The sequence below is a fragment of the Vibrio sp. 10N.247.310.98 genome, assembly GCF_041467395.1.
In the GTDB taxonomy this organism is placed as follows: domain Bacteria; phylum Pseudomonadota; class Gammaproteobacteria; order Enterobacterales; family Vibrionaceae; genus Vibrio; species Vibrio crassostreae_C.
Genome location: NZ_JBFSUL010000033.1, coordinates 1 through 49,828 on the forward strand (window position 1 = coordinate 1; position 49,828 = coordinate 49,828).

General features: G+C 44.9%; 49 protein-coding genes, 1 tRNA gene and 1 riboswitch. Of the genes, 26 read left to right on the forward strand and 24 right to left on the reverse strand.

Annotated features, from left to right (window positions below):
• Positions 1-390: 390 nt before the first annotated feature.
• The 3 genes from AB6E78_RS13840 to AB6E78_RS13850 form a co-directional block, all read right to left on the reverse strand.
• Entirely contained in the window at positions 391-1,644 is a 1,254-nt protein-coding gene (locus AB6E78_RS13840) for an HD-GYP domain-containing protein (protein WP_017063746.1), read from the reverse strand.
• Between the two features lie 83 nt (positions 1,645-1,727).
• Positions 1,728-2,135: a VOC family protein gene (locus AB6E78_RS13845; RefSeq protein ID WP_017055297.1), complete on the reverse strand. Its 408-nt coding sequence runs from the start codon at positions 2,133-2,135 to the stop codon at positions 1,728-1,730.
• Between the two features lie 560 nt (positions 2,136-2,695).
• Positions 2,696-2,780: transfer RNA gene (locus AB6E78_RS13850), tRNA-Leu, on the reverse strand.
• 194 nt (positions 2,781-2,974) lie between these two features.
• Here AB6E78_RS13850 and AB6E78_RS13855 point away from each other — a divergent pair.
• Positions 2,975-3,451: an RDD family protein gene (locus AB6E78_RS13855; protein WP_102394274.1), complete on the forward strand. Its 477-nt coding sequence runs from the start codon at positions 2,975-2,977 to the stop codon at positions 3,449-3,451.
• A gap of 64 nt (positions 3,452-3,515) precedes the next feature.
• On the opposite strand, the gene lptG is transcribed toward AB6E78_RS13855, so the two are convergent.
• On the reverse strand, positions 3,516-4,586 hold the full coding sequence (gene lptG / locus AB6E78_RS13860) for an LPS export ABC transporter permease LptG (RefSeq protein WP_017058938.1): 1,071 nt from the start codon (positions 4,584-4,586) through the stop codon (positions 3,516-3,518).
• Positions 4,587-4,589: 3 nt separating this feature from the next.
• Complete coding sequence (gene lptF / locus AB6E78_RS13865; RefSeq protein ID WP_372133821.1) at positions 4,590-5,690, reverse strand: LPS export ABC transporter permease LptF; 1,101 nt, start codon at positions 5,688-5,690, stop codon at positions 4,590-4,592.
• A gap of 192 nt (positions 5,691-5,882) precedes the next feature.
• Between lptF and pepA the strand changes: the two genes are divergently transcribed.
• The 5 genes from pepA to AB6E78_RS13890 all read left to right on the forward strand — a co-directional run bounded on the left by pepA (position 5,883) and on the right by AB6E78_RS13890 (position 12,112).
• A complete protein-coding gene (gene pepA / locus AB6E78_RS13870; RefSeq protein WP_017058936.1) occupies positions 5,883-7,403 on the forward strand; it encodes a leucyl aminopeptidase in 1,521 nt (506 codons plus the stop codon).
• A 99-nt stretch (positions 7,404-7,502) separates the two neighbouring features.
• Positions 7,503-7,952 (forward strand): DNA polymerase III subunit chi, encoded by a 450-nt coding sequence (locus AB6E78_RS13875; RefSeq protein WP_017066664.1) that lies wholly within the window; start codon positions 7,503-7,505, stop codon positions 7,950-7,952.
• A gap of 102 nt (positions 7,953-8,054) precedes the next feature.
• Positions 8,055-10,928 (forward strand): valine--tRNA ligase, encoded by a 2,874-nt coding sequence (locus AB6E78_RS13880; protein ID WP_372133822.1) that lies wholly within the window; start codon positions 8,055-8,057, stop codon positions 10,926-10,928.
• A 236-nt stretch (positions 10,929-11,164) separates the two neighbouring features.
• The gene (locus tag AB6E78_RS13885; protein WP_372133823.1) at positions 11,165-11,569 is read left to right on the forward strand and encodes a DUF2061 domain-containing protein; all 405 of its coding nucleotides are present in this window, start codon (positions 11,165-11,167) and stop codon (positions 11,567-11,569) included.
• Between the two features lie 48 nt (positions 11,570-11,617).
• Positions 11,618-12,112 carry a GNAT family N-acetyltransferase gene (locus tag AB6E78_RS13890; protein WP_372126910.1) on the forward strand — a complete coding sequence of 165 codons (495 nt, stop codon included), beginning with the start codon at positions 11,618-11,620 and terminating at the stop codon, positions 12,110-12,112.
• A gap of 49 nt (positions 12,113-12,161) precedes the next feature.
• On the opposite strand, the gene AB6E78_RS13895 is transcribed toward AB6E78_RS13890, so the two are convergent.
• Together AB6E78_RS13895 and rraB are read right to left on the reverse strand one after the other, a co-directional pair.
• On the reverse strand, positions 12,162-12,956 hold the full coding sequence (locus AB6E78_RS13895) for a glycosyl hydrolase 2 galactose-binding domain-containing protein (protein ID WP_017058931.1): 795 nt from the start codon (positions 12,954-12,956) through the stop codon (positions 12,162-12,164).
• 125 nt (positions 12,957-13,081) lie between these two features.
• A complete protein-coding gene (gene rraB, locus AB6E78_RS13900) occupies positions 13,082-13,498 on the reverse strand; it encodes a ribonuclease E inhibitor RraB (protein ID WP_017058930.1) in 417 nt (138 codons plus the stop codon).
• A gap of 576 nt (positions 13,499-14,074) precedes the next feature.
• On the opposite strand from rraB, the gene arcA reads away from it, so the two are divergent.
• From arcA to AB6E78_RS13925, 5 genes are all read left to right on the forward strand, one after another.
• Positions 14,075-15,295 carry an arginine deiminase gene (arcA, locus tag AB6E78_RS13905; RefSeq protein ID WP_017069412.1) on the forward strand — a complete coding sequence of 407 codons (1,221 nt, stop codon included), beginning with the start codon at positions 14,075-14,077 and terminating at the stop codon, positions 15,293-15,295.
• 157 nt (positions 15,296-15,452) lie between these two features.
• The gene (locus tag AB6E78_RS13910) at positions 15,453-16,457 is read left to right on the forward strand and encodes an ornithine carbamoyltransferase (protein ID WP_017058928.1); all 1,005 of its coding nucleotides are present in this window, start codon (positions 15,453-15,455) and stop codon (positions 16,455-16,457) included.
• 287 nt (positions 16,458-16,744) lie between these two features.
• A complete protein-coding gene (gene pyrB / locus AB6E78_RS13915; RefSeq protein ID WP_012604860.1) occupies positions 16,745-17,674 on the forward strand; it encodes an aspartate carbamoyltransferase in 930 nt (309 codons plus the stop codon).
• A 12-nt stretch (positions 17,675-17,686) separates the two neighbouring features.
• A complete protein-coding gene (pyrI, locus tag AB6E78_RS13920) occupies positions 17,687-18,148 on the forward strand; it encodes an aspartate carbamoyltransferase regulatory subunit (RefSeq protein ID WP_017058927.1) in 462 nt (153 codons plus the stop codon).
• 136 nt (positions 18,149-18,284) lie between these two features.
• The gene (locus tag AB6E78_RS13925; RefSeq protein ID WP_004735319.1) at positions 18,285-18,674 is read left to right on the forward strand and encodes a RidA family protein; all 390 of its coding nucleotides are present in this window, start codon (positions 18,285-18,287) and stop codon (positions 18,672-18,674) included.
• 125 nt (positions 18,675-18,799) lie between these two features.
• On the opposite strand, the gene AB6E78_RS13930 is transcribed toward AB6E78_RS13925, so the two are convergent.
• The 8 genes from AB6E78_RS13930 to mlaF all read right to left on the reverse strand — a co-directional run bounded on the left by AB6E78_RS13930 (position 18,800) and on the right by mlaF (position 24,279).
• Positions 18,800-19,525 carry a 1-acylglycerol-3-phosphate O-acyltransferase gene (locus AB6E78_RS13930; protein WP_017058926.1) on the reverse strand — a complete coding sequence of 242 codons (726 nt, stop codon included), beginning with the start codon at positions 19,523-19,525 and terminating at the stop codon, positions 18,800-18,802.
• A gap of 152 nt (positions 19,526-19,677) precedes the next feature.
• Entirely contained in the window at positions 19,678-20,943 is a 1,266-nt protein-coding gene (gene murA, locus AB6E78_RS13935) for a UDP-N-acetylglucosamine 1-carboxyvinyltransferase (protein ID WP_017058925.1), read from the reverse strand.
• A gap of 8 nt (positions 20,944-20,951) precedes the next feature.
• A complete protein-coding gene (gene ibaG, locus AB6E78_RS13940) occupies positions 20,952-21,206 on the reverse strand; it encodes a BolA family iron metabolism protein IbaG (protein ID WP_017058924.1) in 255 nt (84 codons plus the stop codon).
• Positions 21,207-21,219: 13 nt separating this feature from the next.
• A complete protein-coding gene (locus AB6E78_RS13945) occupies positions 21,220-21,528 on the reverse strand; it encodes a lipid asymmetry maintenance protein MlaB (protein ID WP_017058923.1) in 309 nt (102 codons plus the stop codon).
• Complete coding sequence (locus tag AB6E78_RS13950) at positions 21,528-22,157, reverse strand: phospholipid-binding protein MlaC (RefSeq protein ID WP_120459707.1); 630 nt, start codon at positions 22,155-22,157, stop codon at positions 21,528-21,530. The genes AB6E78_RS13945 and AB6E78_RS13950 overlap by 1 nt, the downstream gene beginning before the upstream one ends.
• A gap of 52 nt (positions 22,158-22,209) precedes the next feature.
• Positions 22,210-22,701 carry an outer membrane lipid asymmetry maintenance protein MlaD gene (gene mlaD / locus AB6E78_RS13955; protein WP_017058921.1) on the reverse strand — a complete coding sequence of 164 codons (492 nt, stop codon included), beginning with the start codon at positions 22,699-22,701 and terminating at the stop codon, positions 22,210-22,212.
• A 2-nt stretch (positions 22,702-22,703) separates the two neighbouring features.
• The gene (gene mlaE / locus AB6E78_RS13960; RefSeq protein ID WP_017058920.1) at positions 22,704-23,483 is read right to left on the reverse strand and encodes a lipid asymmetry maintenance ABC transporter permease subunit MlaE; all 780 of its coding nucleotides are present in this window, start codon (positions 23,481-23,483) and stop codon (positions 22,704-22,706) included.
• Position 23,484: 1 nt separating this feature from the next.
• The gene (mlaF, locus tag AB6E78_RS13965) at positions 23,485-24,279 is read right to left on the reverse strand and encodes a phospholipid ABC transporter ATP-binding protein MlaF (RefSeq protein ID WP_017058919.1); all 795 of its coding nucleotides are present in this window, start codon (positions 24,277-24,279) and stop codon (positions 23,485-23,487) included.
• A gap of 264 nt (positions 24,280-24,543) precedes the next feature.
• Between mlaF and AB6E78_RS13970 the strand changes: the two genes are divergently transcribed.
• The 12 genes from AB6E78_RS13970 to mgtE all read left to right on the forward strand — a co-directional run bounded on the left by AB6E78_RS13970 (position 24,544) and on the right by mgtE (position 33,816).
• Positions 24,544-25,509, forward strand: coding sequence for a calcium/sodium antiporter (locus AB6E78_RS13970; protein WP_017063737.1), 966 nt, complete (start codon positions 24,544-24,546; stop codon positions 25,507-25,509).
• A 34-nt stretch (positions 25,510-25,543) separates the two neighbouring features.
• A complete protein-coding gene (gene kdsD / locus AB6E78_RS13975) occupies positions 25,544-26,515 on the forward strand; it encodes an arabinose-5-phosphate isomerase KdsD (protein ID WP_017058917.1) in 972 nt (323 codons plus the stop codon).
• Positions 26,515-27,072 carry a 3-deoxy-manno-octulosonate-8-phosphatase KdsC gene (gene kdsC, locus AB6E78_RS13980; protein WP_017058916.1) on the forward strand — a complete coding sequence of 186 codons (558 nt, stop codon included), beginning with the start codon at positions 26,515-26,517 and terminating at the stop codon, positions 27,070-27,072. Before kdsD ends, kdsC begins: the two co-directional genes overlap by 1 nt.
• Positions 27,069-27,632 carry an LPS export ABC transporter periplasmic protein LptC gene (gene lptC / locus AB6E78_RS13985; RefSeq protein WP_004735306.1) on the forward strand — a complete coding sequence of 188 codons (564 nt, stop codon included), beginning with the start codon at positions 27,069-27,071 and terminating at the stop codon, positions 27,630-27,632. The genes kdsC and lptC overlap by 4 nt, the downstream gene beginning before the upstream one ends.
• Positions 27,613-28,107, forward strand: coding sequence for a lipopolysaccharide transport periplasmic protein LptA (gene lptA / locus AB6E78_RS13990; RefSeq protein WP_017058914.1), 495 nt, complete (start codon positions 27,613-27,615; stop codon positions 28,105-28,107). The genes lptC and lptA overlap by 20 nt, the downstream gene beginning before the upstream one ends.
• Before the next feature lie 2 nt (positions 28,108-28,109).
• Complete coding sequence (lptB, locus tag AB6E78_RS13995) at positions 28,110-28,835, forward strand: LPS export ABC transporter ATP-binding protein (protein ID WP_004735304.1); 726 nt, start codon at positions 28,110-28,112, stop codon at positions 28,833-28,835.
• 54 nt (positions 28,836-28,889) lie between these two features.
• The gene (locus AB6E78_RS14000) at positions 28,890-30,350 is read left to right on the forward strand and encodes an RNA polymerase factor sigma-54 (protein WP_017058913.1); all 1,461 of its coding nucleotides are present in this window, start codon (positions 28,890-28,892) and stop codon (positions 30,348-30,350) included.
• 62 nt (positions 30,351-30,412) lie between these two features.
• Positions 30,413-30,700, forward strand: a complete 288-nt coding sequence (hpf, locus tag AB6E78_RS14005) for a ribosome hibernation promoting factor (protein ID WP_009847742.1) — start codon at positions 30,413-30,415, stop codon at positions 30,698-30,700.
• A 1-nt stretch (position 30,701) separates the two neighbouring features.
• Positions 30,702-31,163 carry a PTS IIA-like nitrogen regulatory protein PtsN gene (ptsN, locus tag AB6E78_RS14010; protein ID WP_004738707.1) on the forward strand — a complete coding sequence of 154 codons (462 nt, stop codon included), beginning with the start codon at positions 30,702-30,704 and terminating at the stop codon, positions 31,161-31,163.
• A gap of 1 nt (position 31,164) precedes the next feature.
• Positions 31,165-32,034, forward strand: coding sequence for an RNase adapter RapZ (rapZ, locus tag AB6E78_RS14015; protein WP_017063735.1), 870 nt, complete (start codon positions 31,165-31,167; stop codon positions 32,032-32,034).
• A gap of 2 nt (positions 32,035-32,036) precedes the next feature.
• On the forward strand, positions 32,037-32,312 hold the full coding sequence (locus AB6E78_RS14020) for an HPr family phosphocarrier protein (RefSeq protein ID WP_017063734.1): 276 nt from the start codon (positions 32,037-32,039) through the stop codon (positions 32,310-32,312).
• A gap of 148 nt (positions 32,313-32,460) precedes the next feature.
• Positions 32,461-33,816, forward strand: a complete 1,356-nt coding sequence (mgtE, locus tag AB6E78_RS14025) for a magnesium transporter (protein WP_017058911.1) — start codon at positions 32,461-32,463, stop codon at positions 33,814-33,816.
• Positions 33,817-33,912: 96 nt separating this feature from the next.
• Here mgtE and pmbA read toward each other — a convergent pair whose 3' ends face one another.
• Complete coding sequence (gene pmbA / locus AB6E78_RS14030) at positions 33,913-35,256, reverse strand: metalloprotease PmbA (protein ID WP_372133824.1); 1,344 nt, start codon at positions 35,254-35,256, stop codon at positions 33,913-33,915.
• A 118-nt stretch (positions 35,257-35,374) separates the two neighbouring features.
• On the opposite strand from pmbA, the gene yjgA reads away from it, so the two are divergent.
• On the forward strand, positions 35,375-35,899 hold the full coding sequence (gene yjgA, locus AB6E78_RS14035; RefSeq protein ID WP_017058909.1) for a ribosome biogenesis factor YjgA: 525 nt from the start codon (positions 35,375-35,377) through the stop codon (positions 35,897-35,899).
• 123 nt (positions 35,900-36,022) lie between these two features.
• Here yjgA and thiQ read toward each other — a convergent pair whose 3' ends face one another.
• From thiQ to mpl, 5 genes are all read right to left on the reverse strand, one after another.
• Positions 36,023-36,727, reverse strand: coding sequence for a thiamine ABC transporter ATP-binding protein (thiQ, locus tag AB6E78_RS14040; RefSeq protein ID WP_137001871.1), 705 nt, complete (start codon positions 36,725-36,727; stop codon positions 36,023-36,025).
• Positions 36,727-38,340 carry a thiamine/thiamine pyrophosphate ABC transporter permease ThiP gene (gene thiP, locus AB6E78_RS14045; RefSeq protein WP_017058907.1) on the reverse strand — a complete coding sequence of 538 codons (1,614 nt, stop codon included), beginning with the start codon at positions 38,338-38,340 and terminating at the stop codon, positions 36,727-36,729. Before thiP ends, thiQ begins: the two co-directional genes overlap by 1 nt.
• Before the next feature lie 92 nt (positions 38,341-38,432).
• A complete protein-coding gene (gene thiB / locus AB6E78_RS14050; protein WP_102320274.1) occupies positions 38,433-39,425 on the reverse strand; it encodes a thiamine ABC transporter substrate binding subunit in 993 nt (330 codons plus the stop codon).
• 53 nt (positions 39,426-39,478) lie between these two features.
• Positions 39,479-39,598: riboswitch (TPP riboswitch) on the reverse strand.
• 43 nt (positions 39,599-39,641) lie between these two features.
• The gene (locus AB6E78_RS14055) at positions 39,642-40,265 is read right to left on the reverse strand and encodes a flavin prenyltransferase UbiX (protein WP_016787846.1); all 624 of its coding nucleotides are present in this window, start codon (positions 40,263-40,265) and stop codon (positions 39,642-39,644) included.
• A 38-nt stretch (positions 40,266-40,303) separates the two neighbouring features.
• On the reverse strand, positions 40,304-41,662 hold the full coding sequence (gene mpl, locus AB6E78_RS14060) for a UDP-N-acetylmuramate:L-alanyl-gamma-D-glutamyl-meso-diaminopimelate ligase (protein WP_017071296.1): 1,359 nt from the start codon (positions 41,660-41,662) through the stop codon (positions 40,304-40,306).
• 286 nt (positions 41,663-41,948) lie between these two features.
• Between mpl and fbp the strand changes: the two genes are divergently transcribed.
• Entirely contained in the window at positions 41,949-42,959 is a 1,011-nt protein-coding gene (gene fbp, locus AB6E78_RS14065) for a class 1 fructose-bisphosphatase (RefSeq protein ID WP_008220458.1), read from the forward strand.
• Between the two features lie 87 nt (positions 42,960-43,046).
• Here fbp and AB6E78_RS14070 read toward each other — a convergent pair whose 3' ends face one another.
• The 3 genes from AB6E78_RS14070 to AB6E78_RS14080 are packed head-to-tail and all read right to left on the reverse strand — an operon-like array spanning position 43,047 to position 48,889.
• A complete protein-coding gene (locus tag AB6E78_RS14070) occupies positions 43,047-43,403 on the reverse strand; it encodes a gamma-glutamylcyclotransferase (RefSeq protein WP_017069403.1) in 357 nt (118 codons plus the stop codon).
• A gap of 18 nt (positions 43,404-43,421) precedes the next feature.
• Positions 43,422-47,180, reverse strand: a complete 3,759-nt coding sequence (locus tag AB6E78_RS14075) for a translocation/assembly module TamB domain-containing protein (RefSeq protein ID WP_372111200.1) — start codon at positions 47,178-47,180, stop codon at positions 43,422-43,424.
• Positions 47,177-48,889, reverse strand: coding sequence for an autotransporter assembly complex family protein (locus AB6E78_RS14080; RefSeq protein WP_017058900.1), 1,713 nt, complete (start codon positions 48,887-48,889; stop codon positions 47,177-47,179). The genes AB6E78_RS14075 and AB6E78_RS14080 overlap by 4 nt, the downstream gene beginning before the upstream one ends.
• Positions 48,890-49,084: 195 nt before the next feature.
• On the opposite strand from AB6E78_RS14080, the gene msrA reads away from it, so the two are divergent.
• Positions 49,085-49,714, forward strand: a complete 630-nt coding sequence (msrA, locus tag AB6E78_RS14085; protein ID WP_017058899.1) for a peptide-methionine (S)-S-oxide reductase MsrA — start codon at positions 49,085-49,087, stop codon at positions 49,712-49,714.
• Positions 49,715-49,828 lie beyond the last annotated feature (114 nt).

The following is a 49,828-nucleotide window of genomic DNA, read 5'->3' on the forward strand; positions in this document are numbered from 1 at the left end:
ATATTCATCAACGAGTGCCCACACAGATTGATAGGTTTAAATTGTTAAAGAGCTTCTCTTCGTTGTGACTTACATCACTTCGGAAGAGGCGGCCATTCTAGCGATTTAATTCTCAGTGTCAAACACTTATTTGGAATTAATTCCTACTTTCTAAAAGTAGAAGCGAATCATCGCTTAAAGCTAGTTGCCTTACTAACATTTCTCGCTGAAGCCTTGTGGCGTCTGCCGTGTCAGTGAGGCGGCATTATAGAGATGCCGCTCATATTGGCAAGCAATAAATGCGTTTTTTATTAAAAAAAGAGGTTAAGCGAAGACATTTCAACCAAGGGCTTATTTATACCACTTTCACCCCAAGTTTCGAACAAATTACCCACAACGACCTGTGGATAACTACTCTCCACTATCAAAAAAGTAAGATAAACGAGCCCTAGGGTTTAGATACTCTCGAACTTGTTCAGGTAATTTGCTTGGATGAACGGCATTAACGATTTTGATCTCTTTAATAAAGAGGTCAATGATCGGAGCTTGGGTTCTTGGCACGCTAGGATCATAGATAAGTACATTTGGATAAAGCATATGTTTAGCGTTAACGGATATCACAATCCCAATCGAGTCATTTGAAAGCTGTACTACAGTTCCTGGTGGATAGACTCCCATGAACTTAACTAACAGCCCCAAGTTATCTTGGCTATATAGATGCTTGCAGCTCTTATATAGGTGGGACAGTGCCAAATACGGGATCATTTGTTGAGATTGCGTTTTACCATGGCAAAGGTTATCAAATGCATTAGCCACGGCGACTATCTTGGCAAATTCATCAATCTCATGTTCTTTTAAGCCCTCGGGGTAGCCAGAACCATCATTCATCTCATGATGTTGAGCGATCACCTTTTTAGCACTTTCAGGAAAGTCATCAATTGCCGATACAATATCCGCACCGTATTTAGTATGAAGCTTCAGGTAGTTCTCTTCTGGCACCGTTAGTGCACTCTGCTTTCTTAGTATCGCGACTGGTATTTTGATCTTGCCTACATCGTGAAACAACGCTGCGAATGAGAGGTCTTTCAATTGCTGTGTGTTATAGCCTTTGGCCTTTCCTATCATCAGTGCAACAACCGAAACATTTAGAGTATGAAAGTAAATATCTTCGAAATCTGCTTTAGCATTCATAAGGTGCAAGGTGACGTTATCATCGCTCACTAGAGTTTCAACGATATCATCAACAAGAGCCTTAACCTCCCCTACCGCATCTAAAGGTCTGTTACGGATCTTGGTCATCACAGATCGCATTCGAGCAAGCGAACGTTCAAACTCTCTCTCACAATGACTCACCCTGCGGCGGTAAGAGCTAAGGGTTTCGATACGCTCATGCTTATCTTTCCACATTCTTTCCGTTTCAAGGCTTACCTGTGAATCAATATCGACTTCTTGTTCACCTACGTGATTAACAGGTAAAGGTGAGGTATCACTTTGACTCAGGTTTATATAGACGTGCTTAATCCCAAGATGTCGAATTACTTTTACTTGAGCGTCATCTTTGATTTTAAAGCTGTTGAATAAAAATGGGTGTTCATTCCATTTTACGGGGAGTCGTATATGCAGACCGGGCTGAATGCGATCTACGGTAATCTTTATGCTGCCCATTTTTATATATAATATTGATGATTAATCTCTATTTATAATTCTAATAAAACCAAGCAGCAATTTCACTATCCAATTTCACAGGCTCAACTTAAAGAGTCGCAGTGCACCATCCAGCGTATACCGAATTTATCTTCTACTTTGCCAAATCGAGCCCCCCAAAAAGTATCTGCGAGTGGAGTCATTATCCGCCCTCCCTTCTTGAGCTTTTCAAAGATTTGTTCTTGAGTCGCGGTATCTTCAGTCACAAGAGAGAGAGCGAGGTTGTTGCCTTCAAGTTCTTTTGCCTTAACACCATCAGACATCATCAGCTTCATACCAAACGCTTCGAACTCAGCATGCATAACCCAATCAGGTTGAGCGCCCTCGATTACCTGTGGTGCATCACTAAAAAGCTGCTTAGATAAAACCACACCACCAAAGCACTTGTGATAAAAATCCAACGCTTCATTACAACGACCATCAAAAAACAAGTAAGGGGTTACTGTCAGCATATCTATCTCCTCTGTTAGTCCTTTAAACATAGACAATAGAAAAGAGAATGACAGGTAACATCATGATTTAAGATAATTAATTCATTATCAGATCGAATAGCGAAGGGAAATTATGAGATTTATGAGTGAAACATCAAGATCTGTCTGATTGAAGAGCAACTGCAACGACACGCCGGATTTCAAATTCACATACGTCCAAAACATAGAAAGGTCGCTATAAAAGCGACCTTTCTATGTTTGGTACCGATAGGCGGACTGATTGGACAGGCATTCTTGCCGCCACCGTGAAGGCAATGCTTCCTATACCCCACAACAAAGCCCCGATTTTCATCTAGGCTTTGTCATTTAAATATGGTGCCGGTAGGTGACTTGACTGGGCTTGCATCCAAGCCGACACGCTGGATTTAAAATTCACAAACGCCCAAAGCGACCTTTCTATGTTTGGTACCGGTAGGCGGACTGATTGGACAGGCATTCCTGCCGCCACCGCGAAGGCAACGCTTCCTATATCCCAGATACAACAAAGCCCCGACTTTCGTCGAGGCTTTGTCATTTAAATATGGTACCGGTAGGCGGACTTGAACCGCCACGCCCGAAGGCAACGGATTTTGAATCCGTCGTGTATACCAATTTCACCATACCGGCATTATCTTGGGGCATTGCCCTTTCGATGTTTGGCATTATACGTATGCGAACTGATGTGGCAAGTATAAAAACTTGAATTCATGTGTGTTTGCCGATAATTTCGCCACTAAGTCATAAGCTGTGCGTCATGTCTCTTTTCAGGCTAAGCCTTAAACTATATTCTGACGCCTCAATTTTTAAAGAAGTAATAACACATGACATCAACAAACACTCTGCCACCAGCAGGAGTCATGCGCCGATTTGGTGCCTTGTTCTACGACGCTCTGATCGTAATCGCTATTGAAATGTTGGCGGCTGGCGTCATTGTCGCTCTACTGCACGCGCTCATGGCTCTCGGCATTTTTAACCACAGCGGTTATGCCGATGTTAGTGACTTCTTAACCAACCATCCGATTTGGAGCCCTGCATATACCTTTTACTTAGTCGCCGTTTGGGTATATTTCTTCGTGTTCTTCTGGACTAGAGCTGGTCAAACTCTCGGCATGAGAGCTTGGAAGCTGCGCGTTCAAAACAAAGATGGCTCAGCGCTCACAGTAACTCAGGCGCTGATTCGTTTAGGTACTTCAGGTTTTGGACTGGCAAACCTATGTGTTCCATTCGATCCTGAAAAACGTGGCTTTCACGATATCTGGGCAAAGACCGAAGTCGTTGTGTTACCACAAGCACGATAATGTGATTTAAGTTAGCTCCAATCAAGATCAAAAAAGGAAGGCGTTATGCCTTCCTTTTTTCTATTTACAGTTTCCGCCTCAAGAGCATGATGGCAATTCCAAGGAATACCACGCTCGGGGCTATTGCGCCAAAGGCAGGCGGTATTTGATAAACCAAACTCACCGGGCCAAAGAACTCACTGGATATATAGAAGGTAAAGCCAGCAATAACTCCTGACAAAATCCTCGCACCCATGGTCACGCTACGCAAAGGACCAAAGATAAACGACAGTGCCATCAACATCATAACCGCGATCGAAATTGGCTGGGTTATCTTTCTCCACAGCGCCAATTCATAGCGTGATGCATCTTGCTCTGACGCCTTCAGATAAGAAACATAATCATACAGCCCACTTAACGATAGCTCTTCTGGTTTAACCGTTACTATCGCCAACTTGTCTGGAGCTAATGAAGTTTCCCAAGAGTAAGTCGGTAGGCTTTCTTTGGTAATTTGAAGCTCATTTTCAAAAGACGTGATCTCTACATCCTTCATCGTCCAAACGTTGTCTCCAACGTAATCAACTTCGTCAGAATAAATAGCGGTCTTAAGTGCCTTGTTTTCATCAAAGCGCCACATGTTCATGCCATATAGTTTCTGGTCATCGATTTTGACAATAAAAATGAAGTCATTGGCATCACGAGCCCAAACACCACTTTGCGTCGAGATAATATTACCACCAGCAATCGAGATAGTTCTTAAATCACGAGCCATTTTCTGCGCTTGCGGTGCACCCCACTGACCAAGCAATGTCACCACGATCATCAGTGGAATAGCCGTTTTAAGTACCGATAGGCCGATATCTAACTTAGAGAAACCAGCTGCCTGCATAACGACAAGCTCAGAACTTGCAGCAAGCATACCAAGCCCTATCAATGCGCCAAGCAATGCTGCCATTGGAAAGAACATTTCGATATCACGAGGGATACTCAGTAAAACAAAGTACAGCGCTTGTAATAGATCGTATGTACCACGGCCAACTTTTCTTAGCTGTTCTACATATTTGATGATCCCAGAGAGACCAACAAACGTCACCAATACCAGTGACGTCGTTGCGATGATGGTTCTGCCTATATATAAATCGAGAATCTTAAACACGGCTTAAGCCAACCTCTTATTCTTGAATTTTTCTTTCAAACGCCTTACTGGCACGCTATCCATAAAGTTTGCACCAATCGCGACAAATAACAATAACGCATTGATTGGCCACATGCCGATTACCGCAGGAATGCTCCCCTCTTCAATTGAAGATTTAGTTGCACTGATTGCTAAGAAATAGGTGAGATAAATCAGTATTGCTGGGCCGATTTTCGCAAAACGACCTTGTCGAGGGTTAACCGCAGACAGTGGCACGACAAGCATGGTCAACAATGGAATACAAAGTACCAAAGAAATACGCCACTGCAACTCTGCTTTCGCACTATTGTTCGAGTTACCAATGAGTTCAAGTGTAGGAATCGCTTCCCAGTCTCGACCTTTCTTCTTGACTTCACGCTGACCAATCAGGCCTTCGTACTCTTCAAAGTGTGTCACCATATAATCAAGACGAGTTGGAACACCTTCATGACGGGTACCATCGTACATCACAATCACTTGTCGACCATCGCTAAGCTCTTTTACGTCTCCGGATTTAGAGAACATTACACTAGGTAACACTGAATCACGTGGGCGCATTTGAGCTACAAACACATTTTCTAACTTATTACCGTCGATGTCATCGATGAAAACGACTGAAGAACCATCAGGAGTGCCTTCAAACTTACCTTTTGGCAGTAAATCCACACTGTTCTCTGCAGCCACTTCTTCATACATTTGCTCAACTTTATCTTGCGACCAAGGAGACAGCCAAAATGAGTTAAAAGCAGCAACAGATGCTGTGATTAAGGCCAAGTAAAGTGCAGATTGAATAAGGAATTTATTACCAATACCAGTCGCGTTCATTACGACTATTTCACTTTCAGCGTAAAGGCGACCAAAAGTAAGTAAAATACCAATATAGATACTGAGTGGAAGCATCAATAAGCCCATCGCGGGCATATTTAAGCCAACAATCGATAATATGAGGCTCGCTGGGATATCACCATCAGAGGCGTCCGCTAAAACACTGATGAATTTTTGGCTGAGAAACACGAGAAAGAGAACAAAAAAGATCGCAAATTGGCTCTTGATTGTCTCGCGGATCAAATATCTAACAATAATCACGCTCAAATTACCTATACAAAACTTGTTTTTTTGATTGAATCACTATAATTTCCCGTTGAACCTTTTATTTTTTTAAATTTTTAGCTAAGTGTTAGCGTTCTTCTTTAAGGTTAGTTCCATTATAGGATCCAACAAGTAAGAACCCATTATCTAACATTTAGTTCGATTTGTCTTCAGGATGTAGGAGTACGCATGGAGTTCAGTGTAAAAAGTGGCAGCCCAGAGAAACAACGCAGCGCATGTATCGTTGTCGGTGTATTCGAACCGCGCCGCCTTTCTCCAGTCGCCGAGCAATTAGATAAGATTAGCGATGGCTATATTAGTTCACTGCTTCGTCGCGGTGATCTAGAGGGTAAACCTGGCCAGATGCTACTACTGCATCAAGTACCTGGTGTACTTTCAGAACGTGTTCTACTGGTAGGCTGTGGTAAAGAGCGTGAGCTAGGCGAACGTCAATACAAAGAAATCATCCAAAAAACCATCAGCACACTAAACGAAACAGGTTCTATGGAAGCAGTATGTTTCCTTACAGAACTTCACGTTAAAGGTCGCGACACTTACTGGAAAGTTCGTCAAGCTGTAGAAGCAACTAAAGATGGCCTTTACACGTTTGACCAATTCAAGAGTAATAAGCCAGAGACTCGTCGCCCACTACGTAAATTGGTATTCAATGTACCAACACGTCGCGAATTGAGCCTGGGTGAGAAAGCAATCTCTCACGGCCTTGCTATTGCTTCAGGTGTAAAAGCGTCTAAAGATCTAGGCAACATGCCACCAAACATCGCAAACCCTGCTTACCTTGCTTCTCAAGCTCGTCGTTTAGCCGACGATTACGAGACAGTGAAGACTAAGATCATTGGCGAAGAAGAGATGGAAAAACTGGGTATGACATCATACCTAGCAGTTGGCCGTGGCTCTAAAAATGAATCGATGATGTCTATCATGGAATACAAAGGCGCTCCGGATCCAGATGCGAAGCCGATTGTATTAGTAGGTAAAGGTCTGACTTTCGATTCAGGCGGTATCTCGCTTAAGCCTGGTGAAGGCATGGATGAGATGAAGTACGACATGTGTGGTGCGGCGTCTGTATTCGGTACAATGAAAGCACTGGCTAAGCTGAACCTGCCTATTAACGTGGTTGGTATCCTAGCCGGTTGTGAAAACATGCCGGGCAGCAATGCTTACCGTCCAGGTGATATCCTAACGACAATGTCAGGCCAAACGGTTGAAGTACTCAACACTGATGCTGAAGGTCGCTTGGTTCTATGTGATGCTCTAACTTACGTTGAGCGTTTTGAACCTGACTGTGTTGTCGATGTTGCTACGCTAACTGGCGCATGTGTTATCGCTCTAGGTCACCACATCAGTGGCGTTCTATCGAACCACAACCCACTTTCTCACGAACTTGTTAATGCTTCAGAGCAAGCAAGTGACCGTGCATGGCGTCTACCAATGGCAGACGAGTACCATGAGCAGCTAAACAGCCCATTCGCTGATATGGCGAACATCGGTGGCCGTCCTGGCGGCACAATCACTGCTGGTTGTTTCCTGTCTAAATTCACTAAGAAGTACCACTGGGCACACATCGACAGTGCTGGTACAGCTTGGAAGTCAGGCGCAGCGAAAGGCTCGACAGGTCGTCCTGTCTCAATGCTAGTCCAATTCTTATTGAACCGCAGCGGCCAAGAGACTGAAGAGCAATCTTCAAAATAATAAAAAGGGCCTACGGGCCCTTTTTTAATAAGCGCTATTTGTTAGACCCTGTTAACCAAGTAACATTGATATCCACGATTTTCAGTTCGAGTATTAAGTATGCAGACTGCTACATTTTACATTGTGCCTTCAGACAGCCCGCAAGCCAGCGAAGATGGTTTTGCTCACTATGTGCTGTTTCTTGCTCAGCACTTTGCAAAACAAGGCGCTAAACTTTATCTCAACTGTAATGACAAAGAGCATGCCGAGCGTATTGCTGAAGTTTTCTGGCAAGTCGAACCCTGTGATTTTATTGCGCACAACTTGGTTGGCGAAGGCCCGAAGTATTCAACCAACATCGAAATTGGCTATCAAGGCGTAAAACATAATTGGAATCGTCAGCTAGTAATTAATCTGGCCGATAATCATACAACCTTTGCGAACGCCTTTGCTCAGGTGATAGACTTCGTCCCTTGCGAAGAAAAAGCTAAGCAACTCGCTCGAGAAAGGTATAAAATTTACCGTCAAGCTAGATATCAGCTACAAACTATCGAGATTCAACATCCATAGTCAAACCTCATAGTTAAAGCTATCTTTGGATTTAGATTCAAGAAGCTTCACTTATGAAGTTTGACCACGATTAACCATTCACAGTATCCGTTTAAGAGCACTATGGAAAAGACATACAACCCAACATCAATCGAACAAGCTCTGTATAAGACTTGGGAAGAGAAAGGCTACTTTAAGCCACACGGTGACACATCAAAAGAAGCTTACAGCATCATGATCCCGCCACCGAACGTCACTGGCAGCCTACACATGGGTCACGCGTTCCAAGATACGATCATGGATACGCTTATCCGTGCTCAACGTATGAAAGGCAAAAACACGCTTTGGCAAGTGGGTACTGACCACGCAGGTATCGCAACTCAAATGGTTGTTGAGCGTAAGATTGCTGCCGAAGAAGGCAAAACAAAACACGACTACGGCCGTGAAGCTTTCATCGACAAGATCTGGGAATGGAAAGGCGAATCAGGTGGCACGATCACTCAACAACTTCGTCGTCTTGGTGCATCTGTAGATTGGGATCGTGAACGATTCACTATGGATGACGGCCTATCGGCTGCGACTCAAGAAGTGTTTGTTCGTCTATACGAAGAAGACCTAATCTACCGTGGTAAACGTCTAGTAAACTGGGATCCTAAACTGCACACTGCAATCTCGGATCTTGAAGTTGAAAACAAAGACAAAAAAGGTTTCATGTGGCACTTCCGCTACCCGCTAGCGAACGGTGTTAAAACGGCAGATGGTAAAGACTACATCGTTGTTGCGACTACTCGTCCTGAAACCATGCTTGGCGATACTGGTGTTGCTGTTAACCCAGAAGATCCTCGTTACAAAGATCTTATCGGCAAAGAAATCCTACTTCCTGTTGTAAACCGTCTTATCCCTATCGTAGGCGATGAGCACGCAGACATGGAAAAAGGCACGGGTTGTGTGAAGATCACTCCAGCTCATGACTTTAACGATTACGAAGTGGGTAAGCGCAACAACCTACCAATGATCAACATCCTAACGTTCAATGCTGATATCCGTGATGCTGCTGAAGTCTTCACGACTAACGGCGAAGAAAGCGATGTTTACTCAACAGGTATCCCTGCTAAGTACCAAGGTATGGAGCGTTTTGCTGCACGTAAAGCTATCGTTGCTGAATTCGATGAGCTTGGTCTTCTTGAAGAGATCAAAGATCACGACCTGACTGTCCCTTACGGCGACCGTGGTGGCGTGGTTATCGAACCAATGCTGACTGACCAATGGTACGTGCGCACAGCACCTCTTGCAGAACCTGCAGTTAAAGCGGTTGAAGATGGTCAAATCCAATTCGTACCTAAGCAGTACGAAAACATGTACTTCGCGTGGATGCGTGACGTGCAAGACTGGTGTATCTCTCGTCAACTTTGGTGGGGCCACCGTATCCCAGCATGGTACGACAACGATGGTAAAGTTTACGTAGGTCGCACTGAAGAAGAAGTTCGTGAAAAGAACAACCTAGCGCCTGTTGTTGTGCTTAAGCAAGACGACGACGTACTGGATACTTGGTTCTCTTCTGCACTTTGGACGTTCGGCACACAAGGCTGGCCTGAAGATACTGAAGCACTGAAAACATTCCACCCATCTGAAGTACTAGTATCTGGTTTTGATATTATCTTCTTCTGGGTTGCTCGTATGATCATGATGACCATGCACTTCGTGAAAGACGAAGATGGCAAGGCTCAAGTACCTTTCAAAACTGTTTACATGACAGGTCTTATCCGTGATGAAAACGGCGATAAGATGTCTAAGTCGAAAGGTAACGTACTTGACCCAATCGACATGATTGACGGCATCGGCCTTGAAGAGCTAGTAGAGAAGCGTTGTGGCAACATGATGCAACCTAAACTGGCTGCTAAGATCGAAAAGAACACACGTAAAACATTCGAAAACGGTATCGAACCCTACGGTACTGACGCACTGCGTTTCACTCTTGCTGCTATGGCTTCAACTGGCCGTGACATCAACTGGGACATGAAGCGTCTTGAAGGTTACCGTAACTTCTGTAACAAGCTATGGAACGCAAGCCGTTACGTACTGATGAACACAGAAGAGCACGACTGTGGCATGTCACTGTCTGTAGAAGACCGTGCAAACATGGAATTCTCTCTAGCCGATAAGTGGATTGAGTCTCAGTTTGAAGTTGCAGCGAAAGAGTTTAATACTCACCTAGACAACTACCGTCTAGACATGGCAGCAAACACGCTTTACGAATTCATCTGGAACCAATTCTGTGACTGGTACTTAGAGCTAACTAAACCTGTTCTTTGGAAAGGTACTGAAGCTCAACAACAAGCGACTCGTTACACGCTTATCACGGTTCTTGAGAAGACTCTGCGTCTTGCTCACCCTGTTCTTCCTTACATCACTGAATCTATCTGGCAGAGCGTTAAGCCGCTAGTAGACGGCGTTGAAGGCGAGACAATCATGACTCAAGCGCTTCCTCAGTTTAATGAAGCTAACTTCAATGCTGAGATCGTTGACGACATCGAATGGGTTAAGACTTTCATCACCGCTATCCGTAACCTACGTGCGGAATACGACATTGCACCAAGCCAAGGCTTAGAAGTAATGATCAAAGTAACGGATGAGAAAGATGCAGCTCGTATCGAAGCAAACAAGATCGTTCTGACTTCTCTAGCTAAGCTAGACGATATTAAAGTTCTTGCGGACGGCGAAGAGACTCCAGCTTGTGCAACTAAACTGGTTGGCAAATCTGAGCTAATGATCCCAATGGCAGGTCTTATCGATAAAGATGCAGAGCTTGCTCGTCTAGATAAAGAAGTTGCTAAGACTCACGGCGAGATTAAGCGTATCGAAGGTAAGCTAGGTAACGAAGGTTTCGTTGCTAAAGCACCAGAAGCGGTTATCGCGAAAGAGCGTGAAAAGCTTGAAGGCTACCAAGAGACTCTTGTGAAGCTTGAAGAGCAAAAAGCGACCATCGCTGCGCTTTAAAACCGAGTGAACGAGAAGGCTTCAAACTTCTCGGTCTAAATAGAAAGGTTGGTCTTGGTGACCAGCCTTTTTTTATGTCCCTGATTCCAATATTCCAATATTCCAATGCTTCTCACTCTAGCCGCACTGATTGATAGGTTTCATCTATCAAATTAATCTCTACTTCCCATTATACTTAATGATAATAATTCTCAATAATAGACCTATCAAAACAACACAACGACTGAGTAATTATCATGAAAAAGACACTAACCTTTGCTGCATTACATTTTACTATCGCATTTAGTGTCGCTTATGTACTAACAGGCGACACCTTAATTGGTAGCTTAATCGCTATGATTGAGCCCTCTGTGAATACTGTTGCCTTCTATTTTCATGAAAAGGCGTGGGCTCAAGTTCCAGCTCTTAAAGCTCGCCAGTGGATGACCAAATTAAAAACAGCAAGCTTTGCTACCATCCACTTTAGTGTTGCCTTTACCGTTGTCTACTTGTTGACTGGAGATGCTTTCATAGGCGGCGTGATGGCTTTGCTAGAGCCAACTTTAAATACCGTTGCTTACTACTTCCACGAGAAAGTCTGGTTACGTAAATCAGGCGACCAAATGGCACAACAACAATTCTGTTTGCACCAACATGCTTAGTCACCATATATTGGGTCACATATTTAGTGACCCTTTCATAGGCAGATCATGGAACAAATTGCTGAGTTCACCCTTAGACCCATTACACCGCAAGACAACCCAAGCATCGCACAAATCATTCGCCAAGTTTCGGCTGAGCATGGGCTCACAGAAGATAAAGGCTATGGCGTGGCCGATCCAACACTCGACGATATGTACTCTGTCTATAGCCAAGCGAATGCAATGTACTGGGTTATCGAACACAACGGAAAGATCGTCGGAGGCGGTGGCTTTGCCCCTCTAGCAGGTAAACCCAATGTGTGTGAGCTACAAAAGATGTACTTCTTACCGCAAACTCGAGAGCATGGCCTAGCCAAGCGAATTGTCGCTTTGAGCTTAAAGCAAGCCAAGCAATTTGGGTATCAACACATGTATTTAGAAACGACGGAGTGCTTGGGTGCTGCGGTCAAACTCTATGAGAAGCTTGGGTTTGAGCATCTTGAGTCAGCTTGGGGAGAAACAGGCCACGACGCTTGTGAGGTTGTCATGGCCAAATCGTTATAAGCAGAATGCGCCGCTATAGCGAAAGAAGGTAGCACTAAAAGATTATGAATTAGCGTAAAAAGTTACTGACGCAAGAAGTTGGGTTCAAGGCAACAAAAGAACTCTCTTCTTGCCCATCAAGTACCACTTCTAATGGGTATAGATACTTGGGGTTAGGATTCTCAATATCAAAAATGATAGGAGCTTCGACCTGGAACACGACGCCAGTATGTTCAGCGCGTACATCAATCGGCATCACGAGAGTCATACCATTAAACTTGATGGATGCCGATACTAACCCCGCCTTTAGCGTTTGATAGATAACATCCACTTTAAACTCACAGCCACCACCGTGGTGCCAGATCTGCTCTGTGACAACTTGCTCTAGCTTGACGTTTCGAACGAACTGCAGGTATGGCGCTTGCCAAATCCCGATGCGTGAATCAGATTTAGCGATAGCCTGTGAAGATACAGAGTCATCCATGTCTTCTTCAAGCAATAGGCTCTCCTCTTCTTCAAGGAAAAGGATCTCGAAACGGTTTCGGCCGGACTGCATATAAGGACGGATATCTTTACGGTATTCAGCTTGGCTACCATCACAATCAAAAACAGCCACACCATTAAGTCGAACTTCAGCAAAATAATCGACTCCAGCCATCACTAACTCAACAAATGGACACGCTAACATAGCGTCATCCACTTCGATGTCGTGCATCAGGTGCCACTCTTGCTCTGCAATTTGACTTTCACTCAAGCTATCAGGGAGCTTTGAGCTTAACGGAGCCGGAAAGGTGATGTCATCTTGTGGGATAGAGAGATCCGTCAGTGGCGAAATTTGCCAAAGACCATCGAGAAGCAACCGCATATCATTCCTTGAGCTAGATCAATTTTGACCGCATTATAATGAATGAATGCATATAAAGACATTTATTTTTCTGAGGGTAAAAAAATGCCAGCTCGAGGCTGGCATTTTTTAAAATTGGGAAAGAATTACTCTTCGCCTTCATCATCTTCGTCTGGGTAGATAGCATCTTCACCTTCGTAGTAAGTGCCCCAACCGTCGTAGATAATGTCAAACTTCTCTGCAAGGTTTACAAGCTTCTCAACTTGCTCATCAATCGCTTCTGCATTCAGAGTACATTGCATCGTTGCATCACAACAAAGTAGCTTATTGCCATCTTCGTCTTCTGTCTCTTCAGCTTCAAGCACTTCAAAGCCCATTTTGAATGCTTCAACAACCGCTTTCTCAAGCACATCGAAATCTTCAGCAAATAGGTGATGCTCGATATCGTATAGAGCTTCAGGATCGCTACCATCTTCAATTAATGCTGTAATGATGTCGCGAGTCTCTTCCTTTTGAAATTCAATTAATTCCGCTACTGATAGATATTCATCTTCGTGAGACATGTGTCTGCTCCAGAGTGTTGACTATGAAAAGATCAAATTTGATTGCCACGAAATATGGCACGGATCGTCCAGAAAAGCCACCCAGATCAGGCCTAGAAAGGTAAGTTTATCGCGAGATCGCAGCGCCAATATCAATTCAAAAGTGAAATCAAAATCACAGAAACAAATTTTCAACATTTTATTAACTGCGCCGTATTTTAGCATTTCGTTTTTGTGGCCACTTTAGGGCTTATTGAATAAAACTTGCGTGATTAGTCACGTTAGGTGCATACGCTAAACCGCTTTTGGGGTGCATAAATCCTCAGCTTGTTATCAAAAAGTGCATAATAGTGAATAAAAAATCACGATTAATAAGCAAAATTCAATTCTAACAAGCCACGAATTGAGCATAGATCCTCAAAAACGTTGTTCCGTTCGATAGCCAGTTAGTTGGAATTTAATCTGTATAAACTTAAAAATCACAGGTTTTATGACCAATTATTACCCAAATACCTTGTATTAACTCAATCTACAAAACTTGCATATTACGGACAAGCTTGTCATAAATAGACGCTGGATTAATAGTAAGGATGCAAAATGAGTAAGCTGTACGTTGGCTCCGAAGTCGGTCAATTGAGACGAGTTCTCCTAAATAGACCTGAAAGAGCACTCACCCACCTCACCCCTTCAAACTGTCATGATCTTCTATTTGATGATGTACTTGCCGTTGAAGCCGCTGGTGAAGAACATGATGCCTTTGCAGAAACGCTGCGCAGCCAAGACGTAGAAGTACTACTGCTGCATGACCTGCTAGTAGAAACGCTTGCCGTATCTCAGGCTCGTGAGTGGTTGCTGAATACTCAAATCTCAGATTTCCGTTATGGGCCGACTTTCGCCCGTGACTTAAGAAACTACCTTGCTCAAATGGATAATGAGCATCTAGCAACGATCTTACTCGGTGGCTTGGCCTACTCTGAGCTTCCTATCAAATCATCATCGATGCTGCCTAAAATGCATCGACCACTCGATTTCGTTATCGAGCCACTGCCTAACCACCTATTTACGCGAGATACTTCTTGCTGGGTTTACGGTGGTGTATCGCTTAACCCAATGATGAAGCCTGCACGTCAACGTGAAACGAACCACCTGCGTGCTATCTACCGCTGGCACCCAGTGTTCGCAGGCCAAGATTTCATTAAGTACTTTGGTGACGAAGACCTTCACTACGACAACGCTAACATTGAAGGCGGTGACGTACTGGTTATCGGTAAAGGTGCGGTACTGGTTGGTATTTCAGAGCGTACGAAACCACAAGGTGTCGAAAACCTAGCGGCTAGCCTATTTAGATCAGGCCAAGCGAGCGAAGTGATTGCGATCGATCTACCAAAACACCGCTCTTGTATGCACCTTGATACGGTGATGACACACATGGATATCGACACGTTCTCTGTCTATCCAGAGATCGTTCGTAAAGACCTCGACACTTGGCGCTTAACGCCAAAAGAAAACGGCGAAATGCGTGTCGAGAAAGCTGAAAACTACCTGTCAGCGATTGAAGGCGCACTAGGCCTTGATCAACTGAAGATCATCACTACCGGCGGTGATAACTACGAAGCTGAGCGTGAACAGTGGAATGACGCTAACAACGTACTGACAGTGAAACCTGGTACCGTGATTGGTTATGAGCGTAATGTTTACACCAATGAGAAATACGACAAAGCGGGTATCGAAGTTCTAACGATTCCTGGCAACGAGCTAGGCCGTGGTCGTGGCGGCGCGCGCTGTATGAGTTGCCCTATCGAAAGAGACGGTATCTAAGTCAAAGAGCTCAGTTAAACAGACTCAATAGTCTTATCTAGGCCAGTATTCATTTACTGGCCTTTTTTATCAAATTAATAAAATAAATATTCACAAATATAGCATTTTTATGTTTAACTAAGTTCTTCATTGATTCTATATACGCAAGGAGCGAGAGATGGCCTTTAATCTTCGCAATCGTAACTTTCTAAAACTTCTCGACTTTACTCCTAAAGAGATTCAGTTTTTACTCGACCTGTCTGCTGACCTAAAAAAAGCTAAGTATGCAGGCACTGAGCAGAAGAAACTCAACGGCAAAAACATTGCTTTGATCTTCGAGAAAGCATCAACTCGAACACGATGTGCGTTTGAAGTGGCCGCCTTTGATCAAGGTGCTCAAGTCTCTTACCTTGGCCCTTCTGGTTCTCAGATTGGTCAAAAAGAATCAATGAAAGATACGGCGCGTGTATTGGGACGCATGTACGATGGCATCGAGTATCGTGGCTTTGGTCAGAGTATCGTTGAAGACTTAGGCGCTTATGCGGGCGTGCCGGTTTGGAATGGCTTAACCGATGAGTTCCACCCTACTCAGATCTTGGCTGATTTCCTCACTATGCTTGAGCATGGCCGCGGGAAGCATCTACACCAAATCAGCTTTGCTTATCTAGGCGATGCACGCAATAACATGGGTAACTCTCTGTTAGTCGGAGCCGCGAAGATGGGCATGGATATTCGCCTTGTCGCGCCTAAAGCATTCTGGCCAGAAGAGCAGCTTGTTGAAGAGTGCCAAGCTATCGCGCAAAGCACAGGTGCCAACATCACGCTGACAGAAGACGTTGCTGAAGGTGTTCAAGGCTGTGATTTCCTTTATACCGATGTTTGGGTTTCAATGGGCGAGGCCCCTGAAGCTTGGGACGAACGTGTAGCGGTAATGAGACCATACCAAGTGAATATGGATGTCATTAAGCTCACTGGCAATCCTCAAGTGAAATTCATGCACTGCCTACCCGCTTTCCATAACAATGAAACCGTGATCGGCCAGCAAGTCGCAGATAAGTATGGAATGAACGGTTTAGAAGTTACTGATGAAGTCTTTGAATCGGATTACTCAATTGTGTTTGATGAAGCTGAGAATCGCATGCATACCATCAAAGCGGTAATGGTTGCGACACTGGGTCAATAGCGAATACTGAAAGTAAACAAAAGCTTGATGTAATCGCTTGCGCTCACAAATTGAAAGCGTATAATTCTCGGCAATTTGTCTGAGAGTAATGAAAATGACGCCAAGCAATGTTGTGATAAAACATAATGATATTGTGAAAACACATAGTAATATTGTGAAAACACCAAATATTGCTCGTAAGCTAAGATGCTTACCAGGCCGTCTATTCTGCTTTTCAGCACTTTTTTAAAGCCTCCCATTATGGGGGGCTTTTTTATGGCCAATACATTATTGTGGGGAAGAAGATCATGGCGAACTCGCTCTATCAAAAGCACATCATCTCAATTCCAGAGCTTTCTCGTGAAGAGCTAGAATTAATTGTTCAAACGGCAGGTCAGCTAAAGGCTGAACCAAACCCAGAACTCATCAAGAACAAAGTTGTTGCCAGCTGCTTCTTCGAACCTTCTACACGAACTCGTCTCTCTTTTGAAACTGCGATTCAACGCATCGGTGGTGATGTGATTGGTTTCGACAGTGGTGGTAACACTTCTTTGGCAAAGAAAGGCGAAACGCTAGCGGACTCGGTACAGGTTATCTCTTCATACGTTGACGCTTACGTGATGCGTCACCCTCAAGAAGGCGCAGCGCGTCTGGCTTCTGAGTTCTCAAACGGTGTACCTGTTATTAACGCAGGTGACGGCGCAAACCAACACCCAACACAAACGTTACTAGACCTATTCTCTATCGCTGAGACACAAGGCCGCCTCGACAACCTAAACGTTGCATTCGTTGGTGACCTTAAGTACGGCCGTACGGTTCACTCATTGACTCAAGCACTAGCGAAGTTCGACAACATCTGTTTCTACTTCGTGGCTCCAGAAGCTCTAGCGATGCCAGACTACATTTGCGAAGAGCTTGATGAAGCGGGCATCAAGTACCAACTATTGACGGACATGGAAGATGTGATTCCTGAGCTCGATGTCTTGTACATGACTCGAGTTCAAAAAGAGCGCTTCGATGAGTCAGAATACGCGCACATAAAATCCGCATACATCCTGACCGCTTCGATGCTGGAAAATGCACGCGATAACCTGAAGGTTCTGCACCCTCTTCCTCGCGTTGATGAAATTACTGTCGATGTCGATAAAACACCTTACGCTTACTACTTCCAGCAAGCAGAGAATGGTGTTTACGCCCGTGAAGCATTGCTAGCCCTTGTTCTTAACGAAACGCTGTAGAGGAGAGATATCATGTCTAAAGAGACTCAATTAAAAGTTGAAGCAATCAGAAACGGTACTGTTATCGACCATATCCCAGCCAATATCGGGATCAAGGTGCTAAAACTGTTCGACATGCACAACTCTCATCAGCGCGTGACGATTGGCCTGAATCTACCGTCTTCTGCACTGGGCGGAAAAGACCTGCTCAAGATTGAGAATGTGTTTATCACAGAAGAACAGGCGAGCAAGCTGGCACTTTATGCGCCTCATGCAACAGTGAACCAAATAGAAGATTACGAAGTAGTTAAGAAGCTACCACTAGAACTTCCTGAGCAAATCAACGATGTGTTCGAGTGTCCAAATACTAACTGTATTACTCACAATGAACCGGTTGAAAGCAGCTTTAAGATCTTTGAAAAGAAAGAAGATATTCGATTGAAGTGTAAGTATTGCGAAAAAGTCTTCTCTCGCGAGATCGTGACAGAAAGATAACGTCATACTGCAAAGAAGACCGAATGTAAAAACTATCAAATACCTCGCCTGTGCGGGGTATTTTGCGCTTTACCTATCCAAAGTTTGAAGGCACACTGAAAATTGATTTTTATCTAATAACTGATGGAATAAACCAATGACTAAAGTACTTCACACAGAATCTGCTCCAGCTGCAATCGGCCCATACGTACAAGGCGTTGACCTTGGCAACATGGTACTGACTTCTGGTCAAATCCCAGTAAATCCAGCAACTGGTGAAGTATCTGCTGATATCGCAGAGCAAGCTCGCCAATCTCTAGACAACGTTCAAGCGGTTGTTGAAGCTTCAGGCCTGACTGTAAAAGACATCGTAAAACTAACGGTATTCGTTAAAGACCTAAACGACTTCGGCACAGTAAACGAAGTTTACGGTAAATTCTTCGATGAGCACGGCGTTGCAAACTACCCTGCACGTTCATGTGTTGAAGTAGCTCGTCTGCCAAAAGATGTAGGTATCGAGATCGAAGCTATTGCGGTTCGCAAATAGGTTTTAATCTTTAGATTAAACACCTTCTAATAAACGACTTAGCGTAATACTGGGTGTTTATTAGATACAAAAAAAGGTTGCCCAGTTGGCAACCTTTTTTATTGTTCATCGTTTCGCTTAGATAATTACTTTTTATTAAGCTCAACCACTTCTTTGTCTAACTCTTCAAGTTTCGCAGCCATCTGCTCACGAGCTAGGTTAGCCAGTTCACGAACATTAGACTTGTCGTAGCCTTCAGTGCTGATTGGTGGCAGCATTTCAACAATCACGTGACCATTGTTCCAACGGTTTAGCTTCACGCCACCGGTTGAGCTACACACGATAGGGATGATAGGCAAGCCAGCACCAATCGCAGCATGGAATGCACCTGTTTTGAATGGCAGCAGACCACGGCCACGAGAACGAGTGCCTTCAGGGAACATCCAAACTGAAACATCGCTCTCTTTTAGACTCGTCACGACCTGATCAATCGTACCTACCGCTTTGCTACGGTTAGCACGGTCAATTAGGATGTTACCCGTCAACCAGTAAAGCTGACCAAATAGAGGCATCCACACTAGGCTTTTCTTACCAACAGTTACCACTTTTGGCGTTACCGCTGATGAAATCGTGAATAGATCCCAGCTGTTTTGGTGGTTCGCCACATAAACATGTTGGCCGCGAGAGTAGGCATCTTCTGGGATGCGAAGCTCTAACTTCATGCCGAAGATCTTCGACATGCGACCGAAATAACGGCCAAAGGTAAATACGTGTTTCGGGTTGCGTGGACTTAATAGGCAGTAACCACAACCAAATACAAACATAAGAATCGCAAATATCGCCACTGCGAAAATACGTAATATTGCTATCATTTTGTTCCTCACCGACCGCCAAGTTGATTCATCTATTCGCGCAAAAATGAGCAATAGATTTACTCGCGGTAAATACAACTATAAAAAAGCCGAAACCAAGGTTCCGACTTTTATGTTTTCATCTTACTGATTCATGAATCCACTAACCTAGGTTAGTTCGACTCACTAAATCGTGTAATGTTTGCGCCTAAGGCTGACAATTTATCTTCAATCTTATCGTAGCCACGATCGATGTGATAAATACGGTCAACGATGGTTTCACCTTGAGCAATACAGCCAGCAATAACAAGGCTCGCAGATGCGCGAAGGTCCGTTGCCATTACTTGAGCGCCGCTCAGTTTTTCCGTTTCACCACAGATAGCCGTGTTACCTTCGATTTCCGCTTTTGCACCCATTCGCTGTAACTCAGGAATGTGCATAAAACGGTTTTCAAAGATAGTCTCAGTGATAACACCACTGCCCTTCGCCATCATGTTAAGCAGAGTAAACTGTGCTTGCATGTCGGTTGGGAAACCAGGGTGAGGTGCCGTTACGATTTTCACCGCTTTCAGTTCACGACCCGTCATATCAAGACTGATCCAGTCTTCGCCCGTTTCAACCTTCGCACCCGCTTCTTCAAGCTTCGCTAAGGCAGCTTCAAGAAGATGAGCGTTGGTGTTGCGACAAACCACTTTACCGCCAGAAACAGCAGCAGCAACCAGGAAAGTACCTGTTTCAATACGGTCAGCAACCACAGAGTGTTGGCCACCACCAAGACGTTCAACGCCTTCGATAGTAATCGTATCTGTACCTGCGCCAGAAATTTTAGCCCCCAGTTTGTTTAGGAAGTCAGCCGTATCAACAATCTCAGGCTCACGCGCTGAGTTATCGAGTACTGTTGTTCCTTCCGCTAGCGTTGCTGCACACATGATAGTAATGGTGGCACCCACACTTACTTTATCCATCACGATGTGCGCGCCTTTCAGACGGCCATCAACACTTGCTTTCACATAACCATCTTCCAACTTAATGGTCGCACCTAGTTGCTCTAGACCGTGGATATGCAGATCAACAGGTCGAGCACCAATTGCACAACCGCCTGGAAGTGACACTTGGCCTTCACCAAAACGAGCGACTAGAGGACCTAAAGCCCAGATAGAAGCACGCATTGTTTTCACTAAATCGTAAGGCGCACAAAATTCATTAATTTCGCTGCCATCAACATGAACACTACCATTACGCGATACTTTTGCGCCTAAACGCTTAAGCAGTTCCATCGTAGTATCGATGTCACGTAGGTGAGGAACGTTACTTACTTCCACTGGCTCTTCAGCAAGAATTGAAGCAAATAAGATAGGTAGCGCTGCATTTTTTGCGCCTGAGATCGTCACTTCACCGCTTAGCGGCTTATCCGATCCAATAACTCGAAACTTTTCCATCATAAACCTTAAAGTGACATCAGTTTCTTATCACGTTCCCACTCTTCCGGCGTGAAAGCCTTAATAGAAAGAGCATGGATGTCATTGCGTTGAATGTATTCCATTAGTGGGCCGTAGATTAGTTGCTGCTTCTTAACTCGATTCATGCCGTCAAAACATGGATCAACCGCAACAACTTCGTAATGACTGCCTTCCCCTTTCACGAAAATTTCCTGAAGGTTCAGTGCTTCTGCTAATAATTCTTGTACTTTTGTGCTGTCCACAAATAGCTCCTGCCTAATTTTTTATGTGTTCTGCCATCATTGGCTGGATATTGCTCAATTGGAACAACGTTCGTAATTGTTCTGGCACGAAACTGAGCATTATATGACAGTTTTGATTTTTTGCATGCTCTAATAAGTGAATTAGCATCACCATTCCTGCTGAATCGACTCGATTTATATGGCTAAGGTCAATTTCAACGCTCGATTCCGTCGTTTGCCACTTTTCCAATATACGCCAGATTGCAGGGACACTGTCTCGGTCTAAATCACCGAACAGTTGATACTCTTTAGAGCTTAGTGCTTGCCATTGAGAATGGCTCATTATTTGTTACTCTCAAAACGAATCGGTTGTGCGGCTAATTTCTCTAGTTCGTCTGCAACTTGTAAGATGCCTTCTTGACGAATCTTAGTATTCCACTCCGATTGCTTGCTCGACAACAAGCTAATACCTTCGGCAACCATATCAAATGCTTTCCACTCGCCAGATTTCTTGTCTTTGCGAAGCTTAAATTCAAGCTTAATGTTTGGTCGCGGCGTATCGATGATGTCGACCTTGATACTGGTAATGCGGCTATCCGCTTTGATTTTTGGTTCTGGACCAAATTCAATCGTCTGATCTGTGTATTGAGTCAGCACTTGGGCATAAGAAGAAACAAGGTATTTACGGAATGAATCGATAAACACGCCCACGTCTTTTCTATCCGCGCCTTTCAAGTTTGGTCCAAGTAACTTAAGAGCTGCATATTGTGCATTCACATAAGGCATCAACTCTTCTTCCACGATGACCTTCAATAACTCTGGATCTTGGTGGATGTTGTCTTGTTCACTCTTCAAACGCTCAAATGCCACTTCGGCAACTTGAGTCATCATCTGGTAAGGCTGAGTACGGTCAATCGATTCTGCAGCAAAGGCTTGGGTAGAAATAAGCAACGCCATTGCCGCCATAAACATTGATTTCAAGTAACCAATAGCTTTTAAATAACTAATAGTTTTCAACATTATCTTATTCCTTAGCTTCGCTGTCATTAGAACCACCAACGCTATACAGCACTTGGCCAATCAAATCTTCTAGTACCAATGCTGACTTAGTGTCTTCAATTGAATCACCATCGACCAACATCTCTTCATCATCAAAAATGAAGCCTGGAACCAGACTAATGTACTGCTCACCAATTAAGCCAGATGTTAAAATTTGAGCACTAGAGGTATCTGGAAATTGTGAGTACTTCCCGTCAATAGACAGTTCAACGACAGGAAGGTAGCTCTCGGTATCAAGCTCAATGCTTTTAACTCGTCCAACAACGACGCCACCCACTTTCACTGGAGAACGAACTTTTAGGCTGCCAATGTTGTCAAAGGTCGCTTTTAGATTGTAAGTATGGTTCGAACCTATGCCTTTTACGTCAGCGACTTGAAAGATCATGATTAAGATTGCGCAAATTCCGGCAATAACAAAGGTGCCGACCCATAATTCTAATTTTCGAGTTTGTTGCATGATTAATTCCCAAACATCAATGCGGTAAGAACAAAATCTAGCCCTAGTACCGCTAGAGAAGAGTGCACTACAGTGCGTGTGGTTGCCTGACTGATACCTTCTGAAGTCGGTACTGCGTCATAACCATTGAAAAGTGCGATCCAAGTTACGGTGATAGCGAAGACCATACATTTGATCATGCTGTTACCAATATCTCGGCCAAGTTCTACTGAAGACTGCATCGCAGACCAGAAACTGCCGTGATCAATGCCTTTCCAATCAACACCAACCAGTTGACCGCCCCAAATACCTACCGCCATAAAAATCATAGCAAGCAATGGCATTGAGATAAGCCCGGCCCAAAGACGTGGTGCAATAATGCGTTTAAGAGGGTCAACGGCCATCATCTCAAGGCTTGAGATCTGCTCTGTTGCCTTCATTAACCCAATCTCTGCCGTGAGTGCTGAACCGGCTCGACCTGCAAATAATAACGCAGTCACCACAGGCCCCAACTCACGCAACAGTGAAAGCGCGACCATTTGACCAAGGTTTCCCTCAGCGCCGTAGTCAATTAACACGACATAGCCCTGCAGGCTGAGCACCATGCCGATAAACAGACCCGAAACTAAAATAATAGCCAATGACTGAACGCCAACGCTATAAAGTTGTTTTACTAATAAGGGGAAGTTTTTTAGTCGCGGGATGCCAAACAAAGCCCCAAATAACATCAGGCTTGCTCGACCAAATGACTCACAGCTCGCAAGTGTACGCTTACCGACACCCGCAATAGTTTTAACAATCATATTAAAACAAATCCTTTTCTAAGCTCTTCGCAGGGAATCTAAATGGTACTGGACCATCGGCTTCGCCTTGCAAAAATTGCTGCACTCTCGGATCGCTATTGTTGTACAACTCATCAGGTGTTCCAGCGGCAATGATCTTGCTATCTGCCATGAGGTAAACCCAATCAGCAATACTCATCACCTCTGGCACATCGTGAGAAACAACAATCGAGGTTAAGCCCAAGGCTTGATTGAGATTTCGTATCAATTCAACCAATACGCCCATGGTGATGGGATCTTGGCCAACAAACGGCTCATCGTACATGATAAGTTCTGGATCCAGTGCGATTGCGCGCGCCAGTGCGGCACGCCTAGCCATTCCGCCAGACAACTCACTCGGCATCAATTGCGCAGCACCACGTAATCCTACCGCTTCAAGCTTAAGTAATACGATGGTACGAATGAATTTTTCATTAAGTTCAGTGTGCTCTCGCAGCGGAAACGCCACATTATCAAAGACATTGAGATCCGTAAAAAGCGCACCCGATTGGAATAGCATGCTCATTTTCTTACGTGCTTGATATAGCTTTCGACGTGATAATGCAGGGATATTGTCACCATCAAACCAAACTTCGCCTTCATCTGGCGGCAGTTGCCCACCGATCAAACGCAGTAAAGTCGTTTTGCCGATCCCAGACGGCCCCATGATGGCGGTTATCTTGCCTTGAGGCACCTCTAAACTGATGTCATCAAAGATAACGCGGTCACCGCGTGAGAAGCTGAGGTTCTTAACTTTCACAAGCTCAGTGTTCAACATATTTTTGTTGTTTCCTTGCTTTAAAAAACGCCAATTATGGCTGCAATAATAATGAGTCTACTTTAGAATTAAAAGCACTGTTCAATTAATTCATATTAAACAGGAATCTATGCAGGGATTTGAAAGCATTAAGAAATTATCTATTGATCTCTCTTTCTTGCCTGCTAACTGGTAATTAATTTGCCGAGTGACTTCCCTTTTATCTAGCAACAGGTCAAAATTAGCGGTTAATTCTCCGTTTTTATTAATTTTTTAGGAATCATCATGCTTGAAGCGATTGCGTTTCTTATTATCGGTCTAGGTTTTTTGGTGTGGAGTGCAGATAAGCTGGTTTACGGTGCCGCTGCTCTTGCTCGCAACTTCGGTATTTCACCACTAGTTATCGGTATGACGATCTTAGCAATGGGGTCTTCGGCTCCTGAAATGATGGTTTCTGCGACAGCAGCCCTTGATGGCAAAACAGATACAGCTGTAGGCAACGTACTGGGCTCTAACATCGCCAACATCGCGCTGATTTTAGGTATTACAGCCCTTATCAAGCCGTTATCGATTAGCTCAGGCGTGATTCGTCGTGAACTACCATTAATGATCGGTGTCACTCTGCTAGCGGGCGCCCTATTGTGGGATAACCATTTAGGCTTCTATGAAGGCGTGTTGTTGTTTGTTCTTTTTGCCGCGTTTTTGTTTGCTATGTTGCAAATCAGCCGCAGCGAGAAAAAGAACGGCGATGCTTTCCTTGATGAGCAAGAATCAGAGATCCCTGAAGGCGTAAGTAACCCTAAGGCTGCAATGTGGGTCGTGATTGGTCTAATCGTCCTACCTTTAGCTGCTGATATGCTGGTAGATAACGCTGTGATCATCGCGAAGTTCTTCGGCATGAGCGACCTTGTCATTGGTTTAACCATCATTGCTGTTGGTACTAGCCTTCCTGAACTTGCAGCATCACTAGCCGGCGTTATGAAGGGTGAAGATGATATGGCTGTAGGTAATATCATTGGTTCAAACGTATTCAACATCCTTGCTGTTATGGGTATCCCGGGCATCCTAAACCCTTCGATCTTGAGCGAGTTCGCTATGGGTCGTGACTTCTGGGTAATGCTAGGCGTATCGCTACTACTTGTTGTGATGGCACTAGGAAAATCTCGTAGTGTGAATCGTATTGAAGGCGGCGTGTTAATTGTGACGTTCGTGGCCTACCAAAGTTACCTATTAATGAACATGTCGGCTTAATTGTTGATTTAACTTCCCGTACTTGGAGTATTTGATGTCTCAGCCATTTGATTACCGCAGCGTTGCAAAACAAGTTTTGGAAACCGAAGTTGCAGGTCTCACTCAATTAGACCAATATTTTAATGATGATTTTTGTAAAGCTTGCGACCTTATCCTGAACAACAAAGGCAAAGTCGTTGTGATGGGCATGGGTAAATCAGGCCACATTGGCAACAAAATCGCAGCAACATTGGCAAGTACCGGGACATCGGCTTTCTTTGTTCACCCAGGCGAAGCGGCGCATGGCGACTTAGGCATGATCGAACCTGGTGATATTGTGATTGCAATATCCAACTCCGGCGAATCGGGAGAAATCCTCAGCCTATTTCCTGTGTTAAAGCGTCTGAGCATCAAGATCATCAGCATGACAGGCAAGCCAGCATCAAACATGGCAACCCTGTCTGATATCCATTTACAAATTTCAGTACCGGAAGAAGCTTGTCCGCTGGGCTTAGCACCAACAACAAGCACCACGGCGACTTTGGTCATGGGTGATGCATTAGCCGTTGCACTTTTGCAGGCTCGAGGCTTCACCGCTCAAGACTTTGCCCTGTCTCATCCTGGTGGCGCTTTAGGTCGTCAGCTGCTGTTGAAGCTCGACGACATCATGCACACAGGCGATTCACTTCCTGTTGTAGCACCCGACGCACTAGTAAGAGACGCTCTACTAGAGATATCTCAGAAAGGCTTAGGCATGACAGCAATCGTTGGTGAAGATGGCCAAATGGCCGGTATTTTTACCGATGGTGATTTACGCCGTATCTTAGACAAACGCGTTGATATCCATAACACGCAGATCGGTGATGTGATGACGCTAAACCCGACGGTAGCCGAGCCAAACATGCTCGCGGTTGAGGGCTTAAACTTGATGCAAGCGAAGAGCATCAATGGCCTGATGTTATGCCAAGAAGGTAAATTAGTCGGAGCGTTAAACATGCATGACTTACTGAAAGCAGGAGTAATGTAATGACACAGACAGTCGAAACTCTATACGGCACTGTTAATTCAGATGTATTTGCAATTGCAAAAGAGATCAAACTGCTGATTTGCGATGTCGATGGTGTCTTCTCTGATGGTCGCATCTACATGGGCAACAACGGTGAAGAGCTGAAAACCTTCCACACTCGTGACGGTTACGGTATCAAATCACTGATGAACGCAGGCATTGAAATCGCGATCATCACGGGTCGCAAATCTCAAATTGTTGAGAATCGTATGACCGCTCTAGGCATTAAGCTGATTTATCAAGGTCAAGACGATAAAGTTAAGGCATACCAAGATATTTGCGATAAGCTTTCTGTAAACCCTGAAAATACAGGTTACATCGGAGACGATCTGATTGACTGGCCTGTAATGGAAAAAGTTGGCTTGAAGGTCTGTGTGGCAGATGGGCACCCGCTACTTGCAAAGCGTGCAAACTACGTGACAACCATTAACGGTGGTCATGGCGCGGTACGTGAAGTCTGTGACCTTATTTTACAAGCAAGAAATGAACTCGACGTGCATAAAGGTTTAAGCATATGAGTTTTACTCGTATTATCTATTTAATACTCATATTTATTGCCTCTTGGTCGACCTATTACTTGTACGACAAAGAGCAAACATCAACGATACAAGTGGCTCCAAATTTGGAGCTGCCCGCGTTTAGTGGCAAAAGCCTGAACAACATTAGCTACGACGAAAGCGGTATTCGCAGCTATCAGGTTGAATCGACGTATTTAGAACACTACTCAGTAGTTGGCGATACGCACTTTCAAAACCCAGTTCTTTCGGTATTCCGTGAAGGGCACACGATTGAATGGCAAGTCACCGCTGATCGCGCGATTATGGATGAGAATCAAGTTGTCACGTTTTATGACAACGTCGTGGCAAAGAACCTGTTGCCAGAAGCCAGCTTCGATACAATGACCACAGATAAAATGGTTGTTGAGCTGCCTAGCCGAGATTTTTATTCAGAGACTCCGGTCCATATGATCGGTACATTTTTTGAAACTGAGGGACAAGCAATGAAAGGTAACTTCGGTACCAACAATGCAACCCTCTTTAATTCTGTTCAAGGTAGATATGAAACTCTTACACCTTAGTTTATTCGCTTTGACCCTTGCGGCACCTAATGTCTATGCTCTGTCTTCGGATAGTGAGCAACCTGTCTACATTGACTCAGACAGCCAGCAATTGGATATGAAAAGTAACCAAGTGACTTTCCTTGGTGATGTGAACCTTAAACAAGGCAGCATCAATATCAATGCCGATAAGGTTATTGTTACTCGTAACGCCGTAAACGGTGAGATTGAAGAAATTCAAGGCTTCGGTAAGCCAGCAACCTTCTCTCAGCTTACTGACGACGGTAAGACACTCTACGGTGAAGCTGACGACCTGCACTACCAGCTTGTTGCCGACCGACTGATCATGACTAAGAATGCGATGTTATCTCAAGATGGCAGCATCATTCGCGGTTCTAAGATCACTTACCAGATCGGTTCTCAGAAATTAGTCGCTGACAGTGGTGAAAACAAACGAGTGTCAACGGTTTTACAACCAACGGAAGTGAATAAGTAACGATGGCTGTTCTTAAAGCAAAAAACCTAGCGAAAACCTACAGTAAACGTAAGGTTGTTACCGATGTAAGCTTACAGGTAGAGTCAGGCCAGATCGTCGGTCTGCTTGGGCCTAACGGTGCAGGTAAAACCACATCTTTCTATATGATTGTTGGTTTGGTGGCGCGTGATGAAGGTACCATCAGCATTGATGACCGAGACATCAGTATCTTACCAATGCACAGCCGCTCTCGTCTTGGTATCGGTTACCTGCCTCAAGAAGCATCGATTTTCCGTAAGTTGTCCGTAGAGAACAACATCATGGCGGTTTTACAAACCCGTGATGAAATGACCAACGAACAACGCCAAGATAAGCTGGAAGACCTGCTAGAAGAGTTCCACATCCAACATATCCGCACCAGCAATGGTATGGCTCTGTCGGGTGGTGAGCGTCGTCGTGTAGAGATTGCTCGTGCACTAGCAGCAAACCCGCAGTTCATTCTATTGGATGAACCATTCGCCGGTGTTGACCCGATCTCAGTAATCGATATCAAAAAAATCATTGTTCACCTGCGTGATCGCGGCTTGGGCGTTTTGATTACCGACCACAACGTTCGTGAAACATTAGACGTGTGTGAAAAAGCTTACATCGTAAGCCAAGGACACCTGATCGCTGAGGGTACTCCTGAAGATGTTCTCAATAACGAACAAGTTAAACAAGTTTATCTAGGCGAACAATTCCGTCTATGATTATATAGAGAGTATCGAGAGTTCTAAGAATAATAACTAGGTAAGTCACACTGAATGAAACCCTCATTACAACTTAAGCTAGGCCAACAGTTAGCAATGACTCCTCAATTGCAGCAAGCGATTCGTTTGTTGCAATTGTCTACTTTAGATTTGCAGCAAGAGATTCAAGAAGCACTTGAATCTAACCCACTACTCGATGTCGAAGAAGGCAATGAAGATACGCCAACATCGGAAGAAAAACCTAGCAGTGACGAAAAAGAAACTGTTGAAGCCACAGAGCAAGACTTACCTGATAGCTCAGACTTAATCGAAAAATCAGAGATTGGCAACGAACTAGAAATCGACACAACTTGGGAAGACGTCTACAGCGCGAACACCGGTAACACGGGTATTGCGATTGATGACGACATGCCGGTTTATCAAGGCGAAACCACTCAAAGCCTGCACGATTACCTACTTTGGCAACTCGACTTAACGCCATTCACTGACACCGACCGAAGCATCGCTTTTGCATTAATCGATGCCATCGACGACTACGGCTACCTCACTGTAACTTGTGAAGACATCCTTGAAAACTTCGACAATGAAGAGATCGAGCTTGATGAAATTGAAGCGGTACGTAAACGAATTCAGCAGTTTGATCCGCTAGGTGTCGGTTCAGTCAACCTGCAAGATTGCTTGTTACTGCAACTGGCAACCTTTCCCCAAGATACGCCTTGGCTTAACGAAGCTAAGTTAGTACTTACTAGCCATATCGACCAACTCGGCAATCGCGATTACAAACTGGTTATCAAAGAGACCAAGTTGAAAGAAGCAGAACTACGTGAAGTTTTGCAACTGATTCAACAGCTGGACCCTCGTCCTGGCAGTAAGATTACTCCGGATGAAACTGAGTATGTGGTTCCAGATGTATCTGTCTTCAAAGACCTTGGCAAATGGTTAGTGACCATTAACCCTGATAGCGTGCCTAAGTTGAAAGTGAATCAGCAGTACGCTGATCTGGGCAGTAAAGGCAACAGCGCCGACAATCAATACATCCGCTCAAATTTGCAAGAAGCAAAGTGGTTAATTAAAAGCCTAGAGAGCCGAAATGAGACGCTACTCAAAGTTGCGCGATGCATTGTTGAACATCAGCGTGATTTCTTCGAACATGGCGAAGAAGCGATGAAGCCAATGGTTCTTAATGATGTTGCGTTAGCTGTTGATATGCACGAATCCACGATCTCTCGTGTGACGACTCAAAAATTCATGCATACGCCACGTGGCATCTTCGAGCTCAAATACTTTTTCTCAAGCCATGTCAGCACTGACAATGGCGGTGAATGTTCATCTACAGCAATTCGCGCACTCATCAAGAAGCTTGTCGCAGCGGAAAATACCGCGAAGCCTCTAAGTGATAGTAAGATTGCTGCTTTACTGGCTGACCAAGGAATTCAGGTAGCTAGACGTACCATAGCGAAATACCGTGAGTCTCTGGGCATTGCCCCATCGAGTCAGCGTAAACGCCTGCTATAAGCTCATTTAGTCGCTAGTTACTTAGCAACTATGATCAGGCAACCAACTGAAAAGGAAAGTCTATGCAAATCAATATTCAAGGCCATCACGTTGATCTTACCGATTCAATGCAAGACTATGTTCACACCAAATTCGACAAACTTGAGCGCTTCTTTGATCATATCAATAGCGTTCAGGTTGTTTTAAAAGTTGAGAAAATCAATCAAATCGCAGAAGCTACCCTGCATATAAATCAGGGGGAAATCCATGCGACAGCAACAGATGAAAGCATGTATGCCGCGATTGATTCATTGGTTGATAAACTCGTCCGCCAACTCAACAAGCACAAAGAAAAGCTAAGTAGTCACTAACATGCAATTAAGCGAAGTACTTTCATTGGACTGCACCAAAAGTGCAGTCCAATGCACAAGCAAAAAAAGAGCCCTTGAGCTCATCAGCCAGATAGCAGCTGAGAGCTGCGGTCAAGATTCAACAGAGCTATTTGAGTGTATGTTGAGCCGTGAGAAGATGGGCAGTACCGGTATTGGTAATGGTATCGCGATTCCCCATGCTCGTATGAATGTCAGTGATAAAGCGATAGCTGTATTACTGCAATGCCAAGATCCTATCGAATTTGATGCGATTGATAATCGTCCTGTCGACCTACTATTTGCCCTGCTTGTTCCTAGCGAACAATGCAAAGAACATCTAAAAACCCTTTCTTGTATGGCAGAACGACTAAACGACAAGCAGACTCTTAAACAGCTGCGTAATGCTCAGAGCGATCAAGAGCTTTACGACATCATGATTCAAGTGCCAACTTGCGAGCAATAACATGCGATTAATCGTGGTTAGTGGCCAATCAGGGGCCGGTAAAAGTGTTGCGTTACGAGTCCTAGAAGACTTGGGGTATTACTGTGTCGATAATCTACCAGTAAACCTGCTCAACAACTTTGTCGAATCGGTACGCGAAAGCAACCAAAACGTTGCGGTAAGTATTGATATACGTAACCTACCGAAAGAGCCTCAGTTAGTCACCGACACGCTCGAGCAACTCGAGTCAGCTACAAACATCGATGTTGATGTATTGTTCCTCGATGCCAGCAAGCAGACACTCCTTAAGCGCTACAGCGAAACCCGCAGAATCCACCCTTTATCAATTGGCCAAGAAAAGCTCTCTCTTGAGCAAGCGATTGATTTAGAGAAGACACTTCTGACACCTCTCGCAGAGCACGCCAGCATTGTGATCGACAGCAGTGACTGCAACCTCTACGAATTGAGTGAAAAGGTTCGATTTAAAGTTGAAGGCAAAGAGAAGCAAGAGCTGATCATCGTCTTTCAATCTTTCGGTTTTAAGTATGGCTTGCCAAGTGATGCCGACTACGTGTTTGATGTTCGCTTTTTGCCGAACCCTCACTGGGAACCTGCACTACGACCACTAACCGGGCTAGATGCACCAATTCACTCCTTTCTAGAAGAACACTCAGAAGTTCTGGAACTCAAGCAACAGATCCAAGGCTTTGTTGAACAGTGGTTACCAATGTTAGAGAAGAACAATCGCAGTTACCTAACGGTCGCGATTGGCTGTACTGGCGGCAAACACCGCTCGGTTTATCTAACCCAGAAAATTGGTGAGTACTTTGAGCAACTTGGCCATCAAGTTCAAATCAGACACGCCTCCCTAGAGAAGCACCAACAGGGCTAACCATGGAATTAACTCGAACTGTACTGATCCAAAATCGCTTGGGTCTTCACGCTAGAGCAGCCGTAAAGTTGGTTGAGCTTGCACAAAGCTTTGATGCCACTATCACAATTCATAGTGAAGAAGATAAAAGTGCCACCGCAGACAGCGTAATGGGGTTACTTATGCTGGAATCAGCGCAAGGGCAACATATTACGATTCAAGCTGCAGGTACCGATTCACAGCAAGCACTGGATGCCGTCTGTCATCTCATTGAAGACAAGTTTGATGAGGGTGAGTAGCGAAAACGCTTCACTCACAACGCCTAAGACTCAAACAACGAACCAACCAATATTAAATCTTAGTTCTATCTAAGTTTATGATTTAAATAAGCCCCAGAATTAAGTTACTATTCCAACCATTGTTAGAATAATGAGATAGGAGGAAAATATGGCAGAGCAATTAGAATTCGACCAAGCTCACCAAACCCTCCAAGAAGTCAGCGAAGCCCTAGAAAACGGCCGATTTGTTCACGTACGCCGACAACTTCAGGACATGGAGCCTGAAGATATTGCACACCTTTTAGAAGCCTCCCCTCGCAAAAGTCGTGACGTACTCTGGCAACTCACCGATCCTGAAGACTACGGTGAAATTCTTGATGAACTAAACGAAGACGTCAAAGATGCTCTTGTGTCGAAAATGGCACCTGAGACCTTGGCAGAAGCAACCGAAGGTATGGAAACCGATGACGTCGCGTACGTACTTCGAAGCCTACCCGACGATGTTTCTCGCGAAGTCCTTTCTCAAATGGACTCCGTCGATCGTGCATTAGTTGAAACTGCCCTGTCGTACCCTGAAGATTCAGCGGGTGCGATCATGAACACCGACGTAATCACGATTCGTGGTGATGTCGATGTTGACGTTGTATTGCGCTACATGCGTATGCGTGGTGAACTGCCGGATGCAACTGATGCTCTGTATGTTATTGATGAAGAAGAACGTCTTATCGGTAACCTATCACTTACCACGCTAGTAACGACTCAACCTGATGTCCCTGTTTCAGAAGTGATGGATGATGCCGACGAAGCGATCGCGGTAGAAACCAGTGCGTCAGATATCGCGAGCCTGTTTGAACGTCGTAACTGGGTTTCTGCGCCTGTCATCGATAGTAACCAGCACCTTGTTGGTCGTATCACCATCGATGACGTGGTTGATGTTATCCGTGAAGATGCCGAACACTCAATGATGAGTATGGCGGGTATGGACGATGACGAAGATACCTTCGCACCGGTCGTAAAATCTGCTCGTCGTCGTAGTGTGTGGCTTGGTGCTAACGTACTCGCAGCACTTGCTGCCGCATCAGTATCGAATATGTTTGAAGCAACGCTCGACCAAATGGCAGCGATTGCAGTACTGATGACTATCGTACCTTCAATGGGTGGTGTTGCCGGTAACCAAACCGTTGCTCTGGTGATTCGTGGTTTGGCACTCGGTCATATCGGTGACAGTAACAAACGCGAACTGCTACTCAAAGAGGCAGCCATCGGCTTCCTAAACGGCGTTCTATGGGCCGTTATCATTGGTGGTATCGTGGTGGCTTGGAAAGGTAACTGGATACTGGGAGGCATCATCTCAGCGGCGATGATGACCAACTTGATTGTCGCAGGTATTGCTGGTGTAACTATCCCAGTGATGTTGAAGAAGATGAATATCGATCCAGCCCTTGCTGGCGGTATGGCACTGACCACAGTAACCGATGTTATTGGCCTATCGGTGTTCCTAGGCTTAGCGACCATACTGATCTAGTTAGCATAAGCAGTTAGCCAATTTTTGGCGAAATACAGAAAACAAAAAGGGAGCCACGGCTCCCTTTTTTAATTCATCAGATTCGCTTTAATTGAATTACTCGCCTGCGACTTTCATTGACTCAAGCAAGATTGAACCCGTTTGAATTTGCGAACGTGTTTCTACGTCGTTACCCACAGCAACAATCTGAGTAAACATGTCTTTTAGGTTACCTGCGATTGTTACTTCTGATACTGGGTATTGGATCTCTCCGTTTTCAACCCAGAAACCCGCAGCGCCACGTGAATAATCACCCGTTACGGTGTTTACGCCTTGGCCCATCACTTCAGTGACTAGGAAGCCAGTACCCAACTCTTTTAGCATCTGCTCAAAGTTTTGACCGGTCGATTTAACGAACCAGTTATGAATACCACCAGCATGACCGGTTGGCGTCATATCCATCTTACGTGCGGCATAGCTCGTTAGTAGGTAAGTTGCTAGCACACCGTCAGTGATGATTTCACGATCTTGAGTGAACACACCTTCGCTATCGAATGGGCTTGAAGCCAAACCACGCAAGATATGTGGTCGCTCAGAAATGTTAAACCAGTCAGGTAGGATTTTCTGACCGAGATGATCCAATAGGAATGACGACTTTCGGTAAAGGTTACCGCCACTGATCGCCATAACAAGGTGACCAATCAAGCCAGTTGCCACATCATTAGCGAACATAATTGGATACTGGCCTGTTGGTAGCTTTTTCGCATCCAAACGGCTAATGGTCTTTTCTGCAGCTTCTTGACCTACACGCTCAGGCGTCCACAGCTCGTCACGGTGACGTGCAACGGTGTAGCTGTAGTCACGCTCCATCTCACCGTTAGCGCCTTGTCCAATTACACAGCAGCTCGTGCTATGACGACTAGAAGCATAGCTTGCTAGTAAGCCATGGCTGTTACCATAAACCTTAACGCCATAGTGGCTGTCGTAGCTTGCGCCATCACTCTGTTTGATCTTATCGCTAGAAGCTAACGCTTGCTTCTCAGCAGCAATCGCAATCTCAGCGGCATAGTCAGGGTTTGGTTCATCAGGGTGAAAAAGATCCAAATCTGGAATTTCTTTTACCATGTATTCTTTTGCCGCAGGACCGGCAAATGGGTCTTCAGAAGTGTACTGAGCGATATCAAGTGCGGCCGCGACGGTTTGAGCAATCGCCTTTTCACTCAGATCAGATGTAGATGCGCTGCCTTTTTTCTGGCCGCGATAAACAGTAATACCTAGCGCACCATCACTATTAAATTCAACGTTTTCCACTTCACACATACGTGTTGAAACACTTAAACCCGTTGACTTAGTAATAGCGACCTCAGCTGCGTCTGCACTCACTGATGCCATATCCAACGCTTTAGCTACTGCGGCTTCTAGCTCAACTCTTTGCTGGGCGACTTGCTGTTTTACATCCATATCTATTCTAATTTTTTAGGTCAATATTACGTAGGATAACAAGAATTTCGCTTTCTCCCCAAGATTCTTGCTAAAATAGGCAATATATTCGTTTGAGATAGTGACATAGGCAGAAAAGATGGCTCGCAAAAACCAAAAAGCCCCATGGGAACCAGAAGAAGAAATCATCTGGGTAAGTAAGACAGAAATGAAAACGGACATGGATGCCCTGCAAAAGCTGGGAGAAGAGCTTGTTGGTCTAAAGCCTTCTGTATTAGATAAATTTCCGCTGTCTGAAGATTTGGCACAAGCGATTAAAGATGCACAACGCTTTAAAAATGAAGCGAAGCGTCGTCAACTTCAATACATTGGTAAAGTAATGCGTAATGTCGATCCTGAGCCAATTCAAGCGGCTTTGGATAAAGTACGTAACAAGCACTCACAAGCAACAGCTGAACTACATAAGCTTGAGCAACTGCGTGATCGTGTTGTTGCTGAAGGTGATGCGGCTATTTCAGAAGTAATGGAAATGTACCCTGAAGCAGACCGTCAGCGTCTTCGTCAGCTAGCTCGCCAAGCTAACAAAGAGAAATCAGCGAACAAGCCTGCAAAGTCTTCTCGTGAGATCTTCCAAATCTTAAAAGAGCTAAAGCTAGAAGACTAATCTTTGTCGCTTTATTCTGTAAGACAATAAAAGACCTAGCGCATGCTAGGTCTTTTTGTTTTTGACGCACTCGATATCAAGAAGCACTCAATATCAATAAATACTCACAGGAGTGATGAGTCGTCACTCACCCGCTTTAACAAATGAGCTTAATTCTGTCTGTGGATGATCCGCCGTCAGTGCCTCTATCGAGTCTTCAACCAACACCTTACCTAGCGCCACAAACACAAACTTATTCGCGATACTGCGTGCGTCACCTAAATGGTGAGTCACCATCAAGACCGTAATATTTCGCTCTGCCGCTAATCGCTTCACTAAGCTAAGCATCTCTTCACGCAGCAAAGGGTCAAGCGCAGAGAAAGGTTCATCAAGCAGCCAAATATCATGAGGTTGGACAAAACAACGCGCTAACGCGACACGCTGGCGTTGACCACCGGATAAGTGCTCAGGCAATCTATCCAAATACTCTGCAACACCTACTTGTGCGGCTGCTTGCTCAACTTTGAGCTTTTGGGTTGCCGTAAGCTTTAATCCCGGGTGCAGACCTAAACCAATATTTTCACTCACCGTGAGATGGGCAAACAGGTTGTGCTCTTGAAACAACATCGCCAACGGACGCTGATGTGCTTCTTTACCAATAAGCGACTGCCCAGCCACTGATATCTCACCCGATGTAGGCTCGATGAAACCAGCAACTAGCGCCAACAGTGTAGATTTACCCGCACCACTCGGCCCCATAAGCGCAACAATATCGCCCTGCTCAGCTTGAAAATCAAAGCTAAACAACTCTCTGTGATAATGGTAATCCACATCTTTCATCACTAACATCATCGGTTCCTTAATTCTTTAGCATCGAGCTTAGATCTTCGAGTAAATAAGAATTCTATTAAGCTAAAACTGCCGACACTCAGTAACAGTAAGCTCACAGAAACTACCGCCGCCGCTTCCATTTGATAGCTGCCTAACAATTGGAATAGGTACAAAGGCAGAGTTCTAAAATCTTGGCTACCAAACAAAGCAATCGCGCTTAAGTCACCCATCGCCAACATAAAGCTAATCGAGAAGGCTTGCGCCATCGGCTTACGCAATGCTCGCCACTCCACTAACCTAAAACGCGTGAAACCTGTCATACCCAAGCTTGCACACACATACTGGTACTGCTGAGACAAATGCAGCATAGGTTGAGCTAGGGTTTTAATTACGTAAGGCAGCGCCATTAAGCTGTTGACGGCAATCACGATAAAGAAAGCTAAACTGAATACATCGGTGAATGAACGCAGTAATAAGAAGATACCCGTACTGATCACCAGCCCCGGAGTCACCAAGATAATAGTGCCAATCAGCTCGATTTTATCGGCTCGAAAATTCTTGTTCTGTAAACGCCATGCTCGGCTAGTCAGTAGTATGGCGATACCAATACCAACTGCGATAACACTTGCTAATGACGCGACTTTAACCGAGGTCATTAACGCCGCCCAAAACGGCTCGCTGCTGAGTACGGTTAATGCCTGCGAGTTAATTCCACTGACGATAACCATAGCTAATGGCGGCAATACCAGCATTGAGACTATGATGATCCAAAAGCTATCCCAAGCTTTTGACCACCAGCTGTCCTTAACCAAATATTTCTCTTCCGACAGCTGACTGGCCGTCACTGAAATAGGCTTCGATAGGCGTTGAATGCTCACCGCTAGCACACCACACAGCAGCATTTGCCATATCGCGAGCAAGGCACCAGCTTGAAGGTCAAAGTCGAATTTAATCGCCTGATAAATAGCGAGCTCGATAGTGGTTGATTTAGGTCCACCGCCTAGCGCCATCACGGTAGCAAAGCTGGTAAAACACAACATGAAGACTAAGCCACACACATGTGGTAATTGCTGTCTTAAGCGAGGCCATTCAACCCATCTGAATTTGTTCCAATGACTCATACCCAAGTGAGCACAAAGCTTGTGTTGCTCGGCAGGCACGGTATCTAACGCTTGCAGAAGTAAGCGACTGGCATAAGGCAAGTTGAAGAAAACGTGCGCCAGCAAAATACCATTCAATCCGTATATGGAAAATGGCAATTCAATATCGAAGTTCGCCAAAAACTTAGCTAACCAACCACTATTGCCATAGATCGCAAGTAAGCCAAATACACCCACTAACACTGGCAGGACTAAGGTCGACGCGAACAGCCTTAACAACAAAGCGCGTCCAAAAAATTGTCTACGACACAGCGCATGAGCAATAGGTATAGCAAAGCCAACACTCAGCACCGTTGAGAGTGTCGCCTGATAAAAACTGAATTTCGTTACATGCCAATAGTAGGGATCGGACCATACTTGGCTGATATCAAGAGAAGGGGCATTGCTAAGCAATGCCCCAACTGCTGAAACCACGAAGGCGGTAATGAGTATCGCTACCCAAATCCCAACCTTAGGTGTTTTCTTTATCATAGATTGATTTTTTACCGTAAATGGTTCGCTCAGTTAACATCGAACAAACCTTTAAATACAGAAAGTTAGAAAGCTAATTTTTTAAAAGCAAATTAAAAAGTAAGTGCACTCTGCCATTCACGAATCCATGGCTTACGCTTAGCTGCAATTTCTTCGGGCGTAAAGCTTAGCGCTTTCTGAGGAACCGTAAGTTGCTCGAACCCTTTTGGAAGCTCAATATCGGTCACTGGGTACATCCAGTTGCCTGTTGGCATCGCCGATTGGAATTCATCACTTAGGATAAACGCCATAAACTCATCAGCAAGCTTTTCGTTCTTGCTGCCTTTAACCTTAGCGGCCACTTCCACTTGAGTGTAATGCCCTTCTTCGAAGCTTGCTGCTGCATACTTAGAATCGCTTTCAGCAATAATGTGGTAAGCCGGAGACGTTGTATAAGACAACACTAAATCCGACTCGCCTTCTAGGAACATAGAGTAAGCTTCAGACCAGCCTTTGGTTACAGTCACTGTTTTCTGAGCAAGCTTCTTCCATGCTGCTGTCGCTTCATCACCGTATACTGATTTCATCCAAAGCATCATGCCTTGGCCTGGTGTTGATGTACGTGGATCTTGGTAGATGACCTTAAGATCATCACGCTGCTCAACCAGTTCTTTCAAGCTCTTCGGCGGGTTTTCCAGTTTCTCTTTATTGTAAACAAAAGCAAAGTAGCCAAAGTCATAGGGTACAAAAGTGCTGTCGTTCCAACCATTAGGAAGCGTTACCGATGACGTATCAACATTATGCTCAGCCAATAAGCCCGTCGCTTTCGCTTCAGCCATCAGGTTGTTGTCGAGACCTAGCAAGATATCGGCTTTGCTGTTGCCGCCCTCAAGACGTAAACGGTTCAGAATAGACACGCCATCTTCTAGAGCGACAAAATTCACATCACAACCACACTTCTCTTCGAATGCTTTTTCAACGGCAGGACGAGGGCCCCAATCCGCAGCAAAAGAGTCATAGGTGTATATAGTCAAAGTGTTGTCTGCAGCAAAGGCAGAAAAAGAAATAGCTGTAGTAACAGCAAGGGTAGTTAATGTGAATTTCACTGGACGCTCTCCATGGTCTGAGCGGCACAGGTTTGAGGGAGGAGAACGGTAGAGGTTGTTCCTAACTCAATTCCTACGCCAGCATTATCTGGTTCAGGTTTACGGGTCCCAAGCACCTGCTTGATCTCAGCTCGCATTCATTATTTGAATGGTTCGCTCCCCGATGAGTGTTCAGAATTGTAATTTGATTTTTAACAATAAGCTATCAAGTTTGGATCAATTACGTTGATCGTAACCCCAACGTGGCACTAAACCTTGTTCGATACCAAGGTGATCTAGAATACGCGCCACCATAAAGTCGACCAGATCTTCAATTGACTTGGGTTGATGATAAAAACCCGGAGCTGCAGGCATGATCGTTACGCCCATGGTCGAAAGTTTGTGCATGTTCTCGAGATGAAGCGTCGAAAATGGCGTCTCGCGAACCACCAACAACAATTGGCCTCGCTCTTTCATGACTACGTCTGCTGCTCGCTCAATCAGGTTATCTGATAGACCATGAGCAATCGAAGCCAAGCTTCCCGCTGAACATGGACAAACGACCATCTGTTTAGGTGCTGCTGAACCAGAGGCAACCGGCGAGAACCAATCATCTTTGCCACACACCACCAGCTTTTCAGGGTCGCAGCCAAGATGTTTAACCAAAGCTTGTTTCGCCGCATCTGGCCCAGCAGGTAACTTAAGTTCATGCTCGGTCGCCAATACCACTCGCGCTGCCGATGAAATCAGCAAGTAGACCTGATAATCGGCTGCCAAAAGGCATTCAAGTAAACGCAGGCCATAAGGCGCACCGGATGCGCCAGTGAAAGCAAGGGTTATCGCTTTATCGTGTTTTGTCATGTTCTCAATTACTTCAAATTATAAGGTCGTGGATGCCGTTAGCCTTTGAGTGCCAATCCATCCAACAGTTTTTGATGAATGCCACCAAAGCCACCATTACTCATTACCAAAATTTGGTCGCCAGCTTGTGCCTCTGAGACAATTTTAGCAACGAATGCATCCATGTCATCACTCACGTGTGCCGGTTGGTGACAAGCGTCTGCAACATCTTGAACTGACCAATCAATGTTATCCGGTTGGAATAAGTAGGTAGAATCCGCTTGTTTAAGCGAATCAGCCAAGGTTTCTTTATGCACACCACGTTTCATGGTGGCGGAACGAGGCTCTAAAACGGCAATGATTTTTTTCGAGTCGACCTTATTACGTAAGCCGCCGAGCGTAAGTTCAATCGCCGTTGGGTGATGAGCAAAATCATCATAAACAGACACACCTGCCACCTCGCCTTTAAACTCCAAACGGCGCTTAGTATTAATAAAGGTAGCTAGTGATTCACAAGCAAGGTCAGGTGTCACGCCCACATGACGTGCAGCTGCAATCGCCATCAAAGCATTATTTACGTTGTGGTCGCCCACTAAATCCCAATTTACGGTTCCAACACATTCATTTTGGAAGTAAACCTCAAATTGAGAGCCATCTTTGACCAGTTTCTTGGCATCCCAGTCGCCTTGCTCGCCACTCGATTCAGTTTCACTCCAGCAACCGCGAGCTAGAACATCTTCAATAGCGCTGTCTTGCTTAGGTGAGAAAATGCGACCATTGCTTGGCACAGTACGCACCAAATGATGAAATTGTCGCTTAATCGCTTCAAGATCGTCAAAGATGTCCGCATGATCGAACTCTAGGTTATTCATCACTAAGGTTCTTGGGTGGTAATGAACGAACTTAGATCGTTTATCGAAAAAAGCACTGTCGTATTCGTCGGCTTCTACCACGAAGAACATGCTTTCACCAAGGCGAGCAGAGATACCAAAGTTACCCAACACTCCGCCAACTAAGAAGCCCGGTGCATAGCCACAGTCTTCCAAGATCCAAGCCAACATACTGGAAGTTGTGGTTTTACCGTGAGTACCGGACACCGCAAGAACCCAGCGGTCATGCAATAAGAACTCTTGCAGCCATTGTGGACCAGAGGTGTATCTAAGGTTGTTATCCAAGACATACTCAACACATGGGTTACCACGGCTCATCGCATTACCGATAACCACCAGGTCAGGCCTAGGCTCTAGTTGGCTTGGGTCGAACCCTTCAATAATTTCAATCCCTTGCGACTCTAACAAGGTGCTCATTGGTGGGTAAACATTCGCGTCACTACCCGTAACCTTGTGACCTAATTGACGAGCCAATACCGCAGCACCACCCATGAAGGTGCCACAAATTCCTAAGATATGAATATGCATAAATTGCTTCCAAAACGCTTGGCTAAATTAACAGTGGCTAAATTAACAGTGCCTAATTAAAACGGCTTGTACTCATTATCATTAAATGACGCTTAAAAGCGAGCAGCAATGCAAAACAAATTGAGTCGACATAGTAAGTGAGATCTGTGTCGCTTAGTTCATTACCATTAAAAAGATCTAACCTTTAGAATTTAGGTAAGCGTCTAGATGAATAAAGCCCACTTAAGAGGCAAATTCTATGGTGCTCAAATCCCCCCTAATATTCAGAGAAGTTTAAGGAAATAACATGTCTGAGATGCGCACCCTTGGTGAGTTCATTGTTGAGAAACAGAGTGACTTTCCCCATGCAAGTGGTGATCTATCATCCCTTTTGTCATCAATTCGTCTTGCTGCAAAAATTGTTAACCGTGAAATCAACAAAGCAGGTCTTGTCGACATTACTGGCGCTGTTGGTACAGACAACGTTCAAGGTGAAGAGCAGCAGAAGCTAGACCTTTATGCGAACGACAAATTTAAAGCGGCTCTAGAAGCTCGTGACCAAGTTTGTGGTGTTGCAAGTGAAGAAGAAGACGAAGCGGTTGCCTTCAATAAAGAGCTCAACAAAAACGCAAAATACGTCGTGTTGATGGACCCACTTGATGGTTCATCAAATATCGATGTAAATGTATCGGTTGGTACGATTTTCTCTATCTACCGCCGTGTCTCTCCAATCGGAACACCACCGACTCAAGAAGACTTCCTGCAACCAGGTCACAAACAGGTAGCTGCCGGCTACGTAATTTACGGTTCTTCAACCATGCTGGTTTACACAACTGGTGCTGGCGTAAATGGTTTCACCTACGATCCATCTCTGGGTACTTTCTGTCTATCTCATGAAAACATGATGATTCCAGACGAAGGCAAGATCTACTCGATCAACGAAGGTAACTACATCCGCTTCCCAACCGGTGTTAAGAAGTACATCAAATACTGTCAGGAAAGCGAGCCAAGCGATAACCGCCCTTACACGTCACGTTACATTGGTTCTCTTGTGTCTGATTTCCACCGTAACTTGCTAAAAGGCGGCATCTACTTATACCCAAGTACAGAGAGCCACCCTCAAGGTAAATTGCGTTTGCTTTATGAATGCAACCCTATTGCTTTCCTTATGGAGCAAGCTGGCGGTATTGCATCAGACGGTGCACAGCGTATCATGGATATCAAACCAACTGAGCTACACCAACGTGTGCCTTTCTTCGTTGGTTCAACAAAAATGGTACGTAAAGTAGAAGAGTTTCTTGAGCTGAACCCTGAGTAACCCTCTCATTTCATTCTCAAACTAACGCTATTAAAAAGCCAGCACCTCAGTGCTGGCTTTTTGTTGTCTCGTAAGGTGATTAACTAGTTAGGAATCATTGTTCCGCTGACACCAGTTACCCGAAAGTATTTCTTTATTAGCTGTTAGATCAAGCTGATACAAATATACCCATGCTAATCCAAATATAGTCTCTATTTGCTCGCGACGATACTCAACAGGAACATCTTCTAGCCGATCGAGCGACTCTAAAATTTCGTCGTTAATGATATAGACCTCACCAGCGACACTTTTCTTTCCCAAAATCATCGCCGGATAGGCACCTAAATCAAAAAGTGCGTATTCCTTAGGTGTATCAAACTGCCCTAATAAATCGCAGCCCTGCAAATAATGGTGATTGGACTGACCTTGCCTCAAGGTTCCATAGACAAAAACAAGATGCTGCATATGCCCTCCCATACGGCTCTACTCGAACTCAAATTGATAGAGAAGATCCACAGCACTGTCTAGGCCAGAAACAGCTTCAACATAGAGATCCTGCATCAATCTATAACGAACGGTAAACTCACCTAACGAGTTAAAGATACCCACACCATACTTCACCTGTAAGCCAGGCAGGATGTAACCACTTACCGTCACTTGAGAGTCATCGCCAGAGCCTGCAGTATCCAGTTGCAAGTCCTTTACACCAAAGGCTTCACCGATTTCACCAACAACCTTACCACTCTTCGCTAAACTCAAACCGATTAAAGTCGTTGTCATCGAACCGCTCGACTCACCGTCGATATCTTGGCCACGCAAAATATAAGACAGTGCGTTCGCTTGTGGCATCGCTGGGTCAGAATAAATCTCGATGGTAGGCTCTGTCGCAGGGCCAGTCACTCGAATACCAGCGGTCACGTCATCCTGAGTATTATCAGGATTACGAATCGCGTTGATGGCTACGTATGGCTGATCCGGTGGTCCATTCATTAGGATCTTACCCTCTTCGATCAAGAGGTCTTGCCCGAATGATTGATAAGTACCATCGACGATGTTCACTTCACCTGTAATAAATGGACCTTGGTCTTTTTGAGCCACGTTGAGCTTACCGACCAAATCACCTTCAAGACCGAAGGCAGACAGTTTAAAGTCATCACCAATGGAGATATTAATATTCGTCATCACATTGAATGGAATCGTATCTTCGTTTTCTGGCTCTAGATCTTTATTCAAAATAACCTGATCAGAAGAGACGCCAACCGCTGACGGTGGTAAATCTTCAACAACAATTCGTCCCCATGGTAATGCAATATCACCGGTGATTTTCGCCAGATCTGGTGTGACATCAATAGTCATATCAGGTACGACCTTCACCTTAACCATCGGTGGGATATCAACCATCAACTCATCAGCGAAAACTCTAACGTTCGAATGCCATGCTTTAAGATCTTGCCAATCTCCGGTTCCCTCAATATCAAGGTGACCATCAGGTGTTTCGACATTCGCATCCAGTTTTGCACTATAACCATCAAAGTCGAGGTCGATGCGGCCATCTTTCACATCAACAGGCGTAACATCGCCTTTGACTTGAATACCATCAACAGAGAATTGACCAAAGACTTGAGGGTGCATCAGAGAGCCTTTAACTTGAAGATCACTCTCAAGGTCGGCTTTCAATAAGCTGTATTCACCTAGAATTGGTTGTAAGAAATCAAGATGGAACGTGGTCAGCTTAATTGCCGCATCGACCATTTTGTCTTCGGCAAGAATATCCGGTAACGACACCGTGCCAGACAGGTCACCATTGTCGGAAACATCCAACTTAAAATCGGCATCCAGTTTGTTGTCTTTCAGTTGGGCATTCAATGCAACGCTTTCCCAACCCAGTGTGATTGGCTCACCCACTTGTTGAACAACCTGACCTTTCGGCATATCAACGCTTACCGTGACTTCAGGCTCATCTTGTTCAGACCACTTTGCATGAGCAGTCGCATTGACTAAGCCCTGTAATTGCGTCTCTTTAGGCGCAAAGGCTTTAATCTGCTCGAAATCGAATTGATTGATGGCCACTTTGGCCTCACCCGATTTTCCGACACGAACGTCTTCATCCAAACACACACTCGAACCCGATTGGTTCCAACAATGCGCTTGAACATCAGCAAACTGCTTATCGACATCCGCCTTTATCGCGACAGGTTGGTCTAATACCCAAGGACCTTGCTGAGTAGTGATTTTGACTCTGTCTAACGATCCATCCCAAATAAGAGAAGGCTTTTGAATCAACTCTCCGGAAATAGCTAAGCTTGTAGACACGATGTCGGATATCACATCAAGTGTCATTGTGTGTTTCTTCTCACCACCACTCACCGTGAGAGCAATGCTTTCTACGCTTTGATCTTGATAGGTTAAGTTCTTAGCTTTTAATTCAAGATCAGCTTGAGCTTCAGGCAATGGCAGAGGAATCACAGAGCCATTAAGCGACAAGGATTCTAGTGTTGCTTCGCTATTCCAATCTACCTTATCCACATTTAGAGCGAGATCGACTTCAGGCTCTTTCGTTAGACCGCTTAGCTGGATGTTACCAATCACTTTACCTTTCAAGTCAGGGACGCTTTTTACAAGCTCAGGGAAGTAAATCTCAACACCCATGTCCCATTTCTTATCAAGCTCACCCTGAGCCTTAATCGAGTTAACACCGTGAGCCAAACTCAAACCACTGGTTTTCAGTTTTGGTTCACCGCTCGCGCTGCGATCCGACGCTGACAACTGACCTTCGATATCCAGAGGGTATTCTCGCAAGATCCCTTCAATATCCAATTTAGGCAGTTCAATCGCCCAGCCGCCCGCTTCCGTCAACCCACCCGAGGTGACGATGCTTCCGCTAATGTTGCCCTCGGCTTCAGGCCACTGCAGACCCGGCTGAATATCTTTGAGTGTCACGTCAGCTTGCCAGTTAACGAGACTCTTCCAGTTCGCTTTAACGACACCGTTAAGCTCACCGCCTAGCGTGTTGAGCTTTAGACGCTCGAGCTCAATTTGTTCCGTCGTGCCTTTACCCTGTAGATCAATGGCTAATTCAGGGATTTCCTTACCATCGGCTTCACCTTTAAGAAGAACATTGAAACCATCTAGTGAGCCATCAGCTTTGAATTGCTCAATTGTCGCTTGGTAATCGCTTTTTCCGGTAAGGGGCCACTGTGCTTGTCCGCCCTCTAAAAGAAGGTCAAATGGCAGAGTCGGTTCTAAGGGTTGAATGTCCCCAGACAACTTTGCCTCAATCAGCTCAGAAAATTGGGAATCTAGGTTTAGCTTAGCCACGCTGCCTTGTGCTTTCAGAGACAACTTCTGACCAGCAAGGTCGGTTTCTTTCACTAACGCATCCAAAGAAAGTTCTAGCGGGTAACCGCCCTTGAGCTCAACCTTCGTGGTTAGATTGGCGCTTGCTTGTGGCATATCGAGTTCGAGAGTTGAAACATCAACCGTGTGTTTGCCCGCGCGAGCTTCTAGCCCAAGGTGGTTAACAACGATTGGTATTTCTTGTTCTAAGGTGAAACGGTTGAGGTCAAAACGCTCCAACACAACCTGCAGAGGAATCCAGACTTCCGGCAATTCGATAGCCGTTTTAACGGCAGCTTTTGGCTCAACCTTTTCTGCTTGCGGTTCTTCTGTCGACTCAGCGAGTTTAACCTTAAGATCATTGAATAAGGTTGGCGATACAGTTAGCTTTTCGCCCTGCATACTCAAAGCCGTAGAGAACAAGCTCCATTCAATTTCATGCCCTAAGATATTCAACTTGATATCAGACAAAGCGATACGGTTGATTACGATTGGCAACGGTGTTTTTACCGATGTTACGGGCGGAGTAGGTTCTGTTTCTTCTGTAGAGGCCGGAGGCAGTTCAGTAAATGCGAAGTCCAATCCTTGAATCGCTAAACGATCGACACACAACTTAGGGTCGAGCAGACAGCGAGGATTAATCGCCAAGTTCAGCTTTTGAACTTTGGTGTCTATATGCAGGCTGTCATCTTTAAACTGAACATTATTAAGCGTAAAGCTCGGGAACAGAGCCCCTTTAGTGCTTTCCACTTTAAGCTGTGGCAACGCTTTTTCAGCGCCCCACAACACAGTGTTCAACCCTGGATTGGTGAACAAAACAAAACCTAGCAAGGCTATCAACAACAGCAAAATAGACGTCAATGAGATCGACGTCCACTTGATGCACTTGCCCATCACTTTGATCATAATTCTGGCCCTAAACTAAAGTGTAACTGGAACTCATCACCTTTTGCTGCATCTAGACCCCAAGCAAAATCTAAGCTCACAGGGCCGACGGGCGACGCCCAACGAACCCCGACGCCGGTACCATGTTTCCATTCAGGTTTATCATTGAAGGCATCACCAATGTCGTAGAATGCTGCGCCCCACCAGTTTCCAACCAAGCGGTATTGGTATTCAAACGAGCTGGTTGCAATGAATTTGGCACCCGTTAGTGCGCCACTTTCATCTCGAGGAGAGATCGACTCATAACCATAACCACGAATGCTATTGTCACCACCAGCAAAGAATCTTAGGGAGGGAGATAGCTTATCAAACTCGTCGGCAAAGTTGCCGCCAAATTGAAGTCGAGTTAAGCCTCGGTGATTGTCGCCAATGCTTCGAATCCAAGCGGTTTGACCTTGAAAACGAACAACCTTAGTTTCAGATAACAAGGTATCATCACCCGCTTCAACCATAATGGTTTGTTTATCGCCCCACATCGGCATCGAACCGCCTCGCGTTCGAGTGCGTGAGAAAGAGATACCCGGCAGCACAAATTGCGCTAAATCATCCTGCAAACCTTGCTCATAGTTTTCGACCAAGTATCGAATGAAGACCGTGCGTTGCCAACCGTTATCCAGTCGCCAATATCTTTCTAGCGCTAAGTTTGACTCCAAACTCTTGGTATCACGATTATCCAAGTTTTTCATACCGTACTTAACTTGATAGTAGTCGTTCAGCACGTCATCCAGAGGGATTTTATAGGTAGCGGTAATCGTCTGTTCAGGTTTAGAAATCGACAGGCTGCTATTGAAGCTATGGCCTTGTTCATTAACCCAAGGTTTTTTCCACTTCAGAGTGCCTTTTACGCCAAGGTCGGTGGATACACCGATACCCGTTTCGATTTGGTTACGAGCTTGCGGAGCAAGGCTAACCTTCATCGGGATCTCTCGGCCTTCGCCTAACTGGCTTAAATCTGGTTCAACAAATACCGAGGAGAACCAATCCGTATTGGACAGGTTTTGGTTGTACTCACCGACTTTGGTGATTGAGTAAGGTTCGCCATCCTCAAATGGTTTAAGTGACTGCACCTTATCTTCTTCTATCTGGCTACCAGTAACCTGAGTAGTACCAAAGTGATAGCGGATACCACTGTTATAATGAAGACGAACATAAGCGCGGTTCAATTCAGGAGCGACTTCTAGCTTACTAAGATCATAAGCACCATCGAAGTAGCCTTTCGCTAAGCCAAGGTTGCGGATCGACGATTTCAAAGAGTCATAATTACCATGATTCAGAGTCGAACCTTTAGACAAGCTACTCTTCGCTATCAAGGCTAAAAAGTCTGGGTCATCCTTGGCTTCACCAGTTAGAACGATATCTGAAGTATAAATAACAACAGGCTCTCCCGGCTCAACCGTAACGGTCATTTCGGTATCATCTTCGGAGTGAGTAAATGTGATTTTAAGGTGGTAGTAGCCTAACGCATTCAGGGCTTCTTTAATCATAGATTCCAAGCGGGATTGGAATCTTAGTGAAACCGAATACTCTTCTTCAGGGATCGCACTCAGATAAGCATCAACATTATCCTCAAGCGCTCCATCTAGCCCTTTGATTTCAAGGGAAACGTCAGCGAAAGCGAGCGTCGATGACAATAGAGTGCCAATCAGAACTGGTAAAGTTTTTCTTATCATGTTTAATTGGTGAAGAAGTTATCAATACGTTAATAAGTGAAAAGAAATAATACCGCTAAATAGGCATTGAGTCTGTAATAAATCCTGGAATAACACGGTCTAATTTAAAGACTTATTCAATATTGACCAACAGTTAATATGAACCCACGTTAAATAAAAGCCAGCGCGGTAAACGTATGCGAAAAGGAATATAACATGCTAAACAAACAACAACTGGTTTCTGCAGCAACCGCACTACCGGGAAATGCTGACCCAATTCGAATCACTGAGCGCCATTTCGTCAATCAAACCGACCTGCTCGATGCACCCACGGGCTCTCAACAAGAAGTCCTGTTTGGTATGGGGTGCTTCTGGGGAGCTGAGCGTTTGTTTTGGCAATTGGATGGCGTTATTTCAACATCCGTTGGTTACGCTGGCGGATACACAGTTAATCCCACTTATGAACAAGTATGTACTGGGCAAACCGGCCATACCGAGGTCGTTCGTGTCATATTTGATAGTGAACAAACCTCTCTAGCTCGAATACTTGAAACCTTTTGGGAGCGTCATGACCCAACTCAAGGGATGCGCCAAGGCAACGATTTAGGGACTCAGTACCGTTCTGCGATTTACACCTTCAGTGAAGAACAACAATCTATCGCTGAGCACTCTAAACGTGAATATCAACGAGCAATGACTGAATCTTTAGGCAACGAGATCACGACGGAAGTTCTGCCTGCTGGAAAATATTTTTTCGCAGAAACCTACCACCAGCAATACCTAGCTAAAAATCCGAATGGGTATTGCGGGTTGGGTGGAACAGGTGTGTGCTTCCCTCCACAATAAAGTGCCGTTCGACATACCATCGTGAACGACACGCATTAAAAAAGGGCTTCCATCAGGAAGTAATGCCGTTCACTTAAGAGTGAACGGCATTTTTGTTCTTAGCATACCGTTGTG

Bases quoted from the DNA above. Each gene is read 5' to 3' on its own strand.
- AB6E78_RS13840 (WP_017063746.1), bottom strand. From the start codon at position 1,644: ATGGGCAGCATAAAGATTACCGTAGATCGCATTCAGCCCGGTCTGCAT.
- AB6E78_RS13845 (WP_017055297.1), bottom strand. From the start codon at position 2,135: ATGCTGACAGTAACCCCTTACTTGTTTTTTGATGGTCGTTGTAATGAA.
- AB6E78_RS13855 (WP_102394274.1), top strand. From the start codon at position 2,975: ATGACATCAACAAACACTCTGCCACCAGCAGGAGTCATGCGCCGATTT.
- pepA (WP_017058936.1), top strand. From the start codon at position 5,883: ATGGAGTTCAGTGTAAAAAGTGGCAGCCCAGAGAAACAACGCAGCGCA.
- AB6E78_RS13875 (WP_017066664.1), top strand. From the start codon at position 7,503: ATGCAGACTGCTACATTTTACATTGTGCCTTCAGACAGCCCGCAAGCC.
- AB6E78_RS13880 (WP_372133822.1), top strand. From the start codon at position 8,055: ATGGAAAAGACATACAACCCAACATCAATCGAACAAGCTCTGTATAAG.
- AB6E78_RS13885 (WP_372133823.1), top strand. From the start codon at position 11,165: ATGAAAAAGACACTAACCTTTGCTGCATTACATTTTACTATCGCATTT.
- AB6E78_RS13890 (WP_372126910.1), top strand. From the start codon at position 11,618: ATGGAACAAATTGCTGAGTTCACCCTTAGACCCATTACACCGCAAGAC.
- AB6E78_RS13895 (WP_017058931.1), bottom strand. From the start codon at position 12,956: ATGCGGTTGCTTCTCGATGGTCTTTGGCAAATTTCGCCACTGACGGAT.
- rraB (WP_017058930.1), bottom strand. From the start codon at position 13,498: ATGTCTCACGAAGATGAATATCTATCAGTAGCGGAATTAATTGAATTT.
- arcA (WP_017069412.1), top strand. From the start codon at position 14,075: ATGAGTAAGCTGTACGTTGGCTCCGAAGTCGGTCAATTGAGACGAGTT.
- AB6E78_RS13910 (WP_017058928.1), top strand. From the start codon at position 15,453: ATGGCCTTTAATCTTCGCAATCGTAACTTTCTAAAACTTCTCGACTTT.
- pyrB (WP_012604860.1), top strand. From the start codon at position 16,745: ATGGCGAACTCGCTCTATCAAAAGCACATCATCTCAATTCCAGAGCTT.
- pyrI (WP_017058927.1), top strand. From the start codon at position 17,687: ATGTCTAAAGAGACTCAATTAAAAGTTGAAGCAATCAGAAACGGTACT.
- AB6E78_RS13925 (WP_004735319.1), top strand. From the start codon at position 18,285: ATGACTAAAGTACTTCACACAGAATCTGCTCCAGCTGCAATCGGCCCA.
- AB6E78_RS13930 (WP_017058926.1), bottom strand. From the start codon at position 19,525: ATGATAGCAATATTACGTATTTTCGCAGTGGCGATATTTGCGATTCTT.
- murA (WP_017058925.1), bottom strand. From the start codon at position 20,943: ATGGAAAAGTTTCGAGTTATTGGATCGGATAAGCCGCTAAGCGGTGAA.
- AB6E78_RS13945 (WP_017058923.1), bottom strand. From the start codon at position 21,528: ATGAGCCATTCTCAATGGCAAGCACTAAGCTCTAAAGAGTATCAACTG.
- AB6E78_RS13950 (WP_120459707.1), bottom strand. From the start codon at position 22,157: ATGTTTATGGCGGCAATGGCGTTGCTTATTTCTACCCAAGCCTTTGCT.
- mlaD (WP_017058921.1), bottom strand. From the start codon at position 22,701: ATGCAACAAACTCGAAAATTAGAATTATGGGTCGGCACCTTTGTTATT.
- mlaE (WP_017058920.1), bottom strand. From the start codon at position 23,483: ATGATTGTTAAAACTATTGCGGGTGTCGGTAAGCGTACACTTGCGAGC.
- mlaF (WP_017058919.1), bottom strand. From the start codon at position 24,279: ATGTTGAACACTGAGCTTGTGAAAGTTAAGAACCTCAGCTTCTCACGC.
- AB6E78_RS13970 (WP_017063737.1), top strand. From the start codon at position 24,544: ATGCTTGAAGCGATTGCGTTTCTTATTATCGGTCTAGGTTTTTTGGTG.
- kdsD (WP_017058917.1), top strand. From the start codon at position 25,544: ATGTCTCAGCCATTTGATTACCGCAGCGTTGCAAAACAAGTTTTGGAA.
- kdsC (WP_017058916.1), top strand. From the start codon at position 26,515: ATGACACAGACAGTCGAAACTCTATACGGCACTGTTAATTCAGATGTA.
- lptC (WP_004735306.1), top strand. From the start codon at position 27,069: ATGAGTTTTACTCGTATTATCTATTTAATACTCATATTTATTGCCTCT.
- lptA (WP_017058914.1), top strand. From the start codon at position 27,613: ATGAAACTCTTACACCTTAGTTTATTCGCTTTGACCCTTGCGGCACCT.
- lptB (WP_004735304.1), top strand. From the start codon at position 28,110: ATGGCTGTTCTTAAAGCAAAAAACCTAGCGAAAACCTACAGTAAACGT.
- AB6E78_RS14000 (WP_017058913.1), top strand. From the start codon at position 28,890: ATGAAACCCTCATTACAACTTAAGCTAGGCCAACAGTTAGCAATGACT.
- hpf (WP_009847742.1), top strand. From the start codon at position 30,413: ATGCAAATCAATATTCAAGGCCATCACGTTGATCTTACCGATTCAATG.
- ptsN (WP_004738707.1), top strand. From the start codon at position 30,702: ATGCAATTAAGCGAAGTACTTTCATTGGACTGCACCAAAAGTGCAGTC.
- rapZ (WP_017063735.1), top strand. From the start codon at position 31,165: ATGCGATTAATCGTGGTTAGTGGCCAATCAGGGGCCGGTAAAAGTGTT.
- AB6E78_RS14020 (WP_017063734.1), top strand. From the start codon at position 32,037: ATGGAATTAACTCGAACTGTACTGATCCAAAATCGCTTGGGTCTTCAC.
- mgtE (WP_017058911.1), top strand. From the start codon at position 32,461: ATGGCAGAGCAATTAGAATTCGACCAAGCTCACCAAACCCTCCAAGAA.
- pmbA (WP_372133824.1), bottom strand. From the start codon at position 35,256: ATGGATGTAAAACAGCAAGTCGCCCAGCAAAGAGTTGAGCTAGAAGCC.
- yjgA (WP_017058909.1), top strand. From the start codon at position 35,375: ATGGCTCGCAAAAACCAAAAAGCCCCATGGGAACCAGAAGAAGAAATC.
- thiQ (WP_137001871.1), bottom strand. From the start codon at position 36,727: ATGTTAGTGATGAAAGATGTGGATTACCATTATCACAGAGAGTTGTTT.
- thiP (WP_017058907.1), bottom strand. From the start codon at position 38,340: ATGATAAAGAAAACACCTAAGGTTGGGATTTGGGTAGCGATACTCATT.
- AB6E78_RS14055 (WP_016787846.1), bottom strand. From the start codon at position 40,265: ATGACAAAACACGATAAAGCGATAACCCTTGCTTTCACTGGCGCATCC.
- mpl (WP_017071296.1), bottom strand. From the start codon at position 41,662: ATGCATATTCATATCTTAGGAATTTGTGGCACCTTCATGGGTGGTGCT.
- fbp (WP_008220458.1), top strand. From the start codon at position 41,949: ATGTCTGAGATGCGCACCCTTGGTGAGTTCATTGTTGAGAAACAGAGT.
- AB6E78_RS14070 (WP_017069403.1), bottom strand. From the start codon at position 43,403: ATGCAGCATCTTGTTTTTGTCTATGGAACCTTGAGGCAAGGTCAGTCC.
- AB6E78_RS14075 (WP_372111200.1), bottom strand. From the start codon at position 47,180: ATGATCAAAGTGATGGGCAAGTGCATCAAGTGGACGTCGATCTCATTG.
- AB6E78_RS14080 (WP_017058900.1), bottom strand. From the start codon at position 48,889: ATGATAAGAAAAACTTTACCAGTTCTGATTGGCACTCTATTGTCATCG.
- msrA (WP_017058899.1), top strand. From the start codon at position 49,085: ATGCTAAACAAACAACAACTGGTTTCTGCAGCAACCGCACTACCGGGA.